The organism is Streptomyces sp. NPDC004788, assembly GCF_053601115.1.
Genome location: NZ_JBSGBF010000035.1, coordinates 1 through 56456, shown reverse-complemented (window position 1 = coordinate 56456; position 56456 = coordinate 1). Strand labels below are relative to the sequence as shown.

Below are 56456 nucleotides of genomic sequence, written 5' to 3'. Positions count from 1 at the left end.
GGACGCCGAAGGTGTTGAACGTGCTGAAGGAGAACGGGGTCAAGGCGGTGTTCTGCATCGTCGGGCCGCGTGCGCAGGAGCACCCGGAGCTGGTCAAGAGGATCGTCGCGGACGGGCACCGGCTCTGCGACCACACGGTGTCCCACGACACCTCGATGGACAAGAAACCCGTCGCCTATCAGCAGCGGCAGATCCTGGACGCGCAGAAGATGATCGAGGACGCGGCCGGCGGAGCGAGGGTCGAGTACTACCGGGCGCCGGGTGGCGCCTTCACCCCGGACAGCAGGCGTATCGCCGCCGCTGCGGGGATGCGACCCCTTGGCTGGAACGTCGACACCAAGGACTTCGAGCGGCCCGGCACGGCGTCCATCGTCAGCACCGTGAAGCACGAGCTGCCCAACGGTCCGACGATCCTCTTCCACGACGGTGGCGGCGACCGCAGCCAGACGGTCGCAGCCCTCGAACAGGTGCTGCCCTGGCTCAAGCAGCAGGGCCACTCCTTCAGCTTCCCGGTGCGGACCACTCCCTGACGAGGACGGAGAACGTGCCGCTCGTCCCGCACCCGCTGCCGGACAGGCCCACGCCCATCTGTCGCGCGGGGCGTCGTGGAGGTCCGCGACCAGCCGCTGGGCTGTGCGGTGGCCGCTGGACCTCTCATCGGGGGGTGTTCATCGGTTCGGGTTCCGGAAGTGGGCGAGCGTCCTGGTGAGGGATTTGAGCGGTGAGGCGTTCTGTTTGACCGCCGGTGCGGGCGCCTGGGGCGCGTCGGCGCTGTTGGTCGCCTCCGCGAGTGCCGCGAGCGCCGACTCGGCTGCTTCCCGGTAGAGGTCGCAGGATGCCGTCATGGCTTCAAGCGCCTTGGCGTACCGGGTGACCATGGCCCGCGCGTGGACGAGTTCCTCGTCCGGCGTGTACAGGTGCCAGCCTTGGCGCAGTCGTGTCACGGCCTGTTCGGCGTCAGCCGGCATCGGCTGCGTCAGCGCGGCGAATTCCACGATTTTGTCGAGGAGTTCGGTCGGCTGTGTGCCGTCCAGGAAGACGTTGCGTACGGTGAAGCGCTCCGCGTCGTACTCCGGAACCTGCGGTGTGGTGGGCAGGACGACGGCGCCGCCCCGCGGTATCCCGACTCCCAGCTCACGTTTCATCACGAAGTCGGCGGTCAGTGCCTGCTCCGGTGCGGCCCGGTGCTCGACCACCCGGTGTCGCAGGCTCGGCGGCAGGAACGCCGTGACCGGCCGCCGCCCCAGCGCGTCCGGTGTCATCGCCTCGTGCACCACGACATGGATGAACCAGCTGTGCCGGGTGGAGTCGCGCAGCCGGCGGCGCAGCTCGTCGTCGTCCTTCGGCAGCGGGTTCGCCGCGCGCAGGCGTACGCCCGGCACCGTGTCGTGATCCCATGCGATCTGGTCGCTGTCGGGCCAGAAGACGGTGGCGGGTGAGGGCCAGCCCGTTTCCCAGGCCCGTTCCGCCTCGGCGGCGAGGACCCAGGTGACGCCCTCGCTCTTCATACGGCGGGACTCGGGCTCGTACGTGGTCAGTTGCGCGCGCACCGTGACCTCGTCGGCCACGCGCCAGCGAGCCTCGAAGACACGACGGGCCAGCGGGCCGGGATCGGCGGACTCGTCCCGGGGGTAGAGGTCGGTGGACCGGGCCGCCTCGACGGGGTCGAGGTCCAGGAATTCGTCGATCACCCCAGCGGCCTTGAGGGCGATCAGATTGCGCCGCACGTCCCGCTCGGGCTCGGGCCCGAGGTGACGTCCACGTCCGAGCCACGTGGTGTCGGGGACGATGGTCGGTGGAGTGCTGTTCTTGGCCATGGAACCGTTCGGTGGGTGAGCAGGGCCAGACCAGTATGGTCTGCGGCCCGGGCAGCGGGCGATACCCCGTCCACGCCATGGGCGATGAATTCCGGACCCGCGTGTTCGAACCGGTGGGGGAGCGGGCACGGGCGTGGAGGAGGGGGATCCGCCGCTGGAGGTCGCACCATGAACGCACCCGCAGGTCACCGCCCGCGCGCCGCTGTCGTCACGGGAGCCGACTCCGGTATCGGCCGGGCCACCGCCGTCCGGCTCGCGGCCTCCGGGATGGACGTGGGGATCACCTGGCACCGCGATCTCCAGGGCGCCGAGGACACGGCGCGGGAGGTACGGGCCCACGGCCGGCAGGCCTTCGTCGAGCACGCGGACCTGACCCGGCTGCCGGACGCCGCCGAGGTCGTCGACGTGCTCGCCGACCGGCTGGGCCGCGTGGACGTTCTGGTCAACAACGCCGGCACCGGCACGGCCACCCCGTTCCTCGACCTGGATCACGACACCGTGCGAGAGGTGATCGACGTCGATCTCGTAGGCCCGCTCTTCTGCGCCCAGCGGGCGGCGCGCCGCATGATCCGCCAGGGCGACGGGGGCCGGATCGTCAACGTCACCTCTGTGCACGAGCACCAGCCCCGCGTGGGCGCCGCCCCATACTGCGCGGCCAAGGGGGGCCTGGGGCTGCTGACGCAGGTCATGGCACTGGAACTGGCCGAGCACGGCATCACCGTGAACGCCGTCGCTCCGGGAGAGATCGCCACTCCCATGACGGGGCAGGAGGACATCGACGTGACCACCCGACGGCGCCCCGGTGTCCCGTTGGGGCGGCCCGGGGACGCGCGCGAGGTGGCTGCCGTGATCGACTTCCTGGCCGGGCCGGACGCCTCGTACGTCACCGGCGCGTCCTGGGCCGTCGACGGCGGGATGCTGCGGATGGGCCCGATGGCCGGCTCTCACCTCCAGGGCGACTCCTGGCGCCAGGCCTGACACAACGGACGCCCGGTCGACCGCCTCGACGACGCCCGGGTTCCCACGGTTGCAGCTCCGCGGTGCGCCCGCGCGGGAAGACGACACGGGGCTCGCCTCGTGAGTCGAGCCCGCGACGCGCGTGCCGCCCGGATCGGCTGGGGCTTCTTCACCCAGGCCGTCCCCCCGCCGCACGCCGACGGCATACCGGCGTCCTCGCGGCCGCGTCGGGTCGCGAGAGCGCGGATCAGCTCACCAGGTTCGGGCGAGCAAGTGCGTGAACAGCGTCTCCAGTTGCTGTACGGCCGGGGGCGTCAGCGGTGTGTCGTGCAGGGCGTGGCGGGCGGTGTCCAGGTGGCGGCGCGCCTCGTCGCGGGTTGCCGACCGGCCGCCGGCCTTCTCCACCAGAACTGCGACGTGGGCGGCCTCGTCGTCGTCCATCCGCCCGGTGGCCGTGAGGAACGCCGCGAGTTCGCGTGCGGCCCCGTTTCCTCCGGCCAGAGCCGAGAGGACCGGGTACGTCTTCTTGCCCCGGAGCAGGTCCGCGTGGACGGGCTTGCCGGTCACGGCCGGGTTGCCCCAGATGCCGAGGATGTCGTCCACCGCCTGGAAGGCGAGGCCGAGATGACGCCCGGCTCGTTCGAGCGCGGTCACGGTGCGGTCGGGGGCGCCGCCCAGGATCGCGCCGAGCGCGAGCGCGCACCCCAGCAGGGCACCCGTCTTCTGGTCGGCCATCGAACGGTACTCGTCAGGGCCCACCGCTCCGGGCCCGTACCACGGACGGTCCTCGAAGCGCAGGTCCTGCGCCTGGCCGGTCACCAGGGTGTTCAGAATCCTGCACAGGCACCGGACCGCGGCTCCCGTGTGCCGGCTCCGGGCCTCGGCCAGGGTCGACACGGCCTGGGCGAGGAGCGCGTCGCCGGCGAGAACGGCCGGGCCCGTCCCGTACGTCTTCCAGACCGCCGGACGCTGTCGGCGCAGTGCGTCGGCGTCCATGATGTCGTCGTGGAGCAGCGAGAAGGTGTGGACGAGTTCGACGGCCACGGCTCCCGGGACGGCGTCGGCGCCGTCGGCCCCGACGGCCTCTGCTCCGAGCACGGCCAGGGCCTGCCGCACTCCCTTGCCCTCTGACCCGCCCGGGTCCGGCGTCCCCGACGTGTCGGACCAGCCCAGTGCGTACGCCGCCATCTCACCGGTCCAGGGGTGCAACCTGCCCACCGCCTCCGCCAGCGCCGGCCGGACCAGTGCGCGGCAACGGTCCAGGACGGCGGACGGCGAGGGGTGGTGAGGGCGGGGCGGGCTCATCAGCGCGGCGCCCGCGGGACCGGCGGCGGACGAGCCGGCAGGTGTGCCCACGCGTGCACGGGCCGGCGACGACGGCTTCGGCAGGGCGTTCATCGCAGCCCCTCCACGTCCGCCGCCCGCAGGGCCTCCGCCCCGACCGTCGGCAGCACCGGCTCCGCCGCCGCCCCCTCACCGGCCTGGTCCGGTAGCGGCCCGACCCCGAGCTCGGCCGCGGCCTTGTCCACCATGTCCCGGGCGTGCCGTAGCCCGATGCGGTCCAGCGTCGAGCGCAGTTCGGCGAGTTCCGCGGCGGTGTGCGCGGCCGCACGGCCGAGGCGGGCCTCGGCCTTGACCAGACCCAGCCTGGACAGCGCCGTCCCGCGCGGCTCCTCCATCTCGCGGAACTCCTCCAGCGCCTGCGCGTACAGCTCGCGGGCCTGCTCGTAGCGGCCGGCCCGGTACAGGACGTTGCCCCGCATCTTGTGGTTGTAGGCGAGCGCGCTGGAGAGGCGTATCTCCCGGCAGGCCTCCTCTGCCTGCGAGAGCAGCGACAGGGCGCGGTCCACGTCCCCGTCGCGTACGGACACCACGTCGGCGATGCCCCGCAGGGCCCACGCCCAGCCGCGCCGGTCCTCGGCGCGCGACGCCGTCTCGGCCGCCTCCTCGAACAGGGCAAGGGCCTTGTCGTACGAGCCCGTGTTGCGGTGCATCTGCGCGATGCCCTCCAGCGCCCACACCGTGTGCCGGGCCTCGCCGCGGCGGCGGGCTTCGGCGAGCAGCTGCTCGTGGAGCCGGCCCACGGCCTCGTAATCGCCCTGGATGCGCCCGGTCTCGGCGAGCCCCGCCAGCGAGTAGCCCCGCACGACGACGTCCCCGCCCCGCTCGCCCGCCTCGGCGGCGAGCCGCAGGAGCCGGTACGCCAGCCGGAACGCACCGCGCTGGCGGGCCAGCGTGCCGCCGCTCCACAGCGCCCACGCCATCGCCCCTTCGTGACCGGCCGAACGCGCCGCCCGATAGCTCGCCTTCCACGCTCGGTCGGCCTCCGCGATCCGCCCGAGCCTGCGGCACGCCTCCGCCACGGCCAGCCCGCACCGCGCCATCTCCCGCAGGTCCCCGGCCCGTTCCGCCGCCTGGAGCTCCTCGACGCCCCGGGCGAGCACCTCGGGCAGCGAGGCGTTCACCGACAGCGACCCGAGCGTTCCCTGATACTCCGGCGCGGACGCCTTCGCCCGCCTCGTCTCACGCACCTGACCTGCCATCACAACCTCCTCCGGTCGGCCCGACGATCAAGCCGACGCGAGGGGGGAGACGGTGTCGGCGGTGCCGGGTTCCGTATCGGCCGGAAAGTCCGTCTGCGTATGGGCGGCGGGTCATCCTCAAGTGCTACGCGGCCGCCGGAATCTCCTCAACGCGACGGACACCAGGGCCTGGTGGCGGCGGCACCGTCCGCACGTGCGTCTGCTGCCGGTGCCGGCGGGGCCGCCGGTCGCCCGCCGCCTCAGTAGGACGGCAGCCCTAGCGGGACCCGGCCCGTGGCGCGGCCGTGTTCGTCCAGGAGCCAGGCCATGCGTTTCGGTGAGTGCAGGGACACCGTGCGGTCCTTGACCTCCAGGGCCGGGAAGCGGTCGGCCAGGAGGGCTTCGAAGGGGTCGACCGCGCCGAGGCCGTGCAGCCAGACGAGGACGAGGAGGTTGTACGGGCCGCTCACCGACACGCACATGCGGACCTGCTCGAACCGGGCCAGCGCGCTGCCGGTCTGCTCCAGGAGGGCGTGCGGCACCGACGTCCGGTAGATCACCATCGTGGACAGGCCCGCCAGCGGGTGGGCCAGGTCGCAGCGCAGGGTGATGTCACCGTCGCGCATCAGCCGCTGGAGCCGGCGACGCGCCGAGTGCTCGCTCATGCCCGTCAGCGCGCCGAGCTCCGCGTACCCGAGCCGCCCGTCGCCGCCGAGCGCGGCGATCAGTGCCTGATCCGACGGTGCGGGCCGCTGGTGGAGGTGGGTGCTGTACGTCCGGGGGCGTGCGGCCTCCTGTTCGTCGAGTCCGGCCCGTACCGCCGGGTTCATCGCCCGCATGCGCCAGTCGCGCCCCTCCCCGTACAGCGTGATGCCCAGCCGGGTGCGGGTGGAGCGGACCCCGCGCAGACCGCCGATCCCGCGGTGTACGGCGCGGCCCAGCGAGGGCAGGTCGGGGGCGGCCACGGACAGGAAGAGGTCGAAGTCGCCGGCCGTCTCGTCGACGCTGAACACCCACGGCAGCGCCGTCACCGCGGCGCTCACCCGGTCGAAGGCCCGCGCTCGGCACCGCACCTCCACATAGGCGACCGTCGCGGTCTTCGCCGCGTCGTACGCCGTGACCCAGGCCAGGCCCTCGGCGCGCAGCCGTTCGAAGCGGCGGGCCGCCGTCGTCGCGTCCACCCCGAGCGCCTTCCCGATCCGGGTCCACGGCGCCCGGGGCGCGGCCTGCAGGGCGTCGACCAGCGCGAGATCCAGCTCCGAGAAGCCCGCGGGCGGCCGGCTCCCGCTGGAATCCGGCGTGACCGGGCTCTGGGAGAGGCTTTCCTGCAATTCGGGAGGGTTCTCGCTCACACGCCGGATCGTAGGGGCACTTCCCGGCCGACGACCAGTTTCGGCCACCGGTGAGAGGAGTGCCGTGACTGCTCCGCCCCTGCCCCTTGCCCCCGCCGCCGCCCCCGCCCACCGCAGGACCGTCCGGATCACGGTCGTCCTGCTCTTCGCCGCCTGGCTGGTCGACTACGTCGACCGGCTCGTGATCAACCTCGTCCTGCCCTCCATCGGCGCCGAGTTCCACGTCGACCGCACCCAGCAGGGCCTCGTCGTCTCCGCCTTCTTCCTCGCCTACGCCCTCTGCCAGCTTCCCGGCGGCATGCTCGCCGACCGCTTCGGCGGCCGGCGCGTGACCCTCTGGGCGCTGCTGTCCTGGTCGGTCTTCACCGCCGCCACCGGCTTCGCCTGGTCGTTCGCCGTACTGCTCGCACTGCGCTTCGCCTTCGGCGTGGCCGAGGGCGTCTTCCCGCCCGCCTCCATGAAGGTCCTGGCCGAGCGCACCCGGCCCGAGGAGCGCATGGGCGCCAACGGAGCGGTCATGAGCTCCAACGCGATCGCCGCCGTCATCACCCCCCTCACCGTCGCCCCGCTCGTCGCCGTCTTCGGCTGGCGCTCGGCCTTCTGGTCCACGGCCGCCCTCGGAGTCCTGGCCTTCGCCGCCGTCCGCTTCCGGCTGCCCGCGCCGCTTCCCCGGACGGGGGCCACGACCGCGGGCGGCGAGGGCGAGGCGGGGCCCGAGGCCGGCGAGGCGGGGCCCGAGGCCGGCAGAGCACGTCCAGCCCTCCGAACCGTCCTCGGCATGGGCGTCCTCTGGCGCTTCGCCCTCATGATGTTCGGCTACAACACCATCATCTGGGGCCTCAACACCTGGGTCCCCTCGTACCTCTCCGAGGAGCGCGGGGTCTCCCTCACCTCGGCCGGAGCCCTCCTCGCCGTCCCCGCCCTCGGCGCCGCGCTCGCCACCGTCCTGGGCGGGCGGCTCTCCGACCGGCTCGGCGGACGCCACCGGACGGTCGTCGTCCCCGGCATGGCCGTCGCCGCCGTCGCGCTGCTCCTGATGGCGAACGCGCGGTCCGTCCCCGGCTTCGTCGTCTTCGGCACCCTCGCCGTCTTCGCGGCCTCCATGGCGTACATGCCGATCTTCGCCGTCCCACTGGCCGGACTCGCTCCGGAGCACGTGGGCGTGGGCAGCGCCGTCGTCATCCTCGGCGGCCAGGTCGCCGGGATGATCGCGCCGCCCGTCATGGGCGCGCTCGCCGACGCCTTCTCCTTCCAGGTCGCCTTCGGCTTCCTGGTGCTCGGCGCGGTGATCGCCGCCGCCATGGCCTGTCTGACCCCGCAGGACGCGGACGCCTTCCGTGCCGCCGCCGACCGCGCGCCCCGCCCCTCCCACACCGCAAAGGAAACCGCATGACCCCCGACGCGACCGTCCACCCGCTGCTCGCCGGCCTCGACGAGCGCCTGCCCGAGCTGCGCGCCCTCTACGAGGACCTGCACGCCCACCCCGAGCTGTCGTTCCAGGAGTTCCGTACGGCAGGCATCGTGGCCGAGCGGCTGCGCGCGCAGGGCTGGGAGGTCACCGAGGGCGTCGGACGCACCGGCGTCGTCGGCGTCCTCGCCAACGGCGAGGGACCCGTCGTGCTGCTGCGCGCCGACATGGACGCCCTGCCCGTCAAGGAGGAGACGGGACTGCCGTACGCGTCCACCGCCACCGGCATCGACCCGGACGGCATCGAGGTGCCGGTCATGCACGCGTGCGGGCACGACATGCACGTCACCTGTCTGCTCGGTGCCACCGGGCAGCTCGCCGCTCGGCGCGACGGCTGGCGCGGCACGGTCGTCGCCGTCTTCCAGCCGGCCGAGGAGGTCGGCGGCGCGCCCGCCATGATCGAGGACGGCTTCCTCGACCGTTTCCCGCGCGCTGAGGTCTGCCTCGGCCAGCACGTCGCCCCGGCGCCTGTCGGCTTCATCGGCACCCGGCCGGGAACGGTGATGGCCGCGTCCGACAGCCTCCGGGTGACCCTCTTCGGGCGCGGCGGCCACGGCTCCTCTCCCGAGACGGCCATCGACACCGTGGTGATGGCTGCCGCGGTCGTCATGCGGCTGCAGACCGTGGTCTCCCGGGAGGTCGGCGCCTCGCAGACGGCGGTCGTCACCGTGGGCTCGCTGCACGCCGGGACGAAGGAGAACATCATCCCGGACACCGCCGAGCTGCGCGTCAACATCCGCTCGACCACCCCCGCCGTACGCGAGCGGGTGCTCGCCGCCGTCGAACGCATCGTCCGCGCGGAGGCCGCGGCCTCCGGCGCACCCAAGGAGCCCGAGTTCGCCCCCCTCAAATCCTTCCCGGTCACCGTGAACGACGCGGCCGCCACCGCCGTCGTCCAGTCCGCCCTCACCGAAGTCATGGGCGAGGGGCGCGTCTTCACGCTGCCGCAGGCGATCACCGGCAGTGAGGACTTCGGGGTCTTCGGGACCGCGCTCGGCGTGCCGTCCGTCTTCTGGCACTTCGGCGGCGCCGACCACGCGCTCTACGCGGGAATCGACCCCGACTCGATCCTGGAGAACGGCCTCCCCGCCACCGTCCCCGCCAACCACTCGCCTCACTTCGCCCCCGTCCCCGGCCCGACGATCCCCATCGGCGTGACCGCCCTGCTCACGGCGGCCGGGGCGTGGCTGGGGACGGGGACAGTGAGGGACAAGGGGGCCGACGAGTCCTGAGGGCGCGGGCGGTCGCTCGGCGGCCGCCTGGTCAGCGCTCTGCCGCCGCGGGTCAATGTTCCTTGCTGGAGTGGTTTTGGACGGGGTGGAGGGTTCTACGCGCGTCGGAATCGGTGCCTCCATATGGAAAGACACGATCCGGAACGGGCCTGGTTGGAGCTATCCCCACACCTGTCCGCCAAAGGGCCGTTCAGGCACCGGACCGGGGGAGAATCCCGTCGCACTGTCCAGAAATTCCAAAGGAAAGATCCGTGCGACCAAGACTTTTCGGCCTGACCGCCTCCGTGGCCGCATTCGGACTGCTGAGCTCCCTCGTCACCGCGTGCGGCGCGTCCGGGAGCGGCGGGACGACGCTGCGCCTGGTGGCTCCCGAGTACGGCGACAGCCCAGGCACCAGTTCCAAGGCGTACTGGGACAAACTGACCGCGGCGTTCACGGCTGCCCACCCCGGCACGAAGGTCGAGGTGACGCTCTATCCCTGGGCCGACGTCGACCGTGAGGTCACGCGCATGGTCCAGGAGAACAACGCCCCGGACGTGGCCTTGATGGGTGCCTACTCCGACTTCGCCGCACAGGGCCGCCTCTACGCGGCCGACGACGTGTTGTCGATCAGCTCGGAGGCCAACTTCCTGCCGCCGCTCGCGGACGCGGGCTCGATCCACTACACCCTCTACGGTCTGCCGTTCGTCGCCAGCAGCCGCCTGCTGTTCTACAACAAGGACCTGTTCGACAAGGCCGGGGCGAAGCCGCCGAAGACCTGGTCGGACCTCAAGGACGCGGCCGAGGCGCTGAAGAGGGAGGGCGTGCTCTACCCGTACGCTCTGCCGCTCGGCCCCGAGGAGGCGCACGCCGAAGCCCTGATCTGGGAAGTGAGCAACGGCGGCGGATACACCGACACCACCGGTGCCTACAGCATCGCGTCCGAGCGCAACACGCAGACCTTCCGCTGGCTCAAGGACAACCTCGTCACGCCGGGACTGACCGGCCCCGTCCCGCCGGCCGAACTCAACCGGCAGGACGCCTTCGCCGCCTTCCTGCGCGGTGACGTCGGCATGGTCAACGGCTACCCCTCCCTCCTCCACGAGGCCCGCGCGAAGGGCATGAAGGTCGGCACCCTGACCATGCCGGTCTCGGACACCCTGACCGACGGCGAGACACCACCGTCGGTGGGCGTCGCCGACTGGATGATGGCCTTCAAACACGACGACAACCGCGAACTGGTCGGCGCGTTCCTCGACTTCGTCTACGAGGACAAGAACCTCACCGAGTTCGCCGGTCGCTACCACCTCCTGCCCTCGACGGTGACCGCCACCCAGAACTCGCAGGACGGCGGAACCGACCCGAGCACCGAGCAGTTCCTGACCGCGCTGCGCAGCGCCGAGCTCTACCCCGTCAACGAACCGTCCTGGCTGAAGGTCAGCAACACCATCAAGCGCAACATCGGCAAGGCCGTCGAGCCCACCGCCGACCCCAAGGCCGTGCTGGAGGACATCGCCCAGCAGGCCCGCGACGCGGCGCAGCAGAAGTAGCCCCCGCAGTCCCGGACAGCGACCGCGTCCTCTCGCCTTCCGTCCCACCGGACACCTCCTCCGTCGCTCACGACGTGCCCACAAGGCGCGCGGGGCGACGACCCACGACCCGGGCAGCGGGCAGCGTGCACCGGGCGCCGGGCCGGCCATGACGAGGCTCCCCAGGCTCAGGCCGGAAGAAGGCCGCGGAACTACTCACCCGTTTACGGGTGTCGAGAACGCGCCGTCGGCTCCGTCCTCGGTATACCGGTGGCTTCAAAGGGGCCGCGCAACGCCAAGGGAGAACCGTCATGACGCTTCAGCGGATGGACAACGTCGGCATCGTCGTCGAAGACCTCGACGCCGCGGTCGCCTTCTTCACCGAACTGGGCATGGAGGTCGAGGGCAGGGCGCAAATCGAGGGCCTCTTCGCGGACCAGGCCGTCGGACTCGACGAAGTCCGCAGCGAGATGGCGATGATGCGGACCCCGGACGGCCACGGCAAGCTGGAGCTCGCGCAGTACCACAACCCGGCGGCGATCCGCGACGGATCGCACAACCCACCGCCGAACACGCTGGGCCTGCACCGGGTGATGTTCGCCGTCGACGACATCGACGACGCCATCGCCCGCCTCCGCCCCCATGGCGCCGAACTCCTCGGAGAGGTGGCGCAGTACAAGGACATCTACCGCCTCTGTTACCTCCGCGGCCCTTCAGGCATCATCGTCGCCCTGGCCGAACAGATCGGCTGACGGGGGCTTGACACCTCATCGCCTTCGACGTCCTCAGCGAACCTGGTCGCTCTTCGGCCCGGTTCGCTCGATCCTCGCCCGAGTTCCGTCCGGGGTGTACGGATCGTGGAAGGTGAAGGTGTGCGGTGCGGAGCCGTGGCCGACAGCCCGAAGGAACCCCTCTGCGGTCGTGACGACCACCGAAGACGACGCGAAGGCAGCTGCCCGTGCGGCTGGCCGATGCCGAGCGTCTTGGCCGGGGCGGTCTCGGCGGGCAGTTTTCCAGGTCGCCTTGACTGCTGCGGCGGCTGAGTCGCCGACGTCAACGCGGGTACCCGCTTGCCCGAAGGGGCAACAGCGGATGCCTCGGTGAGGGCTCCCTGGGACTGCCGCCCCGCGCCACGCCGGGCCCATGCTGGAGGTTGGCGCGGACTCCGGGCAGCGAGGGGCTTCGTATGCGAGAGGCGGCTCACGAGCAGAACGAACCGGAGCGCTCGCCGGAACACCGGGTTCGTCCGGACGGCGGCCAGGTGGCCGAGTCTCCGGCGACGACGCGACCGGCGCCGGCGGTACGGCCACTCAGCGCGCGCACCGCCCAGCTCATCCAGGCAGGGGCGGGCAACCGCGCCCTGGCCGGGATGATCGCTCAGCGACGCGCAGCGGAAATACCGGCCACCGGAGCCAAGCCCTCGACCGCCGAACCCCGAGAGCTGGCACCGCCGGCTCGTCCTCCCGTGGACGGCCTCCTCGTGGCCGAGGCTCCTGAACCGTCGGGCCCCACCGCGACGGTGCAGCGTTATGCGCGTCCGCCCGCAGCCTCAACGCCCAAGTTCAACGCCCTGAAGTCCGATGTCCGGGGGAAGCAGAAGGCCCTGGCCGCGCACCCCACGCCCGCGTCGAAGGCCGACGCCGCCCGGGCCGCCGCCAAGCCGCCCGCCGACGACAAGGAGGCTCAGGGCAAAGCCGCCAACGCGGAGAAGATGAACGCCGCCCAACCCGGCACCTTCGACAAGGCCGCGTTCATCGCCGCGGTCAACAAAGCGATCTCCGAACAAGCGCCCAAGAACCTCGACGAGGCGGACAAGTTCGGCAGCTCCGGTAAGGCCGACGCCGTCAAGGGCCAGGTCCAAGGCCAGGTCGGTCAAGGCAAGGAGCAGTCGGCCAGGCAGATCGAGACCACCACCAAGGCCGCGCCGGACACCAGCCAGGCCAAGGAAAAGCCGGTCACCCCGCTCGCCCAGGAGCCCGCCCCGGCGCATCCGGGCACCCCGGACCCGGCCAACGCCGTCCCGGACAAGGCTCCGCCGGCCGCGACCGACCTCTCGGCGGGGCCGAAGCAGGTCGACCAGCAGATGGCCGACGCCCACGTCACCGAAGACCAACTCGCCAGGTCCAACGAGCCCGAGTTCACCGGCGCGCTCAAGTACAAGAAGGCCGGTGAACAGCACGCCGCCACCGCGCCCGGGCACGTCCGGGCGGCGGAGAACCAGACCTTGGCCCAGGCGAGAGCCGGGGCGCAGGCCGGTGCGGCCTCCTCGATCGAGGCGATGCGCGGGCAGAAGGCCGCCGCCAACTCGGCGGTGGCGAAGGGCCAGCAGGGCGCGCAGGGCAAGGACGAGCAACAGCGCGCGCAGGTCACGGCGAAGCTGCAGGCGGTGTTCGACGCCACCCAGAAGGATGTCGAGGGCATCCTCGCCGGGTTGGACAAGAAGGTCGACGATGCCTTCACAAGCGGGGAGAAGGCGGCCCGGGACGCGTTCACCGCTGAGCACAAGCGGCGGATGGACGAGTACAAGCACAAACGCTATTCCGGGTTCACGGGCAAGCTGCGATGGGTGAAGGACAAGTTCGCCGGTCTGCCGGACGAGGCGAACCAGATCTTCGTGACTGCCCGGCAGGGCTATGTGGCCCGGATGCAGACCGTCATCTCGACCGTGGCGGATGTGATCGGCGGGGAGCTGACCCGGGCCAAGCAGCGGATCGCGACCGGCCGTCAGCAGTTGCAGGCCGAGGTGCGGAAACTCCCAGCCGACCTGCAGGCCATCGGCAAAGAGGCGGCGGGTGAATTCGCCGGGAAGTTCGACGAGCTGACCGCCAACGTCGATTCCAAAGGCCAGGAACTGGTGCAGACACTGGCCACCAAATACAACGAGGCGCTCAAGAGCGTTGACGCGGAGATCGAGGCGGAGAAGGAGAAGAACAAGGGGCTGATCGCCAAGGCCGTCAACGCGGTCAAGGGTGTCATCGACACCATCCTCAAACTCAAAGACCTCCTGCTCGGGGTCCTCGCCAAGGCCGCACACGCGGTGATGGCGATCCTGAAGGACCCGGTCGGCTTCCTCGGCCACCTCGTCACAGCCGTCGGCGCCGGGTTGAGAGCGTTCCTTGCCAACATCGGCACCCATCTCAAAAAGGGCCTGATCGGCTGGCTGCTCGGCAGCATGGCCAACGCCGGTATCCAGCTGCCCGACAGATTCGACCTGCGCGGCATCCTGTCCATGATCGCCTCCCTGCTCGGCCTGACCTGGTCCGCGATCCGCGGCCGGATCGTCCAGCGCGGGATCCCGGAACAGGCCATGACCGCCGTCGAGGCGGGTGTCCCGCTCGTGGCCAAGCTGCAGTCGCAGGGTGTGGCCGGAGTCACCGAGGAGATCAAGGAACAGGTCGGCGACCTCAAGGAAAACCTGCTCGGCAAGATCTCCGAATATCTGATCCCCACGGTACTGATCGCCGGTATCACGTGGATCATCAGCCTGCTGAACCCGGCATCGGCGTTCATCAAGGCCTGCAAGATGATCATCGACATCGTCACGTTCATCATCGACCGCGGCGCCCAGATCATCGAATTCGTCAACGCCGTCCTCGACGCCGTCATCGCCATCGCCGGCGGAGGCGCCGGCGGCGTCCCCGCCCTCATCGAGGCTGCCCTGGCCAAATCCATCCCGGTCCTGATCGGCGCCCTCGCCGCCATCCTCGGCATCGGCGGCATCGCCAACAAGGTGAAGAGCTTCTTCCAAGCCCTGTCCAGGCCGGTGATGAAGGCCGTCGACTGGATCGTCGGAAAGATCGTCGCGCTGGGAAAGAAGGTCTGGGCGAAACTCAAGTCCAAGCTCAAGGGCGACAAGGGTGCCAAGGGCGACAAGGACACGGCCGGGCCGGACCAGAAGCAGCCGGGCGAAGGCCACACCCTGAAACCGGACTGGGAAACGGTCAACTTCTCCGCGGACGGGCACGCGCATCGGCTCTTCGTCGTGGCGTCCGGCGGCAAGGCGACGCTCATGGTCGCCAGCACGGAACAGCCGGTCGTGGGCTATCTCAAACGTGTCATCGCCGACGAGAAGACCAGTCCCGAGATCAAGCAGAAGGCTCAGACCGCGTTCCAGCTGGCGACGACCGCCGGTGGTCAGGCGAACGAGATCGCGAAGCTCGCCGTGCACGTGCCGGAGAAGGGGGAAGCGGCGGCCAAGCAGAAGATGTCCGAGGAGCAGGCGGAGCTCTCCGGAGAACAGAAGCAGCTGGCCGGCCTGCTCAAGGACATCTTCGAACAGAAGAACTCCATCGAGCCCTGGCTCGGCAAGCCCGTCGCCGATGTACCGAAGGGACTGCTCGGCTACGACGTACGGCCGGACAGCGGAACGTTCCTGTTCGGCCAGAGCTACTCGTTCCTGCAGATTCAACGCGCGGGCGGGTTCGGATCGGCCGACGAGCGCAGCTTCCCGATGGTGCACGTCGACCCGAACGAACTGGTGCAGAAGGGTGCGGGCATCCTGCGGGCCGACATGGAGGTGATCAAGGCGTACCGCGCCGCGATCGCCACCCACCGGAACAAGCTGAAGCTCGACGAAGCGCCGGATCTCGAGGGCAATCCCGACGGTCTCGCGAACCAGCTGGAGAACGGCGCCAACAAGCAACGGCCGTTCAACATGGGCATCCGCAAGCAGATGGAAGCCATCGTGAACTTCCTTCAGAAAGGCGGAGATCTCACCGGCGTCGAGGTGAAGGTCGGGAAGAAGCGCATCGACTACACGGCCCGGATGACCACCGACGGCCGGACGCAACACGTCATGATCGAGTACAAGCACGTGACCGGGAAGCTCAGCACCGAACGCCGGGCCGAGTTGGTGACCAAATTGACGGCCCAGCTCACCGGTCAGATAGAAGGTGGTCGTGGAAAATACACCACGCACATCATCGACTGGCCTGAGTTCAGCGGCCTCGACGCGCGTTCGCAGGCAGCGTTCCGTGAGGTCGTCGAGGACGCGAAGGAGGTGGGTGCGACGTTGGGCATCGAGGTGAGATGGAACGGGTGACGGCCATGGATGACGCGTACGCCGCGGGCAGCGAGCTGGTCCTTCGGATGGAGGCGTCCGACGAGACCGAGAGCGCCGTGCTGCGCAGAGCCGTCGCCGCGCTCGGCCGGTTCGCCGGCGAAGACCTTCAGCCGAAAGGTGCCCGGAGCGCGCGCTTCCTCAACGGGGAGGGAGAGGCCATGACGGTCGCCCTCACGCATCCTGCTCATTCGGCACTCAACTCCTGGGTTCAGGTGAGTCTCGGCGATTTCGAACCGGATGGCGTCGGCTCGGTCTTCATGACCGTCCACCTGGACGAGCCGGGGGACGTTCTCCAGCAGGAATGGGAGATGGCCGTCGCCCTGACGACACAGCTCGTGGCGGGCCTCAGCCCGAGCCTGGTGCATCTGACGGCGTGGCACCTTGACGGTCACGGGCAGATCTATCCGTCCACGCGCCTTCGGCCCGGCTCCCACCTGCCGGAGGAGTTCGGACCGTGGACCTATGTCGCCGGTGTCGCCGGTGTCTCCGGCAAGGTGCTGACCGACCAGGTTCGCCGGCGACTCGCGGCCCTTCCCGCGTACGCCTCCCAGCCGCTCGGGGACGGCTGGCTGGTGAGAGCCGTCGAGAATCCCGCTGTCGAGCCGACCGAACATTTCCTGGACGCGCTGAAGGCGCTGGACACCGAACCGATCGCCTACCGAGCGGCTCGTCTCGCCGCCGCTTGATCGGTTGGAGCCGCGGCGGCTTGCGGGGCTCGCCGCCGGCGACGGGGGCGACCGGCGGCGGACCCGCACTGTTGAACCGTCGGTCAGCCGGCCTGGCCGGTCGGCATGATGGTGACCTGCTGGAGGTTCACCCGCGGCGGCAGCGTGGCGATGAAACCCACGGTCTGTGCGACGTCCTGCGCCGTGAGCCACTCCATGGTCCGCCTGGAGCCGTCCAGCCAGTCCCGGGCGCCCTGGTCGGTCACGTGGCTCTGCAGCTCGGTGCCGACGATGCCCGGTTCGATCGCCGAGACGCGCACGTTCTTCGCGCCGAGCTCGGCCCGGAGGTGTCGGGAGAGGTGGGTGACGTACGCCTTCGTGCCGGAGTAGACCGCGAAGTTCGGGAAGATGTTCTGCGCGGCGATCGAGGAGGTGTTGATCAGGTCGGCCACACCGCGCTCGGCGGCGGTCCGGACCAGTTGCGGGGTGAACGCGCCGATCGCGTTCATCAGACCGGTGATGTTCAGGTCGATCTGGTGCTTCCACTGGTCCGTCGCCAGTTCCTCGATCGGAGCGGGCAGCATGACGCCGGCGTTGTTCAGGAGCAGGTCGGCTCCGCCGAACTCGGCTTCCACCCGGTCGGCGGCGCGCTGCACGGCGGCGGCGTCGGTCACGTCGGCAGCGATCGCCACCGCGCCGCCGCCGTTCTTCTCGATACGGGCGACGAGGCCGGCCAGCCGGTCGGCGCGCCGCGCCAGGACGACGACGCGGGCACCCAGGGACGCCAGTTGCTCGGCGGACGCCTCGCCGATGCCGCTGGAGGCGCCGGTGACGACCGCGACGCGACCGGCCAGGGGCTGGGACATGGTGTGCGTGGACATGATGCGTACCTTCCAAGGGATGGGGGAGGGGGATCGCGGCCGGCTCTGTCAGCCGCACATCCAGCACACCACCCGGTCGAGCCCCTCAGAACGCCATGACTGGCCCTGCCCGAACAGGTACCCGCAGGGCCACCCTGGAGCGGATACGGCATCACTGACGTGTTCACACTGGAGCCATGGACCGCACCAAGGAGATCTCCGGCTTCCTGCGCTCACGGCGCGCGCGCATCACCCCGGAAGAAGCCGGCCTGCCCTCTGACGGGCGGGTCCGCCGCGTTCCCGGCCTGCGCAGGGACGAGGCGGCCCGCTTGGCCGGCGTCAGCACCGAGTACTACACGCGCATGGAGCAAGGGCGGGCGGGCAACCCCTCCACCGAGGTCGTGGAAGCGATCGCCCGCGCGCTACGGCTGGACGAGACCGAACGCGAACATCTCACCGACCTTCTGCGGCCCGGCACCGGCGCCCGGACCGCGCGCCGTGCGCCGGCCAGGGCCCAGCGGGTCCGTCCGGGCCTGCACCTGATGCTGGAGACGCTCAACCACGTACCGGCCTTCATCCTGGGCCGGCGCACCGACGTGCTGGCCTCCAACCGGCTCGCCAGGGTCGTACTCACCGACTTCGACGCCCTGCCCGCCACCCGCCGCAACCTGGCACGCTACTACCTCCTCGACCCCAAGGCCCGCGAGCGCGTGGGCGACTGGGAACGGATCGCCTCGGAGACGGTGGCCATCCTCCGCCTGGAAGCGGGCCGCTACCCCGACGACCGGCAGCTCGCCGACCTGGTCGGCGAACTCACCCTGCAGTGCACCGAGTTCACCACCTGGTGGAACGACCACCGGGTCCTGCGCCGCACCCACGGCGCCAAGCACTACCACCACCCCCTCGTTGGAGACCTGCACTTCTCCTACGAGTCCTTCCAGGCCCCCGGCGACCCGGAACAGACCCTGTGCGTCTACAACGTCGAAGCAGACTCCGAAACCGCCCAGGCCCTGCGGATCCTGGCCAGCTGGAACGCCCCCGAGACCACGGCACCCGCCACCCCGCGCCCCAGCTGACACCACCCCGTCCGTCCGATCCCGCGAAGCGTCGCCGCGCCGCGCCGTCAGGCCCGACTCCTGGCGCTGAGCTTCCTGACGTGCTCCAGGCCGCGGAAGAGGCCGGGGACCCGTTCGTGCACGCGATCAGGAGTCAGTCCTGGGGCACCGCGACGTATGCCTCCTTGGGCGTGGTGGTCGGTGTGTAACGGGACGCGGTGGGCGCGGTCGGGATCAGGTCCCGGTGGATCACCTTGGCCACGGCCTGGATCGTGTTGACGCCGTAGCTCATGGTGCTGTTGCCGTCGGTGAGCACGGAGACGGTGTAGTCGTGGCCGCCGCCCTGGAACGTGCCGATGCTGTGTACCCGCCAGCCGCGGGTGGCGCGCTGCAGCCAGCCGTTCTTGACGTGCACGGACACGGAGGAGGGGGCGCCGGCGGGGGTACCCCACCTCTGCGAGGTGATGACGTGGCCCATGAGCTTGAGAATGTAGGCGCGGGAGTTGTCGCTCAGGACGTTGTTCTTGGCGGTGATCAGTGCGAGCAGCCGCTGCTCGTCGGTGATGTTGATCTGGGTGAGCCCCCAGTAGCCGCCGGATCCCGGCACCGTCCGCGTCATGCCGGCGGCCGTCAGGAAGCCCTTCACCTTGGTGACGCCGAGCTGGTTCCACAGGGAGGTGGTGGCCGCGTTGTCGGACTGGGTGATCATGGCGGTGGCGAGGTCGGACTCGCGCGAGGTCAGGTACCGGTTGGTCTTCTTGGCGTCCCACAGGAGCGTGGCGAGGACGGTCACCTTCACGACGCTTGCAGAGTCGTACGAGGTCGTGGCGCGCAGGGTGCAGGTGGTGTTCGTGGTGCGGTCGCGCAGGCCGACGGCGACGGTACCGCCGCGCGTGGCGAGGGCTGCGGTGATGTCCCTCTGAAGCTTGGCCGCGAGCCCGGCCTTGCCCGACGTGCAGCTGACCTGCGGCGCGGTAGCGGCGGAAGCAGGCGCCGCGCCCGCGACGACGGGCACGAGCATCCCGGCGGCAGCCACGGCCGGAAGCACGCGGGCGCGCAGGGATATGTGGTGAGTCATGTGGGTCCCCCCCCTGGAAACGAAACGAACACGCCTACGGCGCATTCGCCTTGCATGACTCGTGAGCGTGCGGATGGTTGTGCGAATCCAGCGGATCCGGCGGATCGGCACCCCGTGGGCACGATGCGTGAGACAAGCTCTAAGCCGTGCGCGGTGCGGCCGACCTGGCGGCCCTCTCGATCTTCGCGCGGTAGGCGGCCCGGGCTTCCTCGTCGACCGGCTTCTCGTGTTCGGCGCGCAACCCGGTCCGCCCGTCGAGGCCCTCGCGCAGGATGTCGGCGTGCCCGGCATGCCGGACGGACTCGCCGAGGACATGCACCATGACGGCGAACAGGTTCGTGTTGGGGTAAGGCTCCGGCCACCACGGCACGTGGCCGGGGGCGTCGAGGGGCAGCTCGTTGATCGTCGCGTCCGAGTGCTCCCACGTGCGCCGGTAGAACCCGATGATCTGGTCGCGTGTCTCGTCCTCGGTCGCCCACTGATCGCTGCCGTCGGAGTCCTGCCACCGGGGCAGCGGTTCCGGAGAGGGACGGTCGAAGACCTCGCCGAAGTACCTGGCCTCGACGGTGGCCACGTGCTTGACCAAGCCGAGGAGGTTGGTCCCGGTCGCCGTCAGAGGTCGGCGGACGTCGTATTCGGACAAGCCGTCGAGTTTCCAGAGCAGCGCCTCACGGTCCCGCCGCAGTCTCCCGTGCAGGGTGCCCTTCGCGAATTCATCGATCATGCGGCATGAGCCTGCCATGGGCCGCTCGCGGTCTCAAGATCCATCCCGTACCTGGTCCGTCACTCCTGGCAGAGCCGGGGGCCTGGCGAGGCCACACTCACCGCTACGGGAGACTCACGCATCCTGCCTCGTCAGAGAACATCTTGGAGGCGCCGGCTCCACCCAGCGAATGCTGCGAAGCGCACGAAGGTGGAACCTGGCGGGAGCCGGCCACGTCCCAGCCCTGGGTGGCGCCGGGGAGTGCGGAGGTCGTGGGATGCGGGTACGGACGGGAGTGGTCGTGACGGCGCTGCTGCTCACGGCCGGTTGCGGCTCGGGGGCCAGGACCCCCGGGCCGGCGCCGGCGGATACGACTCCGGCATCCGTCGGCGTCGACTGTGGGACCGCCACGGAGGCGAGAGGCACCGAGGTGACCGTGACGGCGGCGGACAACGGCCATCGGATCTGCCTGGGGCGTCAGGGTACGGTCCGGGTGTCGCTGCCGGGGACGCCCGCCGTCCACGTGACCGTGTCGGGGGCGGCGTTGGCCGAGGTCTCGGAGCACGTCTTTCGGGGTGTGTCGGCGGGTACGGCGGTTCTGGCGGCCTCGTTCCCGGCTTGTCCGTCGCCTCCTCCGTCCGGTGGGGTGCGCTGCCTGGCGGTGGTGTCGTGGCGGGTCACCGTGGTGGTCCGGTGAACGTCTCATGGCCGGACGGGCCCGGACCGATGCCTGCGGTCCGGGCCCGTCCCTTTCATGTGCGGGTCATGTGCGGATCAGTGCGGGTCAGCTGGTGCTGAGCGCGGTGTCGTCGATGACGAACGAGGTCTGAAGGCTGGAGTCCTCCGTGCCGTTGAACTTGAGGGTCACGGTCTGCCCCGCGAAGGAGGACAGGTCGAAGGTCTTCTGCGTGTAGCCGGTGTTCTTGTTGAGGTTGGAGTACGAGGCCAGGGTGGTGGAGTTGGCCTGGACCGTCAGCTTGTCGTAGGCGGTCGAGGTGGTCGTCTCGGCGGTGTCGATGTGCAGGTAGTAGGTGAGGGTGGCGTGGCAGCCGGCCGGGATCGTCACCGTCTGGGACAGCGAGTCGGTGTGCGTGGATCCGTAGCCGTCGAGCCACGCCTTCCAGGAGCCGGAGTGCGCGGCCTCGCCGCTGCTGTTGTCGACGACGCCGGTGGTGGCGGTCCAGGGGCTGGCGCTGCCGGTTTCGAAGCCGGGGTTGCCGAGGAGCTGGGTGGTGGTGCAGCCGCCGCCGGTCGGGGTGATCGTCCAGGTGAAGGAGGCGTTGCCGGCGGCGTTGGTGGTGTCCTTGGCGGTGACCGTCACGTTGTAGGTGCCCGTGGTGGTCGGGGTGCCGCTGATCAGGCCGGTGGAGCTGTTGATGGACAGGCCGGGCGGGAGGCCGGTGGCGCTGTAGGTGAGGGTCTGGCCGCTGGCGGAGTCGGTGGCCTGGATCTGCAGGGTGGTGGCGGTGTTGACGGCGGTGGAGCGGTTGCCGGGGTTGGTCACGGTGACGGTGTTGCCGCCGGTGGAGCCGCCGGTGAACGCGGCGGTGCCGTTGGGCGTGCCGAGTCCGGTCGGGCCGTCGTAGCCGGACTTGGCGGTGCAGAGGTAGCTGCTGCCGCAGGAGCCGTTGGCGCCGCTGGTCACGTCGTTGAGCGAGGCGGTGTGGGCGTAGGGGTAGGACGACGGGTACGAGCCGGCGGCCGGGGTGCCGGCGAGGGCGTACACGGCGGCGATGATCGGCGCGGAGGCGCTGGTGCCGCCGTAGACGTTCCAGCCGCTGGCCTGGTAGCTGTCGTAGACGGCGAGGCCGGTGGCCGGGTCGGCGACGGCGGACACGTCGGAGACGGTGCGCTTGGCGCAGCCGGTGTCGGTCTGCCAGGAGGGCTTGGTGGTGTAGGCGGAGCAGCCGGAGCCTGCGCCGTTGCCGCCGGAGCTGGTGCCCCAGACGCTTTCGGACCAGCCGCGCGAGGTGCCGCTCGCGCGGGTCAGCGAGGTGCCGCCGACGGAGGTGACGTACTGGGAGGCCGCCGGGTACTCGACGCCGTAGCCGCTGTCGCCGGAGCTGACGGTGATGGCGACGCCGGGGTGGTTGAAGTACGAGGCGTCGGAGCTCGGGTCGGTGGAGTCCTCGCCGCCGCCGTAGCTGTTGGAGACGTACTTCGCCCCCATGGTCACCGCGCGGTTGACCGCGGTGCCCAGGTCGGCCATGGACGGCTGGTTCGCCTCGACGAGCAGGATGTGGCACTGCGGGCAGACGGCGCTGACCATGTCCACGTCGAGGGAGATCTCGCCGGCCCAGCCGGAGTCGGCGGTCGGGTAGTTGGTGCCGCCGTTCTGGTCGACCTTCTTGAAGCAGCCGTTGGCCGTGGTACAGGCCGGCAGGCCGTACTGGGAGCGGTACGCCGCCAGGTCGGACTCGGCGTTCGGGTCGTCGTAGGCGTCGATGATGGCGACGGTCGCGCCGGCGCCGGCCGAGGCGGGCAGGGCGTACGCGCTCTGCAGGTCGGTGGGGCCGTAGCCGGACGGCGTGATGTTCGGCGCTAGGCTGAGCTGCTGCTTGAGGTCGGTGCGGGCCAGCGCGTGGCAGGCCATGAAACCGGGCTTCGTCGGCTCCGAGCAGAGCCGCTGGGTGTGCACGCCGGAGGCGGCGGGCGTGGTGGGCGCCGTCGAGGCCGCGGACGGGGAGGCGGCGGCGAGCAGACCGCCGGATATCAGGGCGGCGGCCCCGATCACGGACGTCACGGCGCGGCGCGTCAGTCTTCCGGCGCGGCTGGTGGGTTTCGCTTGCAATGAACTGCCCTCCATGGGGGGTTCGGGTCCACGGCGTGGGTTACCGGCACACGGAATGTCAGGTCCATGACATGTCTCTGTGCGCGGCGCCGCGGACTACGAGTGGCACTGGTTCATTGATCCGGCTGTCACCACATCCAGTGGTGGCCACCGCAGAACGTAGTGAGAAGAGGCCCAAGGGGATACCCGCGAAGAGCAAAGGATTGCTCTCCGTCAGTGATCTACGGGTATACCGTGTGCTGCCATGGAGTTGGACGACGGTGCGGTCAACGACCTTGTCTCGCTGGGCCTTTCGCGCTACGAGGCGCGGGTCTACCTCGCGTTGGTGACGAGGGAGTCGCACACCGCGGCGGAGGTGGCCCGCGCCGCGCAGGTCCCTCGCCAGCGGGTCTATGACGTACTCGACGCGCTGGTGCGAAGGCACCTCGCCGTCCCGCGTCCCGGACGGGTCGCGAGGTTCTCGGCCGTGTCACCCGAGCTGGCCCTCACGCGGCTGATGGCCCTTCAGAGGGAGTCGCTGAAGCGGCTGGACCAGGCATCGGTCGCGCTGGCCGCGGTACTGAATCCGGTCTGGACCGCCGGACAGGCCCACACCGACCCGCTCGACTACATCGAGGTGCTGCGCGACCCCAAGGCGATCGCCGAACGGTTCGCGGGCATCCAGGAGCAGGCCGGACACGAGCTGCTCACCTTCTGCAAACCCCCGTTCGTCGCCCCCGCGGCCAATACGGAAGGCATCACGACCGTCCGCAGGTTGCGCCGGGCGGGTGGCACGGCCCGCGCCGTCTACACCTACGACGCACTCGACGACGCGGACGTGCTGGAGAACGTGCGCCGGTTCCGCGAGGCGGGGGAGGAGTCCCGGTTCGCGCCGGAGCTTCCATTGAAGCTGGTCGTCGCCGATGCCTCACTGGTCCTCTGCGACATGCCGGACCCCATGGCCGGCACCGGCGCCACGACCGCCCTGTTCATCGAGCACCCGGCTCTCGCAGCCTGCTTGAGGATGTCGTTCCTGGCGGTCTGGGATCAGGCCGAGGCACTGCCCGAGCTGAGCCACCCCGGACACCTCTGAAGGGCCGGGCGCTCGGTGTGGGCTCCACCGTCCTCGTCGCGGCCATCAACGAGTGGCTGTGACCAGCGCATTCGATAGACGCCCTGCAGAGAGACGCACCTCGGGCGGAGCGTAGGGGGGTGCCGTTCGTCGCTCGTCCGCCCCCCGCTCGGTGGGAAGCCGGATCTGCGGGTTGCGACGCGAGCCGGATGCGTCAAGTCACGGTCGGGCCGAATTCCGGCCATGACTTGCCCAGCAACGACACATGAATCCCTAGGGAAAGGCAAAGGAACGTTCCCGCTTCCATCGCGGGCTTGTTGTCATGTCACCGACATCCATAGGTTCTGCGCGACCCCGGCGCACACCCCGCGCCGGCGGCCGCACCGCGGACCCTTCTACACCTCTCCCGGTACACCCACACCCGAAGGATGTACGTTGCGCAGAACCGTAAACCTCACCGCCGTGGCCACCCTCGCCACAGCCGCCCTCGCGCTCGCCGCGCCGGTCGGCCAGGCGGCCCAGGCCACCTCCCCGCACAAGGTCACCGTCGCCCGCTCGTGTGCCGTCCCCACGGCGAAGGACGAGATGGCCTGCAACGCGCTCAGGGTCACCGCCGGCACCCCGCTCTCGGCACGCGCCGAGAGCGGCCTGACGGCCGCCGCCGCGCCCGCCGGATACGGCCCCGCCTCGCTCCAGGCCGCGTACAACCTGCCCTCCGCGACCGGCGGTTCGGGTCAGACCGTCGCGATCGTCGACGCCTACGACGATCCCAGCGCCGAGGCCGACCTCGCCGTCTACCGCTCCCAGTACGGCCTGCCGGCCTGCACCACCGCCAACGGCTGCTTCCAGAAGGTCGACCAGAACGGCGGCACCAAGTACCCGCGCGGCAACTCCGGCTGGGCGGAGGAGATCTCCCTCGACCTCGACATGGTCAGCGCGGCCTGCCCGAACTGCAGGATCCTGCTGGTCGAGGCCAGTTCGGCCACCATGACCAACCTCGGCACGGCTGTGAACACCGCGGTCCGGCTGGGCGCCAAGTTCGTCTCCAACAGCTACGGCGGCGGCGAGTCCACCAATGACTCGACCTACGACTCCTCGTACTTCAACCACCCGGGCGTCGCCATCACCGTCTCCTCCGGCGACAACGGCTACGGCGTCGAGTACCCGGCCGCGTCCAAGTACGTGACGGCCGTGGGTGGTACGTCCCTGAAGACCGCCTCCACCACGCGCGGCTGGACCGACACGGTGTGGAGCGGGGCCGGCTCCGGCTGCTCCGCGTACGACGCCAAGCCGACCTGGCAGAAGGACACCGGCTGCGGCAACCGCACCGTCGCCGACGTCTCGGCGGTCGCCGACCCGAACACCGGCGTCGCGGTGTACGGCACCTACGGTCAGGCCACCGGCTGGATGGTCTTCGGCGGCACCAGCGCCTCGGCCCCGCTGATCGCGGCGGTCTACGCGCTGGCCGGCAGCCCGTCCGCCGGGTCCTCCCCGGCGTCCTTCCCCTACGCCCACACCACCGCACTGTACGACGTGACCAGCGGCTCCAACGGCAGCTGCGGCGGGTCCTACCTGTGCACCGGCACCACCGGCTACGACGGCCCGACCGGGCTCGGCGTCCCGAACGGCACCGCCGCCTTCACCGGCTGAACGGCCCCGCACACTGTGCCGATTGGCGTGCCTGCATAACGGAGGGTCAGGATCGCCGCCTTGTCGCGGCGCTCCTGACCCTCCGCCACCGGGTCGGAGTCGGCGACGACGCCGGCCACCAGACCCGTTCCCGCCCCGTTCACGCACGACCTTCAACAGCCTGCGGTGACGTCGGTCCCCACGATGGGCCCCGCCGCAAGCCCCGGCGCCTGTATGCCGACCGGGGCCACGACTTCGACAAGTACCGCCGCCTGTTGTGGAGGCGGGACCTCAAGCCGCTGATCGCCCGACGCGGCGTCGCCGACGGTTCCGGACTGCGCAAGCTGCGCTGGGTGGTAGAGCGCGCCTTCGCCCGGCTGTACCAGTTCAAACGGCTCCGCACCCACTACGAACGCGGCGCCGACCCCCAACAGGGGGCTCCGGAGACCGCGACCCGCCTCGCGGACGACGACGCAGAGGAGACCGTCCCGGCGGCCGGCCTCACCGTGGGCGACACGATCCTCGTACGGCGTGGTCGCCGCCACCCTGCTGATCTTCGCGATCCCCCTGCTCGCGGGAGCCGATCTCCTGGCCACCCTGCTGCGCGCCATGACCTTCATGATCTTCGCCTCACCGTGCGCCGTCGTCCTCGCCGCGATGCCGCCGCTGCTCTCCGCGATGACCAACGCCGGCCGTCACGGCGTGCTGGTCAAGTCCGCCGTCGTCATGGAACGGCTCGGCCCGGCGGACGGACGCACCGCCGTCGTGGTCACCGTCGACGGCCGCCCGGCCGGCGTCCCCGGGATGGCCGACCGGCTCCGCCCCGAGGCCGCCACCGCCACCGGAGCCTTCGTGGCCTGCGACGCCGAGAGGCAGAGGCAGGTCCTGGTGGGCCTCAGCGGCCTGCGCCTGTTGGCGGACGGTGCCTGGCGCCGGGCCCGCCCGGAAGGGGGCGGGTGAGCCGAGCAGGCCAGGGGCTTCGCCTGCTGGACCACCGGACAGGGAAGGAGAGCGCCGGATCAGAAGAGCGAGTAGAGCAGTCGGTTCGGCGAGCCGGTGCCCGCGCCGTTCACCACTCCGGTCGTCGTGGCGGCCACCATGGCGTCCCTGACCTGCGCGGGAGTGGCCGACGGGTGTCCCGCCAGATAGAGCGCAGCCACACCGGTCACGTGCGGCGTGGCCATCGAGGTGCCGCTGATGGTGTTCGTGGCGGTGTCGTTCGTGTTCCAGGACGAGGTGATGCCGACGCCGGGCGCGAACAGGTCGACGCAGGTGCCGTAGTTGGACCAGGACGCCTTGGTGTCGGTCTTGTCCGTCGCGCCGACGGTGATCGCCTCGGACACGCGGGCGGGGGAGTAGTTGCAGGCGTCCTGGGCCTTGCCGCCCTGGTTGCCGTTCCCGGCGGCGATCGCGTAGCTCACGCCGGAGGCGACCGAGCGCTTGACGGCGTCGTCGAGCGAGGTGCTGGCGCCGCCGCCGAGGCTCATGTTCGCCACGGCCGGCTTGACGGCGTTGGCGGTCACCCAGTCGATGCCGGCGACGACCCCGGAGGTCGTGCCCGAGCCCTGGCAGTTCAGGACGCGCACGCCGACGATGCGCGCGCCCTTGGCGACGCCGTACGTCGAGCCGGCGGTGGTGCCCGAGACATGGGTGCCGTGGCCGTTGCAGTCGTTTCCGTTCTGCCCGTCGCCCACCGTGTCGGTCCCGATGACCGCGCGGCCGCCGAACTCCTGGTGGGAGGTGCGGATTCCGGTGTCGATGACGTAGATGCTGACGTTGGAGGCGGTGGTGTTGTACGTGTACGAGGTGTCCAGCGGCAGCTGGCGCTGGTCGATGCGGTCCAGGCCCCAGGTCGCGTTGGACTGGGTGCTGTCGACGGTGATCCGGGCGTCCTGCTCGACGTAGGCGACCCGGGGGTCGGAGGCCAGGCTGCGGGCCTGGGCGGCCGACGCCTTCACGGAGAAGCCACGCAGCGACGAGCTGTAGACGTGGGTGAGGGCGTCGTACCGCCCGGCCAGGCTCTCGGCGGCGGGGCCGACCGAGGCGGGGGCGGTGTCCTTGAGGACGACGATCCAGCTTCCGGCGATCGCGGTGTCCGCGGGAGCGAGGCGGACGTCGCCACGGTCCGCACCGTGGGCGGGGGAGGCGGCCAGCAGACCTGCGGCGAGGACGGCGGCGGGGATGAGCGCACGTGTACGACGCGCGGGAGATCTCATTCTCGGTAACCAGACCTTTCGTTGTCCGGGGTACGGGCAATTCGGGTCGTGCGGACGCTGTGGTCCCTCGGGCACGCCGAGTGGACATCGGTGACGGTCGGTCAGTCCGCCGCGCACAGCGGGGCCACCGCATCCCCCGCACACTCTCGTCGGCGAGAGGCGTGATGGGTGGCCTTGGATCGTCGACGACTGTCCCACGGGTGGTGAGCCGCCACAAGGGTGCGGGAGGGCGGGGGAGAAGCGCGGTCGTCACCCGGAAGGGCCCTGCGGATCCGGAGGCTCGGGGAGGGAGTGATGGGCGACGTCCTCAGGATGGCTACCGGCCACGCCGTGGCGAGCTGGGGAGAGCTCGACCTCCTGGCACGCCCCTCGAGGACCTCGCGACCCCGCTACGAACGAGCGCCGCCGTGCCGCCGGCACTTCACAGCCGCCGTCCGACGACGTGGAGCAGGAGGCGGGGCACGGCGGGCGGGGCACGGCGGGCGGGGCACGGCGGGCGGGGCACGGCGGGCGGGGCACGGCGGAACAGACGATGGCGGCGTCGCACCGGTCTGGACGTGCTCGAGGAAGGGCCGCCCGTCCCTCGGCCGCGGACTCCAGGGCCGTCAGGACCTGCCGGGCCCAGGAGGAGGTCCAGGAGGAGGTCCAGAGGGCCAAGAGGAGGTCCAGGAGGCGGGCCAGCGAGTCAGGCTGTGGTCGCGGCGACGGAGGCCGTCCAGGAGGTCGTGTGATCGCCTGCCTCTGTCGTCCGGCGCATCGGTATGCAGGCAGGCTCAGTGCTCGCGCATGTCCCTGCGCTCCTCATCGGTCCATTTGCGTGTGTCGCGTGGCTCCACAGAGGGCTCTTGGCCCCTGGGGTGACCCCCGATGATGGCGCGTTCGCGAGCCATCTCGGCGTCGAATTGCAGGCCGAGCAGGATCGCCAGGTTCGTGATCCAGAGCCCGGCATTCACGAAGCAGTCCCGTGCTACGACTCCGGCACCCCTCGTACGTGCTCGTGGCGCGCTCAGTCTTCCGCGCTGAAGCAGGCCACCGGCGGACTCCGGACGTGCCCGACGCGCCGCCGGGCCCTCCGCAACCCCGGCCGGCTACGGCAGTCGGCTGGTCCGCGGCCGACTCGTGGGCGCGGACCCGGTGGTCCCGGGCGTGAGCTGATAAGCCGTCACTTGTCACTCTCTCGTCGCTCACCGCAAAGGGGCTGGTCCATGCGAGGCACGCCGGCGATCCAACGACGACTCAACCGCCTGTTCGCCGCATGCCTGGGCGCGCTCCTCGCGGTCGCGACGCAGGTCGCTCCCGCCCGGGCCGACGTGGGGGACGTGACGGAGTACCCGATCACGACCCCCGAGAGCCTCCCCGCCGGGATCACCGCGGGACGGGACGGGGCGCTGTGGTTCACCGAGTCCAATGCCAACAAGATCGGACGGATCACGACCGCCGGCACCGTCACCGAGTTCGCCGTACCCACCGAGTCGAGCTTCCCGTTCGACATCACGCAGGGCCCCGACCGCGCCCTGTGGTTCACCGAGGGCTCCGCCGACAAGATCGGGCGGATCACGACCGCGGGCGCGGTCACGGAGTTCCCCCTGCCCGTAGCGGGCAGCTTCCCCACCGGCATCACACTCGGTGCCGATCGTGCGCTGTGGTTCACCGAGTACGGTGCGAACAAGATCGGGCGGATGCGGCCTGACGGAACCGTCACCGAGTACGCCGTTCCCACATCGGCCAGCTTCCCGTACCACATCGCGGCCGGCCCTGGCGGTGTGTGGTTCACGGAGCTGATCGCCGGCAGGATCGGCCATGTCGACCTCCTCGGGAACGTGACCGAGTACCCGCTGCCCACGGGGGACGAGTTCCCGTCCGACATCGCGGCCGGCCCCGGCGGGATGTGGTTCACCGCGTCCGACCAGATCGGGCGGATCACCCCGTCGGGTACCGTCACGCTCTTCGCCCGGCCGAACCCGGACGGAGGTGCCGACGGCATCACCCGCGGCCCCGACAGGAACATGTGGTACGCCGACCAGTCCGGCCGCATCGGGCGGATCACCCCGACGGGGGAGATCACCGAGTTCCCGGTGCCGGGCGCCGCGGACAAGGTGCCCTTCAACATCACGACCGGGCCTGACCGGAACGTCTGGTTCACCGAACTCTTCGGCAACGCCATCGGCCGCGTCGAAGCCCTCCCGGGCGGTGGGCACGGCCCGAACGCCACCGGCCCGCAGCCGACCCTCACGGGCCCGCGCCACCAGCGCCCGCGCCGCTTGCTGCCCTGCGGCATCGGGACACCCGCGGGGGCGTCCTCGTTCTGCCGCTGACGACACATCCGGCTCCGATGGCCGAATGGAATTCTTCCTGCCGCTGCTGCCCGAGGCACTGCGAGGACGCAAGCGGCAGGACGACCGCAGGGTCCTCAACGGGATCGTGTGGAAGTTCCGCACCGATAGCGCCGCAAGGAGGCTCCCAACCGGCGGCCGACACCACTTACGCACGCCTTGGACCGAAGGTTCCCGCGCCGGTCGCCTCGGCAAGGACCTGCGTGACGAAGCGATGACCGCTGGGACGGTTCCCGCTACCTCCTGAGGGAGAGCTCGTTGGACAACGAGCCAGACGGGACGGCCCTGGCGACTGGTCGCGTGGGTCCTGACAGGGGAGAGATACATGCCGGACACCGACACCGAGGTAGCGGGCAGTGCGGTCCGCGGCGGATCGCCGGACTCCGCCGTCGACCGGGTCGCGGACTTCTACGGCGCCTACATTGACGCCGTGGACGACGGCACCGACGACCTGGGCGACAACCTCCGCGGCCACTACCTCACCGAGGACCTCCGCCAGCGGCTCGCCGCCTGGGAGGAGGTCAACCATGCGGACGGCGTGCTGCGCGCCCAGGACGTACCCACCGCGTGGGAGGTGCGTTACCACGATTCCGGTGCCGGACACCTGTTCACCACAGTCACACTGACCTGGGGCACCGGCCCCGACGCCGGACACACCCGGCTGGCGGTGCAGAGCGACCTGAGCACCAAGCTCATCTCGGATATCGAAGATGCGTGACGCGGCTTCCGCACCTCCGGGGACAACGACGCGTTCGTCACGCCGCTAGGCCGTGATTTAGAGGTCGTAGATCTTGCGCGGTGACCGTCCGGGGTAGTGGCGGCAGGCCAGCCAGATGGTGAGATTGCGGGCGATATCGCCGATGCTGGTCGCTGTGGTGACCTCGTGCTCGCTGCGGCTGGCGTCACGCAGGACGATCTCGTAGCCGCCTTCTTCTAGGACGGCCACCGAGGCATACCAGACGGGGTCATCCTCGTCCGGCTGGATGGCGACGAAGGTGTTGTCGGAGTCGTTGAGGTCGCTGATCATCATGAACAGCGCATCTTCGGACGGGTCGTCGATGCGGTCGCCGTCCTCGCTGTCCGCGCCGTAGTACCGAGCTCCCATCGGTTGTTTGTCCTCTCGCGCCGCTCAGTGTGGTCGCGGGCAGCATGGCATGTGGGGCTGACATTTCGGTTCTCACAGCCGCTCGCCGATCGCGGCGATCAGGACGGTGGCCTCGAATCGGACAGCGAGTTTGTGGAACCGGGTGGCGCCCGCCCGGTTGCGCTTGAGCCGGTTGCTCCCGCACTCGACCGCGTGTCGGCCTTGTAGTCCTCTCGGTCGAAGGCCAAAGGCCGCCCGCCGGCCTTCCCCCGCGGCTTGCGGTTGGCCGCCTGATCGGCAGGCTCCGGGATCGTGCACCGGATTCCGCGCTTTCGAAGGTAGATCAGGTTGGTGCGGGAGGAGTACGCCTTGTCGCCCCGAACTCGCAGCGGACGGACACGGAGACGGCCAGGTCCGGTGCGGGGCACCCGGATGGCACTCAAAACGGCGGCGAACTGAGGGCTGTTACCGCGCTGACCAGCAGTGACAAGCGAGGACAACGGCCGCTGGCCCTGTTCACAGGCCAGATGGATCTTGGTAGTGAAGCCTCCCCTGGACCGGCCCAGACCGTGATCCTCGGGCTCGTCGCGGGTCCCGCCCGATGGCTCGTTCTGGGCCTTTCCATCACGGCGGGCGCCCGCGGCGTGCTGATGGGCTCCGCAGATCGTGGAGTCGACGTTGACCTCCCGCGTGATCTGCCCAGCCGCATCTGCCTGAGCCTGCAGTCGGGTGAGCAGTTTGGTCCAGGTGCCGTCACGCTGCCAGCGGCGAAAGAGTCCGGAGACCGTCTGCCACGGCCCGTACTCCGACGGCAGATCTCGCCACGGAGCACCGGTCCGCACCCGCCACCTGATCCCGTCGATCAGCCTCCTCCGGCTCACCGCCGGGCCGGCCCAACACCGCGACCGGCAACAACGGCTCCAGTATCGACCACTGTTCGTCGGAAAGGTCCCCTCGCCCCACACCGCGATCATCACGGCACAGGGCACGAGGTGAAGCCCACTTCCAAATGACGGCCTGGCCCGGACGGGCATCCGGAGAAGGGCGAGCGATGCCCGTAACGCAGCGCGGGCCCCGCAGCTCGCCGCGTGAGCTACGGGGCAGTGGCATGCCACTCCAGAGTCGCGGACTCGACCGACACGACCAGCCCCACATGGGCCCAGGAAATGTCGGAACACGCCGATCGCCTCGTGACCTGGGTGCTGGCGTCCGGGCCCCCGCGAACGGGCCAACCGCCGCCAGCGTTCTGCGTCGGGCACCCTTACTTGTTCCCGGTAGGAGAGTCGCGCTGGGGCGTGCCGACCGTCCCGCCGCCTCGGCTCACCGTCCACCCGCACAAACCGGCGGGCACCGGGTCCTGGCTGGCGCATCCCATCAGGCCGTGGGCCACGGGGCCTGATTCTTCGTCCGTTCCAGGTTGGAGGCGTGCGTTTCGCTGGCTCGGGGACGAGAACGTCCCGGCCGGAGGGCCGCGGCGAGGTTCCGCGTCGTCGGAGGCCGGGGTCGTCGGCGGCAGTGTTTGACCGGGCTGAGTTGTCGTCCGGGCGGTGGTGGTCCGTTAGAGCTAGGTCCATGGCCGTGGCCCCTCTACGCCTTGGGCCTGATCTTTATGGGCCGCGCGACGGCATAGCGTGCTGCTTCCGGGTCGTCCGTTCAAGGGGAGAGAGAGTATGAGCACTGCTGCACCGATTTCGCTGGTCACGGGCGGCAACAGGGGGATCGGCCGTGAAACCGCGCGCCAGCTCGCCGGACTCGGTCACGTCGTTCTGCTGTCCGCCCGTCGCCTGCAGGACGCCGAACGGGCCGCCGCCGACCTGGCCCCCGGCGTGCCCGGCAGGCTGCTGCCATGCCGGCTGGACGTGACCGACGCCGACGACGTCCGTGCCCTCGTCCGCCGCGTCGAGGAGGAGTTCGGGCGCCTCGATGTCCTCGTCAACAACGCGGCCATCAACTACGACACCTCCCAGCGAGCTGTCTCCGCCGACCTCGACGAGGTTCGCCGGACCCTGGAGACCAACCTGTTCGGCCCATGGCAGACCGCGCAGGCGTTCTTGCCGCTGCTGCGCCGTTCAGCCCATCCCCGTGTGGTGAATGTTTCCAGCGAATCCGGTTCCCTGGAGTCCATGTCCGGCGGTACCCCTGCCTATGGAGTCTCGAAGGCCGCCCTCAACGCCCTGACCCGCAAGCTCGCCGACGAACTGCGCGCCGAGCGGATTCTGGTCAACGCTGTCTGCCCGGGATGGATCGCCACCGACATGGGCGGCCCGGGCGGTGACCCCGTCGACCAAGGCGCGGCCGGCATCGTCTGGGCTGCCACCCTGCCCGACTCCGGTCCCACCGGCGGGTTCTTCCGAAAGGGTGAACCTCTGGCCTGGTAAGGAGAATCCGACCCGGGCTGGAGGAGTGCCGGGGCGGTTGAGGTGCCCGACCTCCTGGAAGGGGAGGTGATCGCGGCCGGGTAAGTTCTGGCCGTGGTCGTCGACTGGAAGATGGATCGGATCGGGAGTGCTCTGCGAGGCGAAAACCCCGCTGTTCTGGGGCGCTTGAGCGCGGGGTTCGCAGTGATCGGCGATGTGCAGTTCCTGCCGGGCTACTCGGTGCTCCTGGTGGATGATCCCAAGGTGGAGAGACTGTCGGACTTGCCCCGGGGCAAGCGGCTTGCGTTCCTGTCCGACATGGACCAACTCGGAGAAGCAGTCGAGCGAGTGTCCCGGCGCATGGATGCGGCTTTCCGGCGGGTCAATCTCGAGATCCTGGGCAACACTGACAGGTTCTTGCATGCGCACGTATGGCCACGGTTCGATTGGGAACCAGCCGACTTGGTGCGTGTGCCGGTCTGGCTCTATCCCCGCGACAAGTGGACCGACGAGCAGTTCGCTCTCGGCCCACAGCACGACCCGCTGCGCAAGGCGATCGAAGACGAGCTGAACCGCCTGCGGCCGGCGACGTGACGGCAGGCGGATGACGAAGCTGGGGCCGCCTTCAGCACCTGCGGAGGCGCTGAAGGCGCATTCTTGGGTGGGGGTCGTCGAGTCTCGTTCGTCCTCGACGTGGACGACGTGAAGCCCGGTGCCGTCCCGGTGGCGCTCGGAACGTCCGAACAGGCCGACAACCGATCTGCGACCGATCCTGAGGCTCATCGGGAACCGTCCGACCGGCGCATTCGTCGGTTACGCATGTGACTGAAGTGACGCCCACGCTGCCTGCCGACCACCGCGAACTGATCTCCGACCTGTCCGGGATCGTCAGCGACTACCCCTCTGTAGATCCCGAATCGACACTCGCCGTTCTCGCCGACGACGCGGCGGAGGCGCTCGGCCGCGTAGCCACCCCGGCGGGCCGCCGGGAGCGGACCGGGTACACGATCCTTCTCCATGCCACCTGCTGGTACGTCTCCGCACGCATCTTCAGCAAGTCCCTCTTCGACTCGTACACACGGGCCTTGGAGGGGTTCCGTACGCACCTGGACCGGGCCTCCTGCACCTGCCCGGCCGGCGCCCACCCCGCGGAGCTGGACTCGGAGTACGAGGTCGAGGCCGGGGTGAGCATGCTGACCGAGGACGGACGAGCCGTATTCGCCGAAGACTACGGACTCGACAGCGAGGAGTCGGCGGCGTTCGACTGCGAGGGGTTCCTCGCGGACCTCGCCGATGAGGCCCTGGGCCGCTTGCGCGAGGCACACGAGGAGCTCTTCGGCGGCATCGACGTCTCCCATCTGGACGCGCAGTTCGTCAGGGACGACGGCCGGCTCGACGTCGTCGCCATGCAAGAGGCGATCAGCCGTAGCTGGGAGGACAACACCGGCCCGGTCGCCCTGTGGTCCGCACGCCGTTGGCTCGCCGGGCAGCTGCGGGACGAGGAGCGGATCGGCGTGTTCCTGTGCCTGTGGATGGGCATCGCGCAGTCGTACGGGGGTCTGCCGCCCTCGTACGCACGCGACCTTGCCGCCGCGCTTGCCACCATCGACCTGGACGTCTCCTGCGACCATCCGCAGCACCCCTGGTCCACCGCCGATTCCACCGTGCAGTCCCGGTACCGCGCGGTGGTCCACCTGTACGCGCCGGACGACCACCCCGACACCCCGGTCCCCGCTGAACTCTCGGCGCGCGAGCTGTGGGAGTGCCCCGTGCAGTACGCCCAGTTGGCGCGGAAGGCGTTGGATGACCTGGCGGGATGGCGCATCATGCGCGGCGGCGGTGACGAGGACTGGGAGGACTGAGCGTACGGGGACCGCTGCGGCGCCCGTCATGCTTCCAGTCCAGCCGTGGCGTACGCATCCTCCGTCGGCAAGCGGGGGCGGTCAGGTGGGCCGGTCTCACCGTGGCCAAGCGGAGTGAAGACCGAGCGCGACGACGCCCAGCAGCGCCCCTACGCCCCACGAGCGGGGGAACCGTACGGCTTCCTGTAACCGGTGGCCGGGCATCCGTCCATGGACGAGTGCGATGAGCAGGCCGCAGACGAGCGAGTGCCGCCTCCGCGGGTTGTCGGGGCTGACTGGCGACGTCAGGAGGCATGCGCGGCACGTAAGTGCAGTGGTTCCGCGAGACGTCGACAACAGACGTTCTACACGGCTCGACTCACCCCCGCCGATCTCAGCAGTTCGCGGCAAAGCGTACGCATCCGGGCGGCGGCCTATGACTGTCGTCCCACTCGTGCTGCGCGGCAGCCAGTGATCCGCCTGCCAGCAGGGCCACCACCAGGTGTGCGGTCACGGTCCAGCGGGCACGAAAGACTGCCGCGAGAACGGCCAGGATGAGTACGGCGATCAGCAGCATCCGTAGCCGCTCGATGTGCGCAAGGCCAGCCGCGTCGATGCGTGCTCGTTCGCCTTGGGCTGCCCATACCTCCAGGCCGTAGCCGTATATCCAGTCCAGTACGAGCCACGCGGTCTCCAACAGGAACAGCGGGATCGCGAGAGCGAGGTCCACGCCCGGGCGTGTTCGGTGCGCCCAGGGGCGCCGGCGTTCCGGGGCTGGGAAGGTGTCGGCCATGAGTGAAGGGTGTCGCGGCCGGTGAGCAGGCGCATGAGTACCCCTACTCAACTGCGGAGTGGTGAAGCGGCAGTTGGTGAGTGGCTACGGTGACGACCCGGCACCCCCGGGGCCTGAGGCGCCCCGGCACCCCCGGCACCCCCCCGGCACCCCGGCGCCCGCGTAGCGGGGCGCACCGGGCTCCGGCCTCCCGGACCGTGGCCGCCCCCGCCCCGAGCGGGAATCCCGCGGATCGGCCGAGCTCGAAGGAGAACTGACGGCACGGGAGCCTCGGTCGTGATGGTCGCGGGAGCACCGCCGGAATCTCCAGCGGCATCCGCCGGAGATCGCCGTTCCCCCTGGCGCTGCGATGTGGAAAGCCCCGAACCCGCCCTCGCCGCCTCGGACCTGCACGTGGTGATGTGCTGTGCGATATGCACCGTTACCTGTACGCGGTGCTGAGCTGCGCTGTTGATGGGGAGTCGAACCCCCGCGTTGCTCTTCACGCGCCAGGAGTGGGCTGGAAAACCGCCAGCCCTCGGTGTGTGCACGCCTCCGAAGCCGCTACCTGCTCCACATCGTTCCAACCGGCTGGACTGGTCAGTCCAGCAGATCGACCTCCCAGTTCGTGCGCTGGATCCGCACGTCGACCTCTCGGATCTCCCGTGCGAGTGCATCCGCCTGACCGCGCAGTTCCGCGACCGGAAGCGCGGAGAGCATCACCAGCTCGGACCGGAGCTGCCGGCCGTATCCCCGTTCACCCTTACCCGCCGCCGCGTCCGCTGCCGCGGTGACCAGGGAGTGACGCAGCCGCAGGACATCCCGGCGTGCGAGGGCATCGGTGAGCGTGCCGTCCGGACCCATGTCCACGGTGGCGTTGGTCCGGTTGATCCGCCGGATCAACGATTCCAGAGCGTCCAGCGCCTCACCGGCCTCAGCCAACAGCTGAGCTGCATCCTCGGCGGGTGTCTCCCCTTCCTGGTATCGCGCACTGTCGACGACGCGCGCTCGCAGCTGCTCCACACGGCGCGTCGCTTCCGCGCGTTCTGCCAGTGCCTCGGCAAGCTTCACTGTCGCCACCTCCCGCTCCATGAGCCGACACGAGTATACGAGCGCAAACCAGCTCGTACGCACCGGGATTTCGCTCGGCTGAAGCCCTGAACAGCGACTGGAGCGAGAACGGACGGGCCCTCAGAACGCTTGGCCGAGAACCCGTCAACGAGTGGGAACGAGTGGGAACGAGTGGGAATCCGACGGCCTCAGCGCGACAGGACTTCAGCTGTTCCGTCGCACTGGGCATGTCTGTGGATCCTGTGCCGAGCTGCGAGGTTGCCGGTTTCGAAGAGAACACTCGGCCCGGCATTCTTCGTGAAGTGGTTTCAGCGGAGTCCACGAGTCGGCGTGGTCACCAGGGGACGACGCCGTCGTCCTCGAAGAACGAACCGGTCGGGCCGCCGTCGGGCAGGGTGGCGAGCCGGATCGCTGTGGCCGCGCCCTGTTCGGGGGTACGGGATCCGTGGAAGCCTGTGAAGTCGGTGGCGACCAGGCCCGGGCAGGCCGCGTTGATCAGGATGTTCGTATCGGCGAACTGCCGGGCGTACTGCACGGTGAGGGCGTTGAGGAACGTCTTCGACGGTGCGTAGGCCGCCATGACCGGGCCGATCTCGGTGTCCGGGTCCGACTGCCGGGTCAGGGAGCCGACGCCGCTGGAGACGTTGACGATGCGTGGCGAGGCCGAGCGCCGCAGCAGCGGCAGCATCGCGTTGGTGACCCGGACGACACCCATGACGTTGGTGTCCACGACCGTGCGGAACACCTCCAGGTCGAGCGCGGTCGGGTCCTGCAACCACCCGGGGCCCATCTCGCCCGAGATACCGGCGTTGTTGACCAGCGCGTCCAGGCGCCCGGCCAGCCGTTCGACCAGTTCCGCGGCACCGGTGACGCTCTGGTCGTCGGTCACGTCCAGTGGTACCCCGAACGCGTCCACGCCGAGGGCGCGCAGCTTCCCGACGGCGGTTTCGCGTCGGGCCTCGTCGCGGGCTCCCACGCCCACGCGGTACCCGAGGCTGCCCAGCCCGGCCGCGATCTCGTATCCGATGCCCTTGTTCGCGCCGGTCACCAGCGCGATCTTCGTTTCGCTCATGCTGATGATGTTGGCTCGCGGACGAGTGGCGCGGCCAACACCGATCCGGTGCACTGTGATACCTGCCAGGTATCACCGCGTATGCTGCGGCCGTGAACACCCTGGACACCCTGGACACGCTGGAGACCCGCGAGTTGAGGTATTTCGTGGCCGTCGCCGAGGAACTGCACTTCGGGCGCGCCGCCGAGCGCCTCGGCATGGCCCAGCCGCCGCTGTCGCGGGCGATCCAGCAGCTCGAACGGCGCCTCGGGGTCTGCCTGTTGCATCGGAACCGCCGCGGTGTCCGCCTGACCGGTGCCGGAGAGGTGCTGTTGCACGAGGGCCGGGCGGCCCTTGATGCGACCGCCGCCGCCGCTCGCCGAACCCGGCGTGCCGGCGGTGCCGACAGCCCTGACGGCCCCCGCAATCGGCTGGTCCTCGCGGTGAAGGCCGCCGCGTCGCACGATCTGCTGCGGAAGCTTCTCGACGCCTACGCGGCCGAGCCCGACAGCGCCGAGATCGAGGTGCTGCTGTGCAGCGTGGGTGAGCAGGAAGAACTGCTGCGCAACGGACGTGCTGACGTCGCGCTCATGCACACGCCGTGGAACTCCCTCGCCGGGTTCGACAGCGAGGCACTGACGACCGAGAGGCAGGTCGCCGTTCTGCCGGCGGGGCACCCCCTCGCCGCCCGCGAGACCCTGTCCCTGGCCGATGTCAGGGACATCCCGGGTCTGCCGCTCGCCCGCTGGCCCACCCGCGGTGCCTACGCGCCCGGCCCTGGCCCCGAGATCCACAACCAGACGCAACTGGCCCAGCTGATCGCCCTCGGACGCACCGTGGCGGTCGTGCCCGACTCCGCCCGCTCCTGGCTGTGGGCCGAACACGCGGCCGTCCCCTTGACCGACGCACCTCCCGTCGTTACCCACATCGCCTGGCCCGCGCACAGCCGCTCCCTCACCCTGGCCGGCCTGGTCCGCACGGCCGCACGGCTGTGACCAGGCCCTGCCCCCATCGGCCACCACCACCGGGACGGCTCAGACACGACGGGGGTCTGCGGGACCGGACTGCACCATCCGGTTGATCGTCATGAAGGACGGCGACACAGGTGCCGCTCGGCAGACCGTGCTGGAGACCTTTCACCTCGGATTCGGAAGCTCTTGGAACATGGACAGGCCAAGGGGTGGTGGCACTGGGGGGAAGGGTGTGTCACCGCCGCGTGGCGAGCCACGGCTGCAGCGTGACTGCCATGGGGTCAGATCTACCTGCGAGGCGGCCATGATGAGGCCGGGAGTCCGTTCCAGTCAGGTGGGTCATTTCCTGTTCTGCGGCAGGTTCCTGGCGGACAAGGTGAGGCGGCGGCGCACGAGGTCGACTTCGACGATCCGTACGGTGATCTCGTCTCCCTTGCTCACGATCCGGTCGGGGTGCTCGACGGGCTCGTCCCCGAACTCGGTGTTGTGTACAAGGCCCTCGACGCCGTCGGCGATGCGGACGAAGGCTCCGAACGGGATCAGCTTGGTGACCTTGCCGGTGGTGACAAGGCCTGCTTGGTCCGCGAAGGGAACGAGCGGGTCCTCTTGGAGAGCTTTCAGCGATAGCTGAACTTGTCCACGCCGGGTGTCTACGTCGATGATCTCGCCTACGACCCGCTGGCCGGCCGTGACGGCGTCTGCGGGATGGTCGATCCGCCGCCAGCTCAGTTCGGGGCCCCTGATGAAACCGGTGCACTGATCGACCGGTTCGCCGTCGAGGTTCACGAACACACCGAAGTTGTGGACGCTCTGTACCTGGCCTTGGTATGTTGCGCCGCGCCGAAGGCCGAGAAGGAACGCTCGCAGAGCCGGGTCCTCGCACGCTGAAGCGGAGGCCCAGACGCGCTCCTGCTGCCAGTCGACGGCTATCACTTCGAAGGTGAGCTGCTGTCCGATGCTCACAGCTTCGGATGGATGCCCGATCGGTTTGCGGGTCAGATCACCGCGAGGGATGTGCCCCATTGCTTTCCTGGGGCCGGAGAACCCGTCCAGTTCCACGAGCACCTCTCGGTCGTCGATGCTGATGACGCGGCCGGTACGGACTTCGCCGGCTCGTATGGTGTTCAGGAAGTCCTTCAGGGGCTCGCTCGGCAGGGGTTCGGTCACGGCCACGACTCTAGGCCAGGGGCACTTTGGGGACTTGTCCCTGAAGCTGGTGATCCTCATGCTCAGGCTCATGAACACGCCAAGCGGGACCTTCGATGCCGTGCCCCTGGAGGTCCTCTTCCCAGATGCCGGTGTCGCCGATCTCAACCGCATTCGGCGTTCGGCGGATGAGATCGATGGCGTCCAGGTATCGGGGAAGCCCCAGGTCTGGCAGTGGTTCCCGCAGCACGTCACGTTCCCGGGACGGGAGAAGGCCGGAACCCCGCAGGTCCTGCTGGCTGAGGTCTCGCTCCACGACGAAGGCGGGGACCGGCTCGAGGTCTCACTCGACGTGGAGTGGACCGAGGACGGCCTTCTCAGTGTCTGGTCGGCCATCAGCGTGGCCTGCTGGTGCGCGGTGGACCACAACGCTCACTACATCGACCCCGTCGAACGGACAGTCGTCGGAACGACTTCGCTGGCTGACGCTTTCGAGACGTCGGCAGATCGGTTCATCCAGTGGCTCGCCGGACCATGGGACCCCGAGTTCTGGAGAGCTCGGGCGAGCCTTACCCTTCGGGAGTAGGAGCGGGCGCTTGCGGTGCAGCAAGCAAGGACCGGGGCGCAAGCCCTTGCGCGCGCGGCGAGGAACGCCTGCGCGAATAACTCGGCGGCCAGTTGATGGGGTTCGTGATCGTCTCCCGACTGGACGCGAGACCGGGCCAGGTCTGTCCGAAGGGAGCCGAGCATGTGCAGCCGGTTCACGTGACCTTCGACCACGGGGAGCTTCGCGGCAGGGTTAGACCGGCGGTGACGGCGTCGAGTCCTGGCAGAGGAAGCCGGCGAAGCCCTTCATGGTCTTCGGCCCGTTCTGCTCGGCCTGCCGCACGACGGCTCCGGGGTCTCAGCCGTACCGGGGTGTGCGCCGGTACTCGGTCATGGCCAACCCGCGCCCGGTACTTTGACGTCGACGGCCAGTACCTGCCCGGATCCAGGCGCGACCAGTTCGTCGACGCCCATACCCCGCCACTCGGCGGCCGTCACGAACAGGGTCCTTCGTCCCGGGCCGCCCAGGGCGCAGGCGAAGGCGCCGCGGTCCAGGGCGACCGTCTGCAGAACCGTGCCTCCTTCCGCGACCCGCACGCACCGCCGGTTCGGCACGTCGGCGTACCACACCGCACCCTCCGCGTCGGCGCAGATGCCGTCCGGTGCCGCGCCGTCCAGGCCCGCCCAGACCCGATGCCCGGACAGGCCGCCGTCGGCGCCGATGGCGAACGCCACGAGCTCGCTGCGGTGGGAGTCCGCCACGATGAGCATCGAGCCGTCACGGGTCACCGCCATCCCGTTGGGGAACGCGAAGCCGCCCGCGACCTCGCGCGCCGTCCCGTCCGCCGTGACCAACGTGACCGAACCGGGCCGGAACTCCTCGCCCGCCATCGGGTTGTAGCCGATCCGGTTCACGTACGCGTTTCCGCGGCCGTCCACGACGATGTCGTTCCAACCGGGCTTGCCGAGGTCGGCGTAGGTGGACAGTGACCCGTCGGCGTCCCGCACGAGCAGCCGACCGTCCGGTGAGGAGACGATGAGCAGCCGACCGTCCGGGAGCCAGGCGCTGCACAGGGGCAGCGACCTCACTCGCGCGATGACCTCGCTCGTGCCCGCGAGGTCGACGGCGAGGACCTCGCCTGCCGACCAGTCGGAGAAATACAGCCGGCCGTCGTGCCAGCGCGGCGCCTCGACCAGCCCGCGGCCGGCGAGGAGGATTCGGGGCTCGCTCATCTCGGATGCTTCCCTTCTGGCCACGATCCGACTGGTGATCCGGCCAGATCAACGCTAGCGTCGTACGGCGCCGAGGACGGGGATGACCCGTCGGGCGTTGTCCTTCGCTTGCTCCCGGCAGGCGTGTTCGCGGCAAGGCCGTCTTCCCTGTGACCGACGACGCCCGACCCGCGACCGTGGTGGACGCGCCCGAAGGCGCTGAGACGCCGGCGGAATGGGCGGTGCCTGCTGGCCACCAGCGAGGACCGCGCCGAGCGGCCTCCCCGTCTCCCGGGCGGCGGTGAACCGCTCAGGGCGCGCAGCGCGGAAGGATCCACTCAAGCACCGCGTCCGCCACCTGGGCACGCGGGGACGCCTCGATGCCTTCCCGGACGGTCCTCGCGCGATGATCGCCGAGCCTGCTTCGCCGACGGCGAAGCTCTGGTGGCGCTTCTCGTCACCGCCGTCGCCATGGTTGTCATCTGGTTCGCCACCAAGAGCTGGCGACGCGGCCCAGTGCCGAGGAGGGCGGTCGAGGCCGAGTGTGCTGTTTCGACGGCCCTGCGCCGACGCAACATCGTCGTCGGCGTACTGCTGGCCGTCGCCGCCGCGGGTGTGGTGCAGGCGTCCAGCTACGAGGGAGAACCGCCTACCGCCAATGCCACCCCCGTCGTCCAGGAGCGCGTCATCGACGCCGCCCCGCGCGTCGGCGCGTACCAGCTGCTCACCGGCGAGGAGGTGACCGCGTACGAGCAGACGGGAAAGAAGCCCCACGGAAAGCGCTGGTTCTACGACGGCCCCGGCCAGGGACCGGTAGGCGCCGTGCTTCAGATCAATGCCGTCGAATGGGACACGGGACTGGCCGAGGCGAAGCGCTCGAGCACCATGACGCAAGAGCTGCGCAACTTCTTCGCGGGGGCGAGGGCGACCGAGGCCACCGCATTCGATGCAGGCCCTTGGGGCGGCCAGTTGAGCTGTGGCTTCATGGCGTCGAATGCCGGGCAGCGCCCGATCGTGTGCGCGTGGACAGACGCCGGCACGTCCGGCAGCGTGCTGCTGGGAGACGAGAAGAGCCTCGCCGAGGCTGCCAGGGTCGCCCTGCAGTTCCGCACGACCTCGGAGAAGCGGACCTGACACATCGGCCGCCCGCACGCCAGAGCGCCTCGACCACGCCCTCACCACGCCACTCACCAGCAGCAACAGCCGGCCTCACAAGACCCCGACAACCGTTGGTAGGAGCGCCCCAAAACCGCTTCGGCGCGTGCCCCGAGCACCGATCCGGAATCATTGGCCAGCAGGCGCGAAGACGATTTACGAGTCTGCCGTGAAGGCCCGGTGCCCTTACCCCATGCGGTGCCGCGCCGAGGGAGGTGTGTGGAGGTTCCCTTTGCTGGCCACGCACTGCCCTGGTGGCCGGTGACCGGCTCACATCCGGCAAAGCGCATCTCGGATTCCCCAGCTACGGCGCCGCGGGCGCGGGGGGCCGTCGATGTAGACGTCGGTGCAGCGGTGGTCGGGATGGGGCGGGTTCCTGTGTGCGAGCGCGTCGGCCCAGCGGGCGCGCTCGCCGGCCGGGTCGGTGTGGGCCGAGGCGGCGAACCAGACCCAGCCGTCCCGGTACTCGCGGGTGGCGGTGAGGCCGACGACGTACCGTGCCTCGGCTGGAGCGGCACGTACACGGCGTCACGCGGGACTTCGCGGGCGCAGGGCGCGGAGACGGACCGGCCGATCACGATCCGCGGAGATGCCGGGGCGGCCGGGGATTGACTGGACAGCCGATGACGGATCGGTCAGGCGAGCGGCTTGCGGTATCGGACGTACTCGTTCTGCCGCCGGAACCCCACGCTCTCGTACAGATCGTAGGATCGGTGCGGATTTGCCGTGCCCGTGTACAGCCTGGCGGTCGTTGCACCGTGTTCGCGAAGGCTGCGCAGCCCGTCCAGCAGCAGGGCCCGGCCGATTCCGAGGCGTCGCCGGTCCGTTCGGACACTGAGCTCTTCGACCTCGCCCAGAGTGTGGTCGTGACGGTGGATGGAGCAGAGGGCCACGCCGACCAGGTCCTGCCCGTTCCAGGCAGCCCTCCAGCATGCCGGATCGGCCGTGGCGACAAAGTCCTCGAAGGGCCATTTCTGAGTGAAACCGGTGCCCGCATACGAATCGACGACCGTCCTCCAGGCCGCGCGGTAGTGGCTGGCCCCGATCGGCCCCGTACGCATCCCGGCCGGCAGTTCGCCGCCCGGCTCGGGCAACTGCTGCAGATCGCCCAGCTCCAGCTCGACCAGACTGAAGACACGTCGGTAGCCGGCTTCGAGCAGCAGCGCCGTGGCGTCCTGCTCGCAGGCCGCGGCGTTCGCACCGATCACTGCCGTCCGCGCCGTTCCATGTTCTTCGACGAGCTTTCGGATGCGCTCTTCGGCCCAGCTCAGCATGGCTGATCCGATGCCCTGGTGGCGATGCTCGGGCAAGAGGTGGCCGCGGTGCAGGTACAGCCATGTACCGTCCCGTTCTTGCCACCACCGGATCGTCGCGTAGCCGACGACGCTCCCGCCGTACATCACCAGGATCTGGTTCCGGGATGGCTCCTCCAGCTTGGCCGAGGCTTCGGCGATCTCGGCTGCTGTCGGAAGCCCTTCCACAACCGAACGGGCGTCGACCTGGTCCCGTTCGGCACACCCCTGCCGCACCAAGGCCATGGGCCCGTGGTCTTCGTCGCCGCGATACGGCCGGAACCCGACGCCGGCCGGAAGGTCCTGTCCTGGCGTGTCATCCGACATGACCGGATGATCTCGAACTGTGAGGCAGGCCCGCCACCCTCTTCCTGCCGCGGTCGTCTGTGGCCGTTCGACGAGCCGCCGCGTTCGAAGCGGGCTCGTGCCCGGACGAGGGCGACGAGGCGGGGTGCGTTCGCGGCCCGCCACCGCTGCCGGGCGGACGCGACGAGAGCCATCACCAGAGCGGCAGTGCGGGTGCCGGCGCCTCGGGTGACCTTGATCCGCAGTCGGGCCGTGGCGAACGTGGACTCGATCGGATTCGTGGTCCGCAGGTCGATTCAGTGCCCGGCTGGGAAGTCGAAGAACGCCGGCAGTTCCTCTTGAACGACGGCACCCCGCCCGTCGCCGGACGCCCCGGCCGCCCGCGGCGGCGCCACTGGTGCGGCACGTGGCTGCTTCCGGCGGATCTGCAGTGTCTGTCTCGGCTGCGGTGAGGACGAGCCGTCCCTCGACTCCTGCTTCGACCACGTTGCCGGCAGTGTGTGATCGAGCCGCCTCAGGACGTCGAAGCGCTCTCGGTCCTCCACGGCCAGGGGAGATTCGCGGATCGCTCGCATGCCCGGTTGTCTGCGGCGGCACAGACCGCGATCCGCACACGAAGTCTGCCCGGACACATCGATCGGTTGGCCCACAACTCAAGCGTGATGGTGCCCTCGTCCATGGTTCACGTATCGCGATCGAGTAGGAGGTCGTGTGTCAGCGATGCAAAACCTGGGGTCGTAAGAGCATGTTACGAGCTCATAGCGTGGGCCCCGTTCGCCCTGCACCCCAGAGCCTCCGCAAGGCGTAAGACGGGTCCCCGTACGTCGTCGCCGGAGCCCCGAATGTGAAGCGTGTCGAGTCCACTGGATCTCTGAGCCGAAGTTGAACGGCTATGGCAGGAGCACGTTTTGCAACTGGTGAATGTTCGTGCGCCAGGGGGCGTCACCCGATTGTTGAGCGACGTTCTGCATGAACAGGAACGAAGGGCTTGACGACGCTCGTCGTGCAGACGTCGAGGTGCGGTGTCTAGGAGGTGGAGAAGTCCTTCGTGTGCGACGACATGGTGAACACGAAGGACGGGCGCCAGAGGAGAATTACGGTGCCGAGTGGGTCCATCGTTTGGTGATGTCCGGCTCTGAGTACGGGGCCGGCCAGGCTTGCAGTCGCACCTGCTCGGTGGTCTCGGGGGCCTGGTCTGAATCGATGTCCGCGTGCACGGCAGCGGCCAGGTTCCTCCGAGAGGCCCGGATGCGGGTCCACCCGCGGCGCATCTCGAATCGTGCCGCATCGGGGAGGTAGTCGGTACAGCCCAGCACGACGAGACGTCCGGACGTCAGGTTGAGGCTTGCCTCGACCACGTGGTCGAAGTTCTCGCTGTCATCGACGGGCTGTTCCGCGAGGACTTCGACGCTGACTGCCACGTTGACGTTGACGGCGGTGCCGATGGCCAGGGCGTCCTCGGTGACTCCAAGCCCGTCGGAAACGGTCTGCTCGGTCCATACGTCACTGAGGTCGCCGTCGGACCCGTCGTCCAGGACGTGGATCTGGAAGTAGTCCGCGAAGAGTTCAAGGTTGGTTTCCACGCGGGCATCATCGCTGCTGCGCACGACGGGCACGGCGGCGGGGTGGATCGGCTTCAGGTTGAGGCCGCTGACCGGGTGATCCGGAGATGAACGCTGGCACTCGTCGTTCGGGCTGCCAGGTCATGCACATCCACGCCGAGAACGGGGGGACTGGCCGGCTTCGCGCTGTGCTGCTGCCGGAGGCGGTCTGGCCGCGGTGGACGGACGCGGTCGAGATGATCGCGGCCGGGCTGGCGATGGCGGCCCTCGGCATGGGCCACCGTCGGGTCGCCGCCCACCTGGGCATGGCGGACGGAACGGTCCGCGGCTGGCTCCGCCGTTTCCGCCGCAGATCGGAAGAGGCCCGCTGAAGCTCTGATAGGAGCACGAACCGCCGCGGTCCCGCCTCGTTGGCATGCCCGTGGGGGAGACCTTGCGACGGAGGCATGGGCTGGGCTGAAGCCGCATCCGCCGGAGTTCTGTACGCGTGGGTGTCCACGCCCGTTCCCGATCGCGCCCGGTGAAGCCGGCCGCGCGAAAATGAACGGTGCGGCCAGTCCGTGCGTGAAAGGCTTCCGGTTCCGGACCAAGGAGGCGGGCGGCGTGGGGCTGGACTACAGCTACGAGATCTTCATGCCTGCTCGGAGCGTTGGGAGGGCATTGAACCGGCTGGCCGAACTCGCGCCCCGAGGTCGTGATACTCCGCTGCTTCCGGTCACTCTGCCAGGTGGCGATCAGGTGATTGTGCCGTTCACCTCCGGGTACAAGAGTGAACCGGTCGACTGTTCAGCAGGTGGCACGCTCGAACTGGACACCGCAATCATGGTTGGCGCCGACGACGCGATGCGTGAGTTCTTCCTGCGAGATGTCGACAGAGTCGACGAGTTGGGACGAGTGCCGGTCGGATACATCTACCTGACCGTCAGGTTCTCGCCCGCATGGCATCCGAACTTTGCGTCGTTGCAGTTCACAGCGGCTACCTCGGGCATGAGTCGAATGTTCGCTCAGTCGGCGAGTGTCAGGAAGGTGTTCACCGACCTCACCGCCGCCACGGGTGGTGTGTGCTGTCTGCTCGACACCGAGACCGACGTCTTCGACATCTGCTGGCTCAACGGCGAGTCGGTCAGTGGCGAGACTGTGCCGGGCGCCCGCTTCTCGCGCTTTCACGATCTCGTCGCTGCATGGGGCGAGCCTGTGGGGTAGGACGGAAACACCGCTCGCAGAGGACGCGCTGCAGGAGTCGATGAGCCAAGCGAGTCCTGAACCGTCGTTATCGTCACCTGCCCAGCGGCAGGGACTCGATCCCGCCCCAGCGGATCGAGGCGATCGTGTCTTCCGATCATTGCGAGTACGACTAGGGTACGTATTGATTCGTGCTCAAATTGGACCGCTTCATCAGCCAGTGGCGGCCGCCTGCGGCGACTTGCGTGAGATCATCCGTTCATGAGCAGCGACCTGGAAGTGAGTGCTCTGGCGATCAATGTCACGATCCCGCAGGCGCTCCGCTGGACTGACACTCGACGCGGTGAAGCGTTCACGCTGACCACACTCAACGTCCGGCTCCTCCCGGACGGTCGCCTCGCCGCAAAGGCATATGGCCGACCAGTTGGTGGTGGTCGGGGCGCCTACGTCTCGTTCCCCGTTCCCGACGAGCCCGAACTGGCGGCCCTGGTCGCCGAAGCCGCCAGCCGTGCCGGGGCGTTGTGGGCCGCTCATCGCGGTCTCGGCTGAGCTTGGTTCGACTCGAAGGCGGACGGTGACGGTCCCGGAGTTCGCAGGAGTGCTTCCGGACAGCGAAGCAGGAGTGCGGCCTGGACGACTACCAGGTCCGCCGCTACCCCGGCCGGCACCGCCACATCACCTTGGCCAGGGCCCCACGCGTGCCTCACCATCCTGCGGGCCCGCGAGCTCGACGCCGGCAAGCAGAAACGGATCCCCCGGCCTCGTCCCCCCCAGCCTCGCCGGACTCAGACGCACTCCGACGCCTGCTTCCACCGGCTCCGGGAGCCGTTGTGAACGGGAGTTGGCGGGTTCGTTGTCGGAGGGGCGCGCCTCCCTTCCCCTTTCTTTCGATTCGGCATATGACGGTCCGTAAGCCCCTCGTGCCTCCACCGGACCGGTCGAACCCCCAGGAAAGGCCTCCATGCCCCGCCGCCTGCGCACCCTCATCCCCAACGCGACGGCCACCGTCGCTCTTTGCGCGCTGCTCGCCCCGACGGCCGACGCCGCACCCGTCCCCGGGGACCGGGCCTGTTCCCCGTACATGTCCGTCGCCGGCTACTCGGACGCGTTGGACAAGGTCCAGCTCGACGGGAAGCTTGTCGGTGGGATCTCCGGGCTCGCCCTCGACCAGGACGGGACGGTCGCAGCGGTCTCCGACAAGTCGGCGCTGTACCGGCTGAAGCTGAAGGTGGCCGGCGGGGACACCCCGGCTGGCACCGCCACCGCGCGGCTCCCGCTCACCGACGGCGCCGGGAAGGTCCTTGACTCGGAGGCGGTGGTCGTCGACCGCGACGGGACGTATCTCGTCACCGACGAGACCGCGCCGGCCGTCCGCCGCTACGACCGCACGGGCAGGGTCCTGGCGATCCTGCCGGTCCCGCCGGCGTTCCGCATCTCCCCCGAGGGCCGGGCCACGGCCAACCAGACCTTCGAGTCCCTCACCCTCCTGCCTGGCGGGCACACCCTGGTCGCGGCGCTGGAGGGCCCGCTGGGCGGGGACGGCAAGGACGCGCGGGGGCGTACCCTCCAGCGGATCCAGACCTGGGAACGGCGCCGGGGGGACGGGGACTTCGTCCTGGGCCGCCAGTACGCGTACCCCGGCGACGCGGGCCACGGCATCGCCGAGCTCGTCGCGACCCGGGACGGGCGGCTGATCGTCCTGGAACGGGGCTTCACCCGCGAGTTCAAGATCACCGCCCGGCTGTACGCGGCCGACCCGCTGGGCGCGAGCGACACGTCGAGGACCGGGACGCTGACGGAGGGGCCGGGGCTCCGGCCCGCGCGCAAGACCGCGATCGGCGACTTCGATGCCTGCCCGACGCTGGGCGCCCCGTCGAAGCTGCCGCAGAACCACCCCCTCGTCGACAACATCGAGGGCATGACCGCCCTCGGCCACGACGGCGCGGGCCGTGTCCGGCTGCTGCTGGTCAGCGACGACAACGAGCTCCCGCAGCAGATCACCCGGCTCTACCGGGTGGACGTACGGCTTCCGGCGCGGCACGGGTAGGAAGGGCGGGCGGGGCCTGGCTCCGTGTCCGTGGGCCTCAGGGCCGTCAGCGGGCCAGCAGGGTGCGCGGGTCCCGCGGTCTGCCGGCCCGCTCCACCAGCAGCGGCAGCAACGTGTGCCGCCACATGTCGAGATGGACCATGCCGCTGGACATCCCGCCGTGGGCGTACCGCTGCCGGTACACGTGCGGCGCCGGCTCGCCGAGGAGGTCGACCTCCACGAGCTCCTCGAACGTCGCCCGCAGGAGGCCGGCGACCGCTTCGGCCGACGGCGGGACGTCCGCACCGGACAGGGTGTCGCGCAGCGCCTGCCATACGAAGGGATCGCCGCGCAGACCCCATCGGCCGGGTGCCGGGTCGAAGAGCTCGGACACCTTCGCCACGGCGGCGTGGTCATGTGCCATGGCGTCAGTCTCCCAGCGGTCTGCGGCCTGTCCGACCCGGCTCCGCCGGACAGGCCCTGGTCCAGGCAGTCAGGGCAGTGCGACCTCGCGCGCCCGGCCAATGCCGAGGCGCTGCGACAGCCGTGTCCTGGCCCGCGACATTCTTGAAGGCATCGAGTCCGGCTCCGGGATGGTCACCGGTCGCTGCCGGCCGTTCTGTATCGCCGCTGTCCGCCAGCCCTCCGGTGTGCGGACGCAGACGATGATCCGCCGCGACAGCCGGAACGTTTCAGGACCGGCGTTTCGCGGAGCTGCTGGCTGTTCTGGAGGCGCACCCCGACTCCTCGTCGCAGTGACGCCTGACGGGGCGGTGGTCGGCAGCTTGCCGGTTGGAGTTCGTAGAAGCTTCCGTCACGGAGCATGGCGAAGAGGACGTCGGCTCGTCGTCTGACGAGGCTCTCCTGGACGACTGTTCGCCGCGGATCGAGGAGCCTGAACTCCGGGTCGCCGGGGCGAGTCCTGCGTAGGCGGCGAGGTGCCCAGCGGTCGGGAAGGTGCTGCCCTCGCCGACCTCGATCGGGATGCGGGCTCCAGTCCTGACCCCGACTCCAGGATCGGGGTAAGGACTTTGGAAGGAGGGTGGTCCTCCAGGACTTCCTCGCGGAGCTTGGGCCCGGTGTGGGGCGGCCGCTGTCGAACGCCTTCTTGCCGGCTGGGGGACGGCGGTGGCCTGGTGTTCGCCCCTGCCGACGTCCAGGCCGAGGAAGACGTCGATGTCGCCGGTGTCGATCACGTGCAGGCCCTCCACCACGCTGTCATCCGGGTCTGGCACGGCATCAGTTCTCGAGCCTGTTCACGGCTGGTTCGACGGTGTTGCGCTTCCTGTGCCGATCCTCGTCGAATCTCGGTGGCCGTCCGCCTCGTGTTCCCTTGCGCAGGCGGGCGGCCAAGCGGTCGGCTCGGCGGTCGGCCCGGCGGTCGGCCTTCTCCGAGTGGTGGATCTCGCCTGCCATCAGGTGACGTCACCCGGCCGGGGCGGCGTTGGCATGGCGTGCGGTGACCACGGCCAGTACCGAAGCCGACAGGAACGCCACCGCGGCTATGACCGCCGACACGTGCAGTCCGCCGGTGATGGCGTTCGTGGGGCCGACGAGCGTACCGAAGAGGGCCACGCCCATCGCGTTGCCCACCTGACGGGACACGTTGAACACCGCCGAGGCCGTGCCGGCCTTCTTGGCGGGGCTCGCCTCCATGACGGCCACGGTCGCCGCGACCACGGTGACCGGGGTCGCGAGCCCCGTCGCGATGAGAGGGAAGAGCAGGACGGTGTAAGGGGTGTCGGGACCGGCGGCCAGCCAGCCCAAGAACCCGGCGCTCCCGAGCAGCAGCGCGCCGGCCATGGGCAGGTACGGTCCGCTGCGGAGCGTCAGGCGGCTCGACAGCGGCGCCGCGACAAAGCCCATGCAGACCGACGGGAGCAGGGCGAAGCCCGTGCTCAGCGCGCTGAGTTCACGCTCCTGCTGGAAGTACAACGTGGCGACGAAGAGCAGCCCGTAGTAACCGAAACTGAGCAGCAGGCCGATGAGGTTCGTCACCGTGAGCCGCACTTCGCGGAAGAGCGACATCGGCATCAGCGGCCGCCTGCCCTCCGGCCGAACCGCCGCGTTCTTCTCCAGGCTCAGTTCGACGGCGACGAAGACCGCCAGGCACACGACGCCGCCCGCGGACATCGTCAGTACCTGCGGCGAGGTCCAGCCCGCGGAGCCCGCCTCGTTGAGCGCACCGGCCACGCCGAGTAGCCCGAGCACACCCAGCAGCAGACCGGCGGGATCCATCCGGCCCGGTCGGTCCTTGCGGCTCGGGGCGGGTACGTGGCGCAGGGTGAGGAGTACCGCCACCGCGGCCACAGGCAGGTTCACCCAGAACACCGCACGCCAGTCGAACCCCGCGACCAGCAGCCCGCCGACCGCCGGTCCGGCACCGAAGGCGACCGCCGAGACGAGCCCCCAGTAGCCGACCGCCCGGGCACGCTGGGCCCGGTCGGGGTAGGCCGCCTGCAACAGGGCGAACGACGCCGGAACCAGCAGCGCGGCCCCGGCGCCCTGAGCCAGCCGGGCACCGGTCAGGACCCCCGTCGAGGGCGCCAGCGCGCAGCCCACGGACGCGGCGGCGAAGAGCCCGAGGCCGAAAAGGAACAGCTTCCGGTGCCCGAAGCGGTCACCGAGTCCGCCGCCGACCAGGAGCAGCCCGGCGAAGAAGGCGCTGTACCCGTCGACGATCCACTGCAGGTCCGACGGACCGGCGTCGAGCGAGTCCTGGATGGAGGGCACGGCCACGTTCACCACTGTGACGTCCAGCATCACCAGGAAGTAGCCCAGGCTCAGTGCGATGAGCGGTGGAAGGGAGAGGGAAGGCCGGTCGGCCGGCGGGGCGGCCGCGGCGCCGGCTGCGAGCGCGGGGGAGGGCGAAGGATCTGTGGACGGCATGCGATCCAGTCTCGGGTCGAAACGTTTAGCCATCCGTCAAAGTGTGTCCGGACTACGCTGGTCCCATGGCAAGGACGACGGCCGGTGGACGCCGGAACCAGGACCAGGTACACCACCAGCCCGACATCGCCCGGGCCGCGCAGCTGATCGCCGACCCCTCCCGCGCCCGGATGCTCAAGGCGCTCAGCGACGGTCGCGCCGTGGCCGCCGGCCTGCTCGCCACCGAGGCCGGCGTGAGCGCCGCGACGGCCAGCGTCCACCTGGGCAAGCTCCTCGACGCGCGCCTGGTCGTCATGGAGAGCGTCGGCCGCTGCCGCTACTACCGCCTGGCCAACCCCGACGTCAGCCTCGCCCTGGAGGCGCTGGCCGTCATAGCACAGCCTCTCCCGGTCACGTCACTGCGCGAGAGCAGCACCGCCGGCGCCCTGCGCCGCTCGCGCACCTGTTACGACCACCTCGCCGGCCGACTCGGGGTGAGCCTCCTGGAGTGCATGCTCAAGGACGGCCTCCTCACCGGGCACGACGGCAGCCACCGCCCCGAGGAAGCGGTGCGGGACGGCGCGTACGGATACGGGCACGACGTCGACTACCGCCTCACCGACACCGGCCGGGACACCCTGGCCCGCTTCGGAGTCGACCTGGACCGGCTGCCCGCCCGCCGTCCTCCGATCCGCTACTGCGTGGACTGGAGCGAAAAGCGACACCACCTCGCCGGCGCGGTCGGCGCCGCGCTCACCGCGCGGCTCTTCGAACTGGGCTGGCTGCGCTACGGCTCCAGCCCCCGGGTTGTCCACGTCACCGAGGACGGCGTCGACGGCCTGGCCGGCACCTTCGGTCTGCCGCCGGTGGACTGACCGCCTCACGGCCAACGGGTTCCGCCACCAGTGCGGGGCAAGACGACGATCAGCGAAGCCCGTGCTCAGCGCGCCCGGACGGGAGGGCGACGGCCGTTTCAGGCCTCCTGCCATCGCCCGCGACGGGGCCGGCTGAAGATCAGCCGGCCCGGCGGTACGAGTCCTTCGGCAGCTGCACCGAGACCCTCACCGAACCCGTCTCCCTCCAGCCGTCGTCGACCGCGTCACCCTCAACGGAACCATCATCGGAACCGGCACCGACTCCTACCGACTCGCCAGCACCCGAGCCCGAGCCGAGCCCGTCGAAGCCGGCCGGCCGGAGTTCCCACGCTGATCCGCAGCTGACGTGGCAGCATGCCAGCCAAGCCTCAAAACCTGCTTCGTTCCCCGAGTGCGAACGACGCTCGTTCTTGCCACTTCGTGCCGTCGTACACGATGAGTTCAACGGACGAGACCTGAGAAGTGAAGGGGAGTCTGCCTGCCAGGTCGGCCTCGATGTCTTCCAGGACGACGTCTTCTTGGCCTTGAGCGATGGTCAAGTGCGGCACGATCTCGGCGAACCGCCCGCCGTACGGCGGCGCCTCGGGCCAGCGATCAGCGATCGCCGCTGTGAGCTGCCGCAACTGAATATCGGGCTCGGGAACGAGATACGACACTTCCGGGAGTCGTCCGCATCTCTCGAAGCGCAGCTCAAAGGCCGGGTGGCTTCCCAGTAGCTGCGCGAGTTCGGAGTGGACGAGCGCATCTATTCGACTCTCGTCGAGGAACGGGAAGAGCACGGTGACGTGGGCCGAGACCCCGGCCTGGGCCGAGGGATCGAGCCGCTCACGCCACGTGCGGACGGATGACTCCGCCTCCGGTATCCGGACGATGAGACCCGTCTGGCCCGTCTGAAACGCACTACCGCTGCCGTCTGCCATGACACCGCATCGTGTCACTTTTCCCGCACACTTCACCCTGCTTTTTCGGCTGAACGATCAAGACCGATCTCCACATAGGCCAACGAGAAGGCCGCACCGCCGTCACTTCCGTGAACATCCAGAGTGCAGGGGACCACTGGACACTGAGGCATCGAAATCCAGCGCGTCGACGCTGGGTGAGTGAGCGGACGATGTCCTGGCTGTACGACCAACCCGCGTCTGAGCCCGCGCTGCGTGATCCTCGCGACGACTGGCAGCGCGCATTCTCGCAGGCTGCGGTGCCGTGGCAGAGCGGCCCTTTGCGATCGACGTGGGCGAGGCCCCGTTCACGGCGACTGACGGAGACGGGGCGGGCCTGACCCTATCTGTCCGCGGGTTCGAATCCCGTCCGTACCGCAGCCGGCCTGCTTGGTTGGGCGAGCGCGAGATGGACACGAAGGGCGTCGTCGAAGAGGTAGAGCTCCTCTGCCGCGTCTCCGAAGGATCTGCGGGTCGTAGGTGAGGACGCGGCTGGCCTTGATGTCAGGCCTGCGCCGACTGACGAAGGCATGCTGCTTCAGTAGCCGCTCGACCGCAGCCGGGCCGGCCGGGCCTTCCTTGTCCTTGTCCACGGGGTTCTCGTCGATGGGCTACTCGAACGGGACAGGACGTTAGTAGCTCGAACCCTCTGAAACGACGGATTCGATGAGTCTGCAAACAGACCACGCATAAGGCCACAAGGCCATAAGGCCATAAGGGCATAAGGGCATAAGGGTACGAACGAATCACCAGGGTGAACTCGCACGGTCCGGCCCGCTCGTTGTGCATAGCGGGAGCCTCGAGCGGGAGGGGGGCGCCCCCCACGTTCGGCGGCGTGTCGAGGCCGAGCGGCCTGTGGCGCTTCGTGCGGGACATGGTCAACTGCTTCCCGTGCCCGCGGGGATGGTCCCGGCGACGGCGACGGCGACGGCGTCGCGCCGAACGCGAACGGCCTTTGCTCCCGCTTGCGCGGCGCTGGTCTCCAGTGTTGCGACCGGGACGGTCTGCCGTGATCGGAAGTCGGCCCGTGGGACGAGCGGACGCGCAATGACTGGTATTACTGGGGCATGCAGGAAGAGACGGCACGCTCCGCGATCGACACGTTCATCTCCGCGTTCAACGCCTCGGACGACAGCTATGTGACTGCCCTGCTCTCCCAGGCGCTGACCTCAGATGTGGTCTTCTGGGGGCCGTTGGGTCGCAGCGAAGGAATCGCGGCGGTGGAGCGGTTCGTGCTGGACATCCGGCGCCACCCGGCGGGGACCGGCACGATGGTGCGCTGCTCGGCGGTGGACATGCCTGACGAGTGGGCCCGGTACCAGTGGGTGTTCACCACGCCGGATGGAGGACCCCGCCTGGCGGGAACGGACGTCGTCCATCTGCGGCGGAGCCTCATCGACCAGGTCATCGTCTTTGCGGGGGAGATCGAACCGTCCACGTCCTCTCGCTGACCGCCAGCGCCTGCGCGATGCCGGTATTGGAGCGCCCCTCGGCCATCAGGCCGAGCCCGCTCGCCGAGGGGGAAAGCCGCGTGAGCGGGTCGCTGTCGCGCCGCAGCTGTAGCTGGGCGACGATCTGAGGGCCCAGGGCCGTGCCCCGTCCGCCACTCGCCGGACCGTCGCCGCGAAGTCGGCGACATCGGCAACCGCTCCTTGAGCAGGGGGCCCACATCGTTGGTATTCGCAGGCAGCCGGTCAGCCGCGTACCGCTCCTCCACGTACTGCGAAAGCAGCACTACCGCGGTCCAGGGCCAGCGCCAGTGGGCCTCCGTCGCCGCCCGTACCCCCTCATCGGTGAAGCCGGGCGCCATCTGGACGTCGGTCAAGGGCGGCTTCGGGCCGGTGCTCTGCCACTGCCGCCAACGGCCCCTCCGCGTCGCCGGCTTCGGCGGCGACGCGGAAC

Annotated in this window: 45 protein-coding genes and 9 pseudogenes (1 of these 54 running past the window's edge); 29 read left to right on the top strand and 25 right to left on the bottom strand. The window is 69.9% G+C overall.

What is annotated here, in order from left to right; translation table 11 throughout:
• On the top strand, positions 1–530 hold the 3' portion of the coding sequence (locus ACWEJX_RS17795) for a polysaccharide deacetylase family protein (protein WP_451608360.1). It extends 274 nt beyond the left edge of the window; 530 of the gene's 804 nt are visible here — the last part of the coding sequence; its start codon lies off the left edge, out of view; its stop codon occupies positions 528–530.
• 138 nt (positions 531–668) lie between these two features.
• On the opposite strand, the gene ACWEJX_RS17790 is transcribed toward ACWEJX_RS17795, so the two are convergent.
• Positions 669–1817, bottom strand: coding sequence for a hypothetical protein (locus ACWEJX_RS17790; protein WP_451608359.1), 1149 nt, complete (start codon positions 1815–1817; stop codon positions 669–671).
• Positions 1818–1985: 168 nt separating this feature from the next.
• Here ACWEJX_RS17790 and ACWEJX_RS17785 point away from each other — a divergent pair, with 168 nt between their 5' ends.
• Entirely contained in the window at positions 1986–2795 is an 810-nt protein-coding gene (locus tag ACWEJX_RS17785; RefSeq protein WP_451608358.1) for an SDR family oxidoreductase, read from the top strand.
• Between the two features lie 231 nt (positions 2796–3026).
• On the opposite strand, the gene ACWEJX_RS17780 is transcribed toward ACWEJX_RS17785, so the two are convergent.
• The 3 genes from ACWEJX_RS17780 to ACWEJX_RS17770 all read right to left on the bottom strand — a co-directional run bounded on the left by ACWEJX_RS17780 (position 3027) and on the right by ACWEJX_RS17770 (position 6648).
• Entirely contained in the window at positions 3027–4079 is a 1053-nt protein-coding gene (locus tag ACWEJX_RS17780) for a polyprenyl synthetase family protein (protein WP_451608382.1), read from the bottom strand.
• A gap of 89 nt (positions 4080–4168) precedes the next feature.
• The gene (locus tag ACWEJX_RS17775; protein ID WP_451608357.1) at positions 4169–5317 is read right to left on the bottom strand and encodes a tetratricopeptide repeat protein; all 1149 of its coding nucleotides are present in this window, start codon (positions 5315–5317) and stop codon (positions 4169–4171) included.
• A gap of 239 nt (positions 5318–5556) precedes the next feature.
• Positions 5557–6648 (bottom strand): Lrp/AsnC family transcriptional regulator, encoded by a 1092-nt coding sequence (locus ACWEJX_RS17770; RefSeq protein ID WP_451608356.1) that lies wholly within the window; start codon positions 6646–6648, stop codon positions 5557–5559.
• 64 nt (positions 6649–6712) lie between these two features.
• Here ACWEJX_RS17770 and ACWEJX_RS17765 point away from each other — a divergent pair, with 64 nt between their 5' ends.
• From ACWEJX_RS17765 to ACWEJX_RS17740, 6 genes are all read left to right on the top strand, one after another.
• Positions 6713–8041, top strand: coding sequence for an MFS transporter (locus tag ACWEJX_RS17765; RefSeq protein WP_451608355.1), 1329 nt, complete (start codon positions 6713–6715; stop codon positions 8039–8041).
• The gene (locus ACWEJX_RS17760) at positions 8038–9348 is read left to right on the top strand and encodes an amidohydrolase (RefSeq protein ID WP_451608354.1); all 1311 of its coding nucleotides are present in this window, start codon (positions 8038–8040) and stop codon (positions 9346–9348) included. The genes ACWEJX_RS17765 and ACWEJX_RS17760 overlap by 4 nt, the downstream gene beginning before the upstream one ends.
• Before the next feature lie 251 nt (positions 9349–9599).
• On the top strand, positions 9600–10877 hold the full coding sequence (locus tag ACWEJX_RS17755) for an extracellular solute-binding protein (RefSeq protein ID WP_451608353.1): 1278 nt from the start codon (positions 9600–9602) through the stop codon (positions 10875–10877).
• A 290-nt stretch (positions 10878–11167) separates the two neighbouring features.
• Positions 11168–11608 (top strand): VOC family protein, encoded by a 441-nt coding sequence (locus tag ACWEJX_RS17750; protein ID WP_451608352.1) that lies wholly within the window; start codon positions 11168–11170, stop codon positions 11606–11608.
• A gap of 434 nt (positions 11609–12042) precedes the next feature.
• Positions 12043–15897: an HPC2 multi-domain protein gene (locus ACWEJX_RS17745; protein ID WP_451608351.1), complete on the top strand. Its 3855-nt coding sequence runs from the start codon at positions 12043–12045 to the stop codon at positions 15895–15897.
• Positions 15898–15902: 5 nt separating this feature from the next.
• The gene (locus tag ACWEJX_RS17740; RefSeq protein WP_451608350.1) at positions 15903–16604 is read left to right on the top strand and encodes a hypothetical protein; all 702 of its coding nucleotides are present in this window, start codon (positions 15903–15905) and stop codon (positions 16602–16604) included.
• Positions 16605–16687: 83 nt separating this feature from the next.
• Here the strand turns inward: ACWEJX_RS17740 and ACWEJX_RS17735 are convergent, their stop codons facing one another.
• Complete coding sequence (locus tag ACWEJX_RS17735; protein ID WP_451608349.1) at positions 16688–17464, bottom strand: SDR family oxidoreductase; 777 nt, start codon at positions 17462–17464, stop codon at positions 16688–16690.
• Between the two features lie 176 nt (positions 17465–17640).
• On the opposite strand from ACWEJX_RS17735, the gene ACWEJX_RS17730 reads away from it, so the two are divergent.
• Positions 17641–18519: a helix-turn-helix transcriptional regulator gene (locus tag ACWEJX_RS17730; RefSeq protein ID WP_451608348.1), complete on the top strand. Its 879-nt coding sequence runs from the start codon at positions 17641–17643 to the stop codon at positions 18517–18519.
• A gap of 133 nt (positions 18520–18652) precedes the next feature.
• Here ACWEJX_RS17730 and ACWEJX_RS17725 read toward each other — a convergent pair whose 3' ends face one another.
• From ACWEJX_RS17725 to ACWEJX_RS17715, 3 genes are all read right to left on the bottom strand, one after another.
• A complete protein-coding gene (locus ACWEJX_RS17725) occupies positions 18653–19576 on the bottom strand; it encodes a serine hydrolase (protein ID WP_451608347.1) in 924 nt (307 codons plus the stop codon).
• Positions 19577–19715: 139 nt separating this feature from the next.
• The gene (locus ACWEJX_RS17720; RefSeq protein ID WP_451608346.1) at positions 19716–20300 is read right to left on the bottom strand and encodes a DinB family protein; all 585 of its coding nucleotides are present in this window, start codon (positions 20298–20300) and stop codon (positions 19716–19718) included.
• A 763-nt stretch (positions 20301–21063) separates the two neighbouring features.
• Complete coding sequence (locus ACWEJX_RS17715; RefSeq protein WP_451608345.1) at positions 21064–23085, bottom strand: putative Ig domain-containing protein; 2022 nt, start codon at positions 23083–23085, stop codon at positions 21064–21066.
• 229 nt (positions 23086–23314) lie between these two features.
• On the opposite strand from ACWEJX_RS17715, the gene ACWEJX_RS17710 reads away from it, so the two are divergent.
• The 4 genes and pseudogenes from ACWEJX_RS17710 to ACWEJX_RS17695 all read left to right on the top strand — a co-directional run.
• A complete protein-coding gene (locus ACWEJX_RS17710) occupies positions 23315–24142 on the top strand; it encodes a TrmB family transcriptional regulator (RefSeq protein ID WP_451608344.1) in 828 nt (275 codons plus the stop codon).
• Positions 24143–24556: 414 nt separating this feature from the next.
• Positions 24557–25771: a S53 family peptidase gene (locus ACWEJX_RS17705; protein WP_451608343.1), complete on the top strand. Its 1215-nt coding sequence runs from the start codon at positions 24557–24559 to the stop codon at positions 25769–25771.
• A 173-nt stretch (positions 25772–25944) separates the two neighbouring features.
• Positions 25945–26211, top strand: a pseudogene (locus ACWEJX_RS17700) (IS5/IS1182 family transposase); the annotation flags it as partial.
• A gap of 55 nt (positions 26212–26266) precedes the next feature.
• Positions 26267–26500 (top strand): annotated as a pseudogene (locus ACWEJX_RS17695) (heavy metal translocating P-type ATPase); the annotation flags it as partial.
• A gap of 269 nt (positions 26501–26769) precedes the next feature.
• Here the strand turns inward: ACWEJX_RS17695 and ACWEJX_RS17690 are convergent.
• Both ACWEJX_RS17690 and ACWEJX_RS17685 read right to left on the bottom strand, forming a co-directional pair.
• Complete coding sequence (locus ACWEJX_RS17690) at positions 26770–27966, bottom strand: S8 family peptidase (protein ID WP_451608342.1); 1197 nt, start codon at positions 27964–27966, stop codon at positions 26770–26772.
• A gap of 773 nt (positions 27967–28739) precedes the next feature.
• Positions 28740–28907 (bottom strand): annotated as a pseudogene (locus ACWEJX_RS17685) (ribonuclease BN); the annotation flags it as partial.
• Positions 28908–29171: 264 nt separating this feature from the next.
• On the opposite strand from ACWEJX_RS17685, the gene ACWEJX_RS17680 reads away from it, so the two are divergent.
• The 3 genes and pseudogenes from ACWEJX_RS17680 to ACWEJX_RS17670 all read left to right on the top strand — a co-directional run bounded on the left by ACWEJX_RS17680 (position 29172) and on the right by ACWEJX_RS17670 (position 31017).
• The gene (locus tag ACWEJX_RS17680; RefSeq protein ID WP_451608341.1) at positions 29172–30281 is read left to right on the top strand and encodes a Vgb family protein; all 1110 of its coding nucleotides are present in this window, start codon (positions 29172–29174) and stop codon (positions 30279–30281) included.
• Between the two features lie 25 nt (positions 30282–30306).
• Positions 30307–30429 (top strand): annotated as a pseudogene (locus ACWEJX_RS17675) (IS5/IS1182 family transposase); the annotation flags it as partial.
• A 195-nt stretch (positions 30430–30624) separates the two neighbouring features.
• On the top strand, positions 30625–31017 hold the full coding sequence (locus ACWEJX_RS17670) for a hypothetical protein (RefSeq protein ID WP_451608340.1): 393 nt from the start codon (positions 30625–30627) through the stop codon (positions 31015–31017).
• A gap of 57 nt (positions 31018–31074) precedes the next feature.
• Here ACWEJX_RS17670 and ACWEJX_RS17665 read toward each other — a convergent pair whose 3' ends face one another.
• Together ACWEJX_RS17665 and ACWEJX_RS17660 are read right to left on the bottom strand one after the other, a co-directional pair.
• Positions 31075–31404, bottom strand: coding sequence for a hypothetical protein (locus ACWEJX_RS17665; RefSeq protein WP_451608339.1), 330 nt, complete (start codon positions 31402–31404; stop codon positions 31075–31077).
• A gap of 72 nt (positions 31405–31476) precedes the next feature.
• Positions 31477–32346 (bottom strand): annotated as a pseudogene (locus tag ACWEJX_RS17660) (IS5 family transposase).
• 707 nt (positions 32347–33053) lie between these two features.
• Here ACWEJX_RS17660 and ACWEJX_RS17655 point away from each other — a divergent pair.
• The 3 genes from ACWEJX_RS17655 (at position 33054) to ACWEJX_RS17645 (ending at position 35602) form a co-directional block, all read left to right on the top strand.
• Positions 33054–33761: an SDR family oxidoreductase gene (locus tag ACWEJX_RS17655; protein ID WP_451608338.1), complete on the top strand. Its 708-nt coding sequence runs from the start codon at positions 33054–33056 to the stop codon at positions 33759–33761.
• Between the two features lie 111 nt (positions 33762–33872).
• Positions 33873–34334 (top strand): HIT family protein, encoded by a 462-nt coding sequence (locus ACWEJX_RS17650; RefSeq protein WP_451608381.1) that lies wholly within the window; start codon positions 33873–33875, stop codon positions 34332–34334.
• 227 nt (positions 34335–34561) lie between these two features.
• Positions 34562–35602 (top strand): hypothetical protein, encoded by a 1041-nt coding sequence (locus ACWEJX_RS17645; protein WP_451608337.1) that lies wholly within the window; start codon positions 34562–34564, stop codon positions 35600–35602.
• 373 nt (positions 35603–35975) lie between these two features.
• On the opposite strand, the gene ACWEJX_RS17640 is transcribed toward ACWEJX_RS17645, so the two are convergent.
• The 3 genes from ACWEJX_RS17640 to ACWEJX_RS17630 form a co-directional block, all read right to left on the bottom strand.
• Entirely contained in the window at positions 35976–36374 is a 399-nt protein-coding gene (locus ACWEJX_RS17640) for a DUF6234 family protein (protein WP_451608336.1), read from the bottom strand.
• Between the two features lie 579 nt (positions 36375–36953).
• Positions 36954–37424 (bottom strand): DIP1984 family protein, encoded by a 471-nt coding sequence (locus tag ACWEJX_RS17635; protein WP_451608380.1) that lies wholly within the window; start codon positions 37422–37424, stop codon positions 36954–36956.
• 334 nt (positions 37425–37758) lie between these two features.
• Entirely contained in the window at positions 37759–38496 is a 738-nt protein-coding gene (locus ACWEJX_RS17630) for an SDR family oxidoreductase (RefSeq protein WP_451608335.1), read from the bottom strand.
• Between the two features lie 110 nt (positions 38497–38606).
• On the opposite strand from ACWEJX_RS17630, the gene ACWEJX_RS17625 reads away from it, so the two are divergent.
• Positions 38607–39470 (top strand): LysR family transcriptional regulator, encoded by an 864-nt coding sequence (locus ACWEJX_RS17625; protein WP_451608379.1) that lies wholly within the window; start codon positions 38607–38609, stop codon positions 39468–39470.
• Positions 39471–39785: 315 nt separating this feature from the next.
• Here the strand turns inward: ACWEJX_RS17625 and ACWEJX_RS17620 are convergent, their stop codons facing one another.
• Positions 39786–40613: a S1 RNA-binding domain-containing protein gene (locus tag ACWEJX_RS17620; protein WP_451608334.1), complete on the bottom strand. Its 828-nt coding sequence runs from the start codon at positions 40611–40613 to the stop codon at positions 39786–39788.
• Positions 40614–40647: 34 nt separating this feature from the next.
• Here ACWEJX_RS17620 and ACWEJX_RS17615 point away from each other — a divergent pair, with 34 nt between their 5' ends.
• Positions 40648–41178, top strand: a complete 531-nt coding sequence (locus ACWEJX_RS17615; protein WP_451608333.1) for a hypothetical protein — start codon at positions 40648–40650, stop codon at positions 41176–41178.
• Between the two features lie 350 nt (positions 41179–41528).
• On the opposite strand, the gene ACWEJX_RS17610 is transcribed toward ACWEJX_RS17615, so the two are convergent.
• On the bottom strand, positions 41529–42371 hold the full coding sequence (locus ACWEJX_RS17610; protein WP_451608332.1) for an SMP-30/gluconolactonase/LRE family protein: 843 nt from the start codon (positions 42369–42371) through the stop codon (positions 41529–41531).
• A 423-nt stretch (positions 42372–42794) separates the two neighbouring features.
• Here ACWEJX_RS17610 and ACWEJX_RS17605 point away from each other — a divergent pair, with 423 nt between their 5' ends.
• Positions 42795–43484 (top strand): hypothetical protein, encoded by a 690-nt coding sequence (locus ACWEJX_RS17605; protein WP_451608331.1) that lies wholly within the window; start codon positions 42795–42797, stop codon positions 43482–43484.
• A 656-nt stretch (positions 43485–44140) separates the two neighbouring features.
• Here the strand turns inward: ACWEJX_RS17605 and ACWEJX_RS17600 are convergent.
• From ACWEJX_RS17600 to ACWEJX_RS17590, 3 genes and pseudogenes are all read right to left on the bottom strand, one after another.
• Entirely contained in the window at positions 44141–45124 is a 984-nt protein-coding gene (locus tag ACWEJX_RS17600; RefSeq protein WP_451608330.1) for a GNAT family N-acetyltransferase, read from the bottom strand.
• A gap of 77 nt (positions 45125–45201) precedes the next feature.
• A pseudogene (locus ACWEJX_RS17595) lies at positions 45202–45426 on the bottom strand (IS256 family transposase); the annotation flags it as partial.
• Between the two features lie 771 nt (positions 45427–46197).
• Positions 46198–46719 (bottom strand): hypothetical protein, encoded by a 522-nt coding sequence (locus ACWEJX_RS17590; RefSeq protein ID WP_451608329.1) that lies wholly within the window; start codon positions 46717–46719, stop codon positions 46198–46200.
• Between the two features lie 53 nt (positions 46720–46772).
• Between ACWEJX_RS17590 and ACWEJX_RS17585 the strand changes: the two genes are divergently transcribed.
• The 5 genes and pseudogenes from ACWEJX_RS17585 (at position 46773) to ACWEJX_RS17565 (ending at position 49894) form a co-directional block, all read left to right on the top strand.
• Positions 46773–47036 carry a hypothetical protein gene (locus ACWEJX_RS17585; RefSeq protein WP_451608328.1) on the top strand — a complete coding sequence of 88 codons (264 nt, stop codon included), beginning with the start codon at positions 46773–46775 and terminating at the stop codon, positions 47034–47036.
• Positions 47037–47268: 232 nt separating this feature from the next.
• Positions 47269–47868, top strand: coding sequence for a hypothetical protein (locus ACWEJX_RS17580; RefSeq protein WP_451608327.1), 600 nt, complete (start codon positions 47269–47271; stop codon positions 47866–47868).
• 240 nt (positions 47869–48108) lie between these two features.
• Entirely contained in the window at positions 48109–48396 is a 288-nt protein-coding gene (locus ACWEJX_RS17575; protein WP_451608326.1) for a hypothetical protein, read from the top strand.
• A gap of 44 nt (positions 48397–48440) precedes the next feature.
• Positions 48441–48638 (top strand): annotated as a pseudogene (locus ACWEJX_RS17570) (IS701 family transposase); the annotation flags it as partial.
• 170 nt (positions 48639–48808) lie between these two features.
• Positions 48809–49894 (top strand): esterase-like activity of phytase family protein, encoded by a 1086-nt coding sequence (locus ACWEJX_RS17565; protein ID WP_451608325.1) that lies wholly within the window; start codon positions 48809–48811, stop codon positions 49892–49894.
• A gap of 46 nt (positions 49895–49940) precedes the next feature.
• Here ACWEJX_RS17565 and ACWEJX_RS17560 read toward each other — a convergent pair whose 3' ends face one another.
• From ACWEJX_RS17560 to ACWEJX_RS17550, 3 genes and pseudogenes are all read right to left on the bottom strand, one after another.
• Positions 49941–50297, bottom strand: coding sequence for a hypothetical protein (locus ACWEJX_RS17560; protein WP_451608324.1), 357 nt, complete (start codon positions 50295–50297; stop codon positions 49941–49943).
• 173 nt (positions 50298–50470) lie between these two features.
• Positions 50471–50889 (bottom strand): annotated as a pseudogene (locus ACWEJX_RS17555) (transposase); the annotation flags it as partial.
• 409 nt (positions 50890–51298) lie between these two features.
• A complete protein-coding gene (locus ACWEJX_RS17550) occupies positions 51299–52762 on the bottom strand; it encodes an MFS transporter (RefSeq protein ID WP_451608323.1) in 1464 nt (487 codons plus the stop codon).
• A 65-nt stretch (positions 52763–52827) separates the two neighbouring features.
• Here ACWEJX_RS17550 and ACWEJX_RS17545 point away from each other — a divergent pair, with 65 nt between their 5' ends.
• Entirely contained in the window at positions 52828–53616 is a 789-nt protein-coding gene (locus ACWEJX_RS17545) for an ArsR/SmtB family transcription factor (protein ID WP_451608322.1), read from the top strand.
• 368 nt (positions 53617–53984) lie between these two features.
• Here the strand turns inward: ACWEJX_RS17545 and ACWEJX_RS17540 are convergent, their stop codons facing one another.
• Positions 53985–54536 (bottom strand): 2'-5' RNA ligase family protein, encoded by a 552-nt coding sequence (locus tag ACWEJX_RS17540; RefSeq protein WP_451608321.1) that lies wholly within the window; start codon positions 54534–54536, stop codon positions 53985–53987.
• 1085 nt (positions 54537–55621) lie between these two features.
• On the opposite strand from ACWEJX_RS17540, the gene ACWEJX_RS17535 reads away from it, so the two are divergent.
• Entirely contained in the window at positions 55622–56005 is a 384-nt protein-coding gene (locus ACWEJX_RS17535) for a nuclear transport factor 2 family protein (RefSeq protein WP_451608320.1), read from the top strand.
• Here ACWEJX_RS17535 and ACWEJX_RS17530 read toward each other — a convergent pair.
• Positions 55998–56456, bottom strand: a pseudogene (locus tag ACWEJX_RS17530) (DNA-binding response regulator); the annotation flags it as partial. The gene ACWEJX_RS17535 and the pseudogene ACWEJX_RS17530 overlap by 8 nt on opposite strands.

What these genes read in the sequence shown, in the direction of transcription:
- ACWEJX_RS17790 (WP_451608359.1), bottom strand. Translation starts at nt 1,817, where the DNA reads ATGGCCAAGAACAGCACTCCACCGACCATCGTCCCCGACACCACGTGG.
- ACWEJX_RS17785 (WP_451608358.1), top strand. Translation starts at nt 1,986, where the DNA reads ATGAACGCACCCGCAGGTCACCGCCCGCGCGCCGCTGTCGTCACGGGA.
- ACWEJX_RS17780 (WP_451608382.1), bottom strand. Translation starts at nt 4,079, where the DNA reads ATGAGCCCGCCCCGCCCTCACCACCCCTCGCCGTCCGCCGTCCTGGAC.
- ACWEJX_RS17775 (WP_451608357.1), bottom strand. Translation starts at nt 5,317, where the DNA reads ATGGCAGGTCAGGTGCGTGAGACGAGGCGGGCGAAGGCGTCCGCGCCG.
- ACWEJX_RS17760 (WP_451608354.1), top strand. Translation starts at nt 8,038, where the DNA reads ATGACCCCCGACGCGACCGTCCACCCGCTGCTCGCCGGCCTCGACGAG.
- ACWEJX_RS17750 (WP_451608352.1), top strand. Translation starts at nt 11,168, where the DNA reads ATGACGCTTCAGCGGATGGACAACGTCGGCATCGTCGTCGAAGACCTC.
- ACWEJX_RS17745 (WP_451608351.1), top strand. Translation starts at nt 12,043, where the DNA reads ATGCGAGAGGCGGCTCACGAGCAGAACGAACCGGAGCGCTCGCCGGAA.
- ACWEJX_RS17740 (WP_451608350.1), top strand. Translation starts at nt 15,903, where the DNA reads ATGGATGACGCGTACGCCGCGGGCAGCGAGCTGGTCCTTCGGATGGAG.
- ACWEJX_RS17735 (WP_451608349.1), bottom strand. Translation starts at nt 17,464, where the DNA reads ATGTCCACGCACACCATGTCCCAGCCCCTGGCCGGTCGCGTCGCGGTC.
- ACWEJX_RS17730 (WP_451608348.1), top strand. Translation starts at nt 17,641, where the DNA reads ATGGACCGCACCAAGGAGATCTCCGGCTTCCTGCGCTCACGGCGCGCG.
- ACWEJX_RS17725 (WP_451608347.1), bottom strand. Translation starts at nt 19,576, where the DNA reads ATGACTCACCACATATCCCTGCGCGCCCGCGTGCTTCCGGCCGTGGCT.
- ACWEJX_RS17720 (WP_451608346.1), bottom strand. Translation starts at nt 20,300, where the DNA reads ATGATCGATGAATTCGCGAAGGGCACCCTGCACGGGAGACTGCGGCGG.
- ACWEJX_RS17715 (WP_451608345.1), bottom strand. Translation starts at nt 23,085, where the DNA reads ATGGAGGGCAGTTCATTGCAAGCGAAACCCACCAGCCGCGCCGGAAGA.
- ACWEJX_RS17710 (WP_451608344.1), top strand. Translation starts at nt 23,315, where the DNA reads ATGGAGTTGGACGACGGTGCGGTCAACGACCTTGTCTCGCTGGGCCTT.
- ACWEJX_RS17690 (WP_451608342.1), bottom strand. Translation starts at nt 27,966, where the DNA reads ATGAGATCTCCCGCGCGTCGTACACGTGCGCTCATCCCCGCCGCCGTC.
- ACWEJX_RS17680 (WP_451608341.1), top strand. Translation starts at nt 29,172, where the DNA reads ATGCGAGGCACGCCGGCGATCCAACGACGACTCAACCGCCTGTTCGCC.
- ACWEJX_RS17670 (WP_451608340.1), top strand. Translation starts at nt 30,625, where the DNA reads ATGCCGGACACCGACACCGAGGTAGCGGGCAGTGCGGTCCGCGGCGGA.
- ACWEJX_RS17665 (WP_451608339.1), bottom strand. Translation starts at nt 31,404, where the DNA reads ATGGGAGCTCGGTACTACGGCGCGGACAGCGAGGACGGCGACCGCATC.
- ACWEJX_RS17655 (WP_451608338.1), top strand. Translation starts at nt 33,054, where the DNA reads ATGAGCACTGCTGCACCGATTTCGCTGGTCACGGGCGGCAACAGGGGG.
- ACWEJX_RS17650 (WP_451608381.1), top strand. Translation starts at nt 33,873, where the DNA reads ATGGATCGGATCGGGAGTGCTCTGCGAGGCGAAAACCCCGCTGTTCTG.
- ACWEJX_RS17640 (WP_451608336.1), bottom strand. Translation starts at nt 36,374, where the DNA reads ATGGCCGACACCTTCCCAGCCCCGGAACGCCGGCGCCCCTGGGCGCAC.
- ACWEJX_RS17630 (WP_451608335.1), bottom strand. Translation starts at nt 38,496, where the DNA reads ATGAGCGAAACGAAGATCGCGCTGGTGACCGGCGCGAACAAGGGCATC.
- ACWEJX_RS17610 (WP_451608332.1), bottom strand. Translation starts at nt 42,371, where the DNA reads ATGAGCGAGCCCCGAATCCTCCTCGCCGGCCGCGGGCTGGTCGAGGCG.
- ACWEJX_RS17600 (WP_451608330.1), bottom strand. Translation starts at nt 45,124, where the DNA reads ATGTCGGATGACACGCCAGGACAGGACCTTCCGGCCGGCGTCGGGTTC.
- ACWEJX_RS17585 (WP_451608328.1), top strand. Translation starts at nt 46,773, where the DNA reads ATGAACGCTGGCACTCGTCGTTCGGGCTGCCAGGTCATGCACATCCAC.
- ACWEJX_RS17575 (WP_451608326.1), top strand. Translation starts at nt 48,109, where the DNA reads ATGAGCAGCGACCTGGAAGTGAGTGCTCTGGCGATCAATGTCACGATC.
- ACWEJX_RS17565 (WP_451608325.1), top strand. Translation starts at nt 48,809, where the DNA reads ATGCCCCGCCGCCTGCGCACCCTCATCCCCAACGCGACGGCCACCGTC.
- ACWEJX_RS17560 (WP_451608324.1), bottom strand. Translation starts at nt 50,297, where the DNA reads ATGGCACATGACCACGCCGCCGTGGCGAAGGTGTCCGAGCTCTTCGAC.
- ACWEJX_RS17550 (WP_451608323.1), bottom strand. Translation starts at nt 52,762, where the DNA reads ATGCCGTCCACAGATCCTTCGCCCTCCCCCGCGCTCGCAGCCGGCGCC.
- ACWEJX_RS17545 (WP_451608322.1), top strand. Translation starts at nt 52,828, where the DNA reads ATGGCAAGGACGACGGCCGGTGGACGCCGGAACCAGGACCAGGTACAC.
- ACWEJX_RS17540 (WP_451608321.1), bottom strand. Translation starts at nt 54,536, where the DNA reads ATGGCAGACGGCAGCGGTAGTGCGTTTCAGACGGGCCAGACGGGTCTC.
- ACWEJX_RS17535 (WP_451608320.1), top strand. Translation starts at nt 55,622, where the DNA reads ATGCAGGAAGAGACGGCACGCTCCGCGATCGACACGTTCATCTCCGCG.